Here is a 50883-nt window from a genome sequence, read left to right on the forward strand (position 1 = left end):
CTATCGCATGCCTGTCTCTTGGCGTGCTTTAATATTCTACCACTTGAACGTTGACTTTGTCAACACATATATAAACTTTTACTTATTTTGTTTTGCTGCTCAAGTGAGGTGCGCTTTTTGGAGCGACCTTTATCATTCTATAATATTCAGACACTAAAGTCAATACTTTTGACTATAAAAAAAAGAAATCTTTTCGAAGATATCGATTATGACTTCTTTTCCGCTTAATTAAGCGATTAATTATATGATGAATATAGAAATAAATTCTACAAAAATGTTGTTTTTATTATATTTGTCACGTGGAAATGGTTCGTTCTTTATACCATTGTTTGAAAAACATCCATAAACCAAGCTGAAAACCAATATAAAAGACAGATAATATTGACTCATTTAAGGTTTGTGGTTGATTAGCCATGAACATAAGAATCAGAATACTTATACAATATAGTATGGTTAACCCTATGACGAGATAACCTTTATGAGCAATACTCGTCCGATTTTGTTCACTAATTTTGAGTACGAACATAATCAAAAATGATATTTGAACAACCAATATAAGAAAACTTATAAGACTGAACACACCAATTAATGAAAATTCAATTAAGAAAAATCTTAAAATACCTACAACTGAAAAACCTAAAGACAACCATTTAATAAGATCACGATTTGTCAAAATGAGAAATATACCGATAAATCCAAAGATGAGTGTAAGATCTCCAAAACGGATTAATGCAGCAATCAATGGTTGCATTCTTTCCAATTCTAAAATGTTGACATCAATCAAATATAGCAGATGTGCAAAACCATTCATCAAACAAGAAACCAAAATAATCACAATCGGAAACTGTTTCAAATAAACGCCCCCATATATAAGTTGTATTTATTTTACCATTTTTTATAATATAAATAAACAAAAAAGGGATATTAATTATCCCCTAATAAGTCTCAATATATCATTATAGGTCACGAAGACGAACAATCCTAATAATAAGAAGAACATGACATTATTGATTGTGTTCTCTAATTTTTTATTCAATGGCTTTCTTGTAACTGCCTCAATCCCTAAGAAAACGAGTCTTCCACCATCAAGTGCTGGAATAGGAAGCAAATTCAATAAACCAATGTTAATGCTTAAGAATGCAGTAAATCCAAGTATTGCAACAAACCCTTGACTTGTCGTACTACTTACAAGTGAAAAGATACCTACAGGACCTGATAAATCACCAATACCTAAATTTTCAGATTTATCAAACAATAAACCTAAAGTACTAAATACTTGTCTCGTATTTGAATAAAATGCAACAAATGGATAACTTAGTGTATATCCTAGATTGAAATCTGCTGTTGGACTAACACCTAACTGAAAGAGAATACTTGGATGACCGAGTTTCGCTAAAGCACGTTCACTAATCATCGAATACTCAGCATCTAAAATTTCACTTCCTCTTAAATAGGTAATTACCAAATCTCCAGATGTTTCTCTGCGGAACACATCAATGATATCATCCCAAGAATTGATAACATTAGGAGTCCCACCATTAACTGTAATAGATTGAATCACGTCATTTGCTTCTAACCTACCATCCGTTTTAGCACGTCCAAAAGCTTGTCCAACAACTGCTTGATCCGAATAAATCGTACCATCTGCTGCTCGATTGGTTATACCTGCCATTTGAATAATTGCAGATACAACGACATCAGATTCTGTAAATGTTATTCCTTCACGCGTATAAGATAAGGAAAGAGAAACGGAATTTAGACTTCTCATGACATTTGATAAGTCATCCCAAGTGTTGATATTTTGACCGTTAATTACCGTAATGATATCACTTTCTTCAAGACCAATGGATTCTGCTGGAGATCCTACTGCAACATAATCAATTTCACTACTATCAGTATTTGGTTTTAACAAGAAGAAACCAACAATTAAAAATAAAACAAGTGCTAAAATAAAGTTCATCAATGGTCCAGCAAAAATAACTAAAAATCTTTGCCACAAAGTCTTGCTTTCAAAACTTTTTTCTGATGGGGTAATCCACATCTCTTTTTTATCAGTCATTCTATAAACTGCATCTCTTTTAACTGAATATCTTGTCGTTACTCCATCAACTTCAAGTTCAATATATAAAGGATCAAAGTCTTTACCATATAGATCATATGCTTTGACGATACCAATCGCATCATTAGGTAGTGCATCATTTAATATAATTTGACTAATGTGACCTTGTGAGTTGAACTTAACACCAATAACTTGTTCTTTTCTAATCAATGCATCATTAATGCTTTCTCCAGCCATCGATACATATCCACCAATTGGGATACCACGGATTGAATACATCGTTTCGCCTTTTCTCTTTTGGAAAAGAGCAGGTCCCATACCTATAGAAAATTCATGACATAATATACCAGCCTTTTTAGCAAAATAAAAATGACCAGCTTCATGAATTAATATAATAACCCCTAAAACGAGTATAAAAATAATTAAATCAAATATAAACATAAACTACCTCTTTCCATATGTAAGCAAAATGTGATTTTGAATCCATTCATCTGTTTGTATGATTTCATCTAGTGTTGGTTCCATTTTGTTTTCAAATTGATGGACTGTTTCCATCACAATATTTTCGATTTCTAAAAACTTAATTTGTTTTTTTAAAAATAACTTAACTGCAGCTTCATTTGCAGCGTTCATAACGGTTGGGAGCAATCCACCTTGTAAACCTACATCATAAGCAAGTTTTAATAGTGGAAATCTCTTAAAATTCATAGGTTCAAAACTTAGGTTTGTCAATTCAAGTTTTGAAGGATATTCATGTCTTTTAGGATAATACAAAGCATAAGCTATTGGTATTTTCATATCCGATAAACTTAAACATGCTTTAACCGTTCCATCTTTAAAATAAGCAAGACCATGAACAACGCTCTCTTTATGAAGAACTGTCTCAATTTGATGATAAGGCAATCCAAAGAGATGGTGTGCTTCAATAACTTCTAATCCTTTGTTCATCATGGTTGCACTATCTATAGTTATTTTATCGCCCATTGACCAATTCGGATGCTTTAACGCTTGTTCTAATGTAACTTCACTCAATGCCTCTCTTGAAAGGTCCCTAAATGACCCTCCACTTGCCGTTATAACAAGTTTTTCTATATCAGTTGTGTCTTCACCTTTTAAGGTTTGCCAAAGCGAACTGTGCTCGCTATCAACAGGATATAAATTAACTTGATACATCTTAATTAACTGATTAATAATATCTCCAGCCATCACAAGTGTTTCTTTATTTGCTAACGCAATATCTTTTTTAGATTCAATAGCTGCAACTGTAGGTCTTAGACCTGCAGAGCCAGAAAGCGCATTTAAAACAATACCCTTTTTAGGATATCTGGCAATCTCGATTAATCCTTCATCACCACCGACAAATTTTATGTAAGGGTATTGATCTTGAAAAGCTTTTAGATGTGTATGGTTTCTTAAACAAACAATTTCAACATTAGGAAATCGATCTAAAATAGAGCGATTCAATGTTTCTTGGCTTCCAAGAGAAATACCGATGATATTGAGTTCATTGTTACTTTGCTCAACAACTTCTAAGGACTGTAGCCCTATAGAACCAGCTGCACCTAAAATATATATATTTTTCATACGATAATTGCTGGAAACAATCTATAAATCAGTAAGAACACTGCAGTTAAATACATTGCGACAAATAAGACTGAATCAAATCTATCCAATAACCCTCCATGACCCGGTAGAATCGTACCAAAGTCTTTAATATTATAAGTTCTTTTTAACCTCGATGCAACCAAATCGCCTATTTGGGCTAAAATACTTGCTATAAAGGTAACTGGGACAATAATTAATCCTTGAACCCATAAAGGATTTCGTTCACCTAAACTAGAGAAATTATCGAGCAAGGTTTGTTCTCCACTAAGGTTTAGTAAATTACCCAACCAGGTGCCTGGATAGAAAACAGATCCATAAAACAGTGCAAAGCTAGACGCAATTACGGTTGCGAATATGGTTCCTGCAATCGCACCTTCCCATGATTTTTTGGGACTGATATGTGGTGCGAGTTTTCGTTTACCATATTTCATACCAAATATATATGCAAAGATATCTGTTGCTGAGGTAATCAACAATAAATAAACGATGAAGCGTACACCTAAGAAACGTAAAATAACGATTGAAGCAGCACCTAAACCTACATAATTAATAACTGTTAGTGCCTTACCTACATCTTCTCCATTGAAATCTCTAAATAATACAAGAAAGCTTAACAATATAATTGTAAAAATAGGAATTGTAATACTTAGCACTCCATTTGCTTGAAGTGGATTATGATCGACATTACCTAAAACACCACCGACGCTAAAAAACGTTCCTAATGTCAGTAATATGATGCCTACTTTTGGAAATTTTTGAAATTTCTTTTTACTTTCAAACATTCTAATCATTTCAAATGCTGCAATAACAACAAATAATGTCATTAAAACTTGAAACATTTCTAAAAATATTTCAATACTTACGATGGGTATTAAGATTGCAGCTAATATAATGCCTGTAACTAAACGATCTTTCATTTTAGACCTCCAAAACGTCGATGCCTTTTTTGATAACTTTTAATTGCCTTTAATAATTGTTTTTCACTAAATGCAGGCCAATGAACTTTGGTAAAATAAAACTCTGCATAAGATACTTGCCATAATAAAAAATTAGATAATCTTTGTTCTCCACTTGTTCTAATGAGAAGATCTACAGGTTCTTTTACCATAAGGTGTTTTTCGATATCTTCTTTGCATATAGGATGTTTACATTGATTGACTGCAGTTACCAGTTCATCGTAAGAACCATAATCTGCTGCAATTGTTAGTTCGAAACCTTCATTATCTTTTGTTTCTTTTTCAATCGTCTCCATAACTTCTAATAATGCTTTACTAAAACGATCTCTTCTACCTGCAAATGTAACTTTATAATCCAATTCTTCAATTCTATTTCTATTCTCATGGAAAAGCTCAATAGGTTTCGTCATTAAGTAGTTGACTTCATCTTCTGGTCTTTTCCAGTTTTCAGTGCTAAATGCATATACAGTTAATTTTTTGATTCCAAATTTTTTGGCAGCTTGAGCAACACGAAAAAGGTTTCTTCCACCTTGATAATGTCCGAAAGATCTTGGTTGTCCATATTTTTTTGCCCATCTTCCATTACCATCTAATATGATCGCAACATGTGTAGGAATATTTTTATCTATCACTCATAATCACCTTAATACATTATACCGTATTTGACTCACTTTTTAAATATTTAAAAAGATTTAACATATTTCTACAAAATAAGGAAATAACCTCTGCAATACATGACGATTGCAGAGATTATTAAATAAATAAGTCATATTAAATATCATAATATCCTAAAAGCTGTGCAGGAGACTTTCTAAGCAACATAAAGATTGGAATCATTCCTACAAGTCCAATAAGATAAATCAATCCAATACCGATAATCACTCCCCAAGTTGTAACAAGGAAATAATACGATTGTCCAATCAAAGTATGATCAATTCGATCTAAAAATATCGTAAACAATAGATAACTTAAAACACTACTTGCTGTTAATCTAACAAATGTTTCAACTAAATATTTCTTAAAGATATCTATTTTTTTAACTCCAAGTGCTCTATAAATACTGATTTCATGAATTTGAGAAGCAATTGAAGACTTCAGCATGAAATAAATACTTGTTACTGATAAGACGATTAATAAGATACCTAAGACAAGCATTGTTCTTAAACCTAATAAGAACACTCTACCTTCGTTAACTGCATTTTGATATGGCCAAGTTGGGATTGCAGAAATAAAGTTATTTTCAACTTGTGTGATTGTTCTTGCGGGACTTTGAGAATAAATGGATACTGTAATTTGACTAATCGTATATTGATATATTCTAAACGATATATCTTCATGTGGCAACAACAGTACACTGGTACTAAACTGGATATCTGAATCATAACTATAAATTCCAGTTGCACGAACAATGAAATCTATTTCAAATGATGCCTGATTCGAGAAATCGAATGATTCAAGACCTGGGAAATTTACGACATGATCTTCATGTACTAAGACTTCATAATAGCCTCTATTTGAATTAAACCGTGTTGGTAAATTCCCGACATATGAGAAATCTGGATCTTGATAAAACATTTCTGCGGATAAGAAATTATTCCCGTGATTTGAGCCTAAAAATACCATCGCTTCTTTTGCTGCATAAACTCTAGTTGCACCTGTATTAACGATACCAGTAATGATGAAAGGACGATCTGGCAAATATTGGTTTACAATGCGTTTCCCAATTAAACTCTGATCATTCCAGATACCAACTCTTTTTAATGTCGATCTTGATCTTGAAAAATCAGCTAAAACGATGCTTAAATCAATCGCTATTTCATTTGGATTTTCGGGTAATCGACCATAGACGAGATTGGATTCATCGATATGATCGACAAGTCCTAAGTCTGCAGTGAGAAAGTTATTTTGCACACCATCAATCGATACTGTATCAAACACAAATTGAGATCGTCTAAATACATTAATATAAAAGAGTTCGTCATCAGGTTCTTTAAGTGATTCTAAAATTCGATAATTAGGCCCCCCTGGAGCAAGACCATTAACGTATATATAATTTTCTTGATCACTAGCAAAAATCATCCGATTAGATTGTACATTATTGATAAATGGTATGCCTATTGCCATGACAATACCCATTAAGAAAAAGACAGTAATCATTAAATTCATTCGTTTCGATAGAGTGAAAAGACCAAAGAAAGATTCAATGAAACTCTTTTTGACTGAAATAAAGCTTTTATCTTTAGTTAACACTTTTTGTGGATTTAATTCCTCTAGATCAAATGATATTTCTGATTCCCATTTTTGTTCATCACTACTTTTAAATGTATTATCAATGCTAATATTAGCTTCGTTATTGATAATTCTAATGTTTTTAATAGGTTCGCTAACATCTAGATATAATGTATCATTTCGAACAACCAAAGTTACATGATAATCACTATCATCTTGATCACTTTCTCTATATGTTTCAATCTTCCAATTGTTTTGATCAATAGATGCATCTTTTTTCATATCTTTAAGATATAGAGTATTATCATCTATTTCATAATGAGAACTCTTTTCATTGATATAATCATTAGTAATTTGTCCATCTTTGATTTCAATAATACGATCAGCATAAAAACTAACTAAATTTTTCTCATGTGAGACTAAAATAACAAGTTTGTCTTCTGAAATCTTTTTGATGATATTCATAATATCAAAAGTATTTTTACTATCGAGATTACCTGTTGGTTCATCCGCTAAGATAACTTTAGGATTTTTAACGATTGCTCTTGCGATTGCAACTCTTTGTTGTTGCCCTCCAGATAATTGGGTAACGAGTCTTCCGCTGAAGTGATGCATGCGTAACGATTTCAAAATATACATGACTCTACGCTCGATCTCTTCTTCGTCGTGCAACCCTAAAATACGTAGTGACAAAGCTACGTTTTCATAAACTGTTAAATGCTGAATTAAATGATAGTTTTGGAATATATAACCGATTTCTTTACTTCTAAGTATATCCCATTCTTTTTCATTTCTATTTCTAACAATCTTATCACCGATAACGACTTCTCCACCAGATGCTTTTTCAAGACCACCGATAACATTTAAAAATGTTGTTTTCCCTGAACCAGAATGACCTAAAAGAACAACTAAACCTTTTTCTGGAAACTCAATAGAAACATCTTTTAGCACGTTGATTTTATTGTTGACGCCAAAGTTTTTGACGATATGGTTGACTTTAATCATCTCATTATACCTCCGCACTCTTGCTCAAGGTATCAATGACTGATATTTCATAAATACTTTGATGAAATTTAATCGGTATCATAATTGTCATATAAGAGAATACCATGAATACAATCAAGACATCAAAAACCCCTATATATCTCATGCTTTCTGCTATTGATGCTACGAAAAACATCAACGTAAAAACGAATATAACAGTCAGTATTGAACCAAAAATAATTTGAAATATTTGTTCTAAAAATACGAGACTGCCTAAGAATTTTTTGCTTGCTCCAACTGAACGATAGATTGCAAAATCCTTTTTTCTTGTTGCAATCATATTCTTAAAGACAGCTTTTAGTAATGTAAATAAGAGTAAAGCAACAATAACAATCATTAAGTATGATACAACGCGTAATATGTAACCAAAAGATGTGTAGTCCTGATTTTGAGCTAATGCATCATAATAAATGATATATGTATCTTGATCAATTGAATTAAGTAATCTTTGTCCATCATAACGATCATAAACATTTAAAACGATTTTATATCGATGGTCAAGACTTGTCATATAATCAACTAATTCATCATAGTTTTTTTGGTTTAAGCGCACTTCTGAAAAAGCTTCTGAAAATTGAAATGTGGCCAGTACATCTAGTTCAATACCGGTACCATATCCTGTTTCCATCGTCATGATAGAGTTTCTAGTGCCAGAATTTTCATAAGTCACATAAACAAATATTTCATCATCTTCTAATAATTCATCAACAATGAAAGTTCGATATGAGTTTCTTCGAACATTTTGGATACCATCATCATCGATGACATTGATTAAGATACGATTGACTATTGATTTAAAAACAAAAAATGAGTCTATAAAAAAGTCGTCATGAAAATAGACTGCACGGTTTACTGTGCTACTGATGCCTACAATAGTAAATATGAATGGTTCAAATGTAGCTGTTCTTAATGTAACCTCATCATGAATACCAACATCAAGATAAATTGATAAATCTTCAGAAATCATAATTTCTTCGATTTGATTTGGCAATCGACCATCAAGAATATCACTTTGATTCAATATAGCTGTTCGTTCTGAATAAATTCTAGTTCTTCCAATTGAAGTAAAAAGCCCTGCTATGGTTTCATAGTCATTAATCTCTCTAACATATCTGTGGTTAGCAAAAAAATCAATTTCATCTTGAGTGAATGCAGATTCATCAACTTTTTGAATAACTAATTGATGCTCACTAGCATCTAATGAATCAGGTAACAATCCACTTTGATGAAAAAGACTCGTTGTTGTCCCATAGATAAGTAAGGCTAAAAATACGAATACAAATTGTAAGAGCAACATAAATGTGAATTTTTTAGGTGAAGCAAATAAATTGCGGATTGCAATTTTTGCAGTTGTCACAAAATGAATGTGCTTTTGCTTAATTTCTGAATTTTCAATTTGTTTAGGTTTTTCTTTAATGAGTTTAATATCTTCAATAATTTCACCATCACTCATTTTGACTCTTCTTGTCGCATATTTTGCAACCTCATCAAATTGATGTGTAACGATGATAACGAGTTTATTTTCACTGATTTCATGAAGCAGTTTGATTATTTCTTCACCTGTTTTACTATCAAGATTACCAGTTGGTTCATCACATAAGATTGCTGGACAATCCTTTGCTAGTGCTCGTGCAATAACTGTTCGTTGTTTTTCACCACCAGAAAGCTTACTGGCTTTATGGTGAACTCGGTGGCTTAATCCAACACGCTCAATGATTTCAAGAGCTCTATCTTGTCTTGAAGCTTCATCATATCCTTGAAACTCAAGTGACAATAATACATTTTGATAAACTGTATATGCATCAATGATGTTATAGTTTTGAAAAACAAAACCTACATACGCTGCCCTATATGCTTCCCATTGGGCAATCGTGTAATGTGATGTAGGTTCACCAAATAGAAAAAACTCACCTTCTTCAAATGTGTCAAGTCCACTTAATATATTGAGTAATGTTGATTTCCCTGAACCACTTTCTCCAGTAATCGCAACAAACTCTCCTAGTTTAAAGTCAAGACTGATTTTACGCATCCCAACTGAAACTAATGTATTTGACTTATAGTATTTTGATACGTTTTCTAATCTGATCATTTCATCACCTTCATTTATGTCTTGCACCTTATATTCTACTATAAAATCGATGTTTTAAGGCGTTTTTTACATGAATTTTATATAAATATGCTTTTAATATAAAAAGCATTTGGCGCCATAGTTCAATGACACCAAATGTTTTTATGCACATGTTTTATTATTTAAATATCATAATAACTTAAAATTTGCGCAGGTGATTTTCTTAACAATCTATAAATTGGAATAACACCTACCAACCCAATCATATAAATGATGAGTAAACCTGAGACAATACTCAGTGGTGTTACAAGGAAATAATTAGCTTGTAGTAGAACTGCTAAATCAATTTTAGCTAGTACGTAGGTTCCTACTGCATAACAAATCGTTGAACTAAATGTTAATGTGACAAGTGTTTCAGCAATAAACCTTTTGGATATATCTCTTTTCTTAACACCTAAAGCTCGATAAATACTAATTTCATAAATATTGGCTGTCATCGATGACTTAAGCATAAAGTAAATACATGCAACTGATAGAACAATCAATAATACACCTAAAGCAACAAAAGACTGTAAACCCATTAAAAATACTTTTCCTTCTTTCATCGCTTCCATATAAGGTGAGTCAACTTGAACATTTCGATAACTGTCCTCAAGCGTTAGCATCACTCTTTGTGGGTTGTTTGAATATATATATGTTGTTCTTTGATTAATTGAATACTGGAATATCCGATATGCAACATCTGCATGATGTGTCAACATCAAGTGATCAAAATTGTTATCATCAGTATATTCATAAATACCTGTTGCAAAAATATTATAATCGAACTGATAACGACCATTTGAAAAGTCAAATGTTTCAAGTGCAGGATAAATATTAATATAGTGAGCGGGAACAATAACTTCATGTTCATTTACAATTGGATCAAATGGGCTAGGCATTTTTCCGTTTAATACCAAGTTTTCATCACCAATAAACATTTCAGAAGGCAAATAAGGGACCCCATTGTTCGAAGCTAGAAAAGCCATTGCTTCTTTTGCTGCGTAAAAACGTTTAGCTCCAGTATCAACAATACCCGTTATAACAAATGGTTTATTTGGCATATAAATATTAACAATTTCTCTTCCAATAATTTGTTTATAGTTCCAAACACCTACTGATTTAAGCATCGAATTTGAATTCGTATAATCTTCTCTAATTAAGCTATAATCAATTGCTAGCTCATATTGATTTTCTGGTAATCTTCCATATACGAGTTCATTTTGATGAATATGGTCATGAATGCCAATATCAGCATAGATTAAGTTTTCAACAAATCCTCTCATACTATAGACATTAAACCTTATATTACTAGTCGGATACACATTGATGAAAAACTCATGATCATTAATATTTTCTAATGATTCTAAAAATCGATAATTTGGCGTATTAGAAGCGAGTGAATTGACTCGTACATAGTTCGGCTGATCACTTAAATAAATCGCGCGATCCGACAATACGTTATTGATAAAAGGAACACCAATTGAAATTACTAATCCCATTAAGATGAAGATAAAGAACATAAGTCTTGTTCTTTTCTGCATCGAAAAAAGTTTATGAAAAGCGTCAGCAAAAGCTTTTTTATACGTCATGAAAGTTTTATAATATTTTGTATCATGCTCATCTTGTAATTCCTTGAGATCAAAATCACTGTATTGAACTTCTTCTAAAATATCAGCTTTCTTTTTTGTTTCATCAATCATAATATTACTGTCGTTGTTAATAACTTTAATATTTTTAATTGGACCTTGTGTATTTAAATATAGTGTTCCATTTCTTAAAATCAATGAGACTTTATAATCATGGAGTTTCACTTTTTCATCACTATAGACATTAAGATCCCAAGATTTTTCTTTGATTTTGATGTCTTCTTCTAAATCTTTAATATAGATCGTATTATCATCGACGACATATTGCGCAGATTTTTGATTCACGTAATCATTCGTAATGATACCATCTTTGATTTCAATAATACGATCAGCATAGTGACTAACGAGATCTTTTTCATGAGAAACAAGAATAACAAGTTTTTCTTCCGCAATCTTTTTGATAATGTTCATGATCTCAAAAGTGTTTTTACTGTCAAGGTTACCTGTTGGTTCGTCAGCTAAGATAAATTTAGGATTTTTAACTAATGCTCTAGCAATAGCAACTCTTTGTTGTTGACCACCTGAAAGTTGTGTGACGAGTCTACCTCTGAAATAAAACATGTTAACAGCTTTAAGTGTGTAAAATACACGTTTTTCAATTTCATTTTCATCTGTATAACCTTTAATTCTTAATGATAACGCGACATTTTCATAAACCGTTAACGCTGGAATTAAGTTATAGTTTTGAAACACATAACCGATTTCTTGGTTTCTTAAGAAGTCAAAATCTTTATCGCTATTATTTTTTAATATTTTTTCATCGATAATGATTTCACCTTGGGTTGGTCTTTCTAGACCACCCATAATATTAAGCAGTGTTGTCTTACCTGAACCAGAGTGACCTAAAATAACGACTAATCCTTTTTCAGGAAAATCGACAGTGACGTCTTTTAGAACTTTAGTTGGATTGTGTTTCATACCAAAAGTTTTGGATAATTGTTTTATTTTTATCATCTGTTACACCTCCAAACTTTTGTTCAAGGTATCAATGACTGATATTTGATAAATACTTTCATTGTACTTAACTGATGTACGTATCGTCATATATGAAAATACAAATAGGATGAATAAGATATCTCCAGCTGTAATGAACCTCATTGTATTTTGAATTCGTCCAACATAGATACTTGAGACCACAATCACAATCGCTGTTAATAGTGTTCCCAATAAGATTTGAATGATAATCTCTCTAAGAATTAGAGTTTTAAGAAATTTCTTGCTTGCTCCAACAGAACGATAAATAGCAAAATCTTTTCTTCTTGTTTCTAACATATTTTTAAATACAAAGCGTAATATGGTAAACATAAAGATTGCCACAACACCAATGACGATATATGATCCTACGGTTAAAGCAATCCCAAATGGAGATCCTTGAGTATTTTGTGTTAATGCAGGATAATAAACTATATATCGACTATGATCAATACTATTAAGTAGTTTTTCACCATCGAATCTATCATAAACATTGAGTACAATACGATGTTTCATTTCATCACTTGTAAAGTAATCAACAAGACCTTGATAAGTTTCTGTATCAACAATTAAGTCTAGTCTTGATTCTGAGAAGACAAATGTTGTTTCAAGATTTACACTTGCATGATCACCATATCCTGTTTCCATATATAAAACAGAATCTCTTATGCCATTATAGTTATATCTAGTATTTGCAAATGCTGTATTTTCAGGAAATGATTCATCATATGTAATATTTGAAAAATTAGTTGACATATAATTGTAGTTGACGTCGATATTTCTTACACCAGTATCTTGAATAATTGATTTAAATACAAACTCCTTATTTTCAAAGAAATCATCATGGAAGTAAGTTGCATTACTTGTTCGACTTGAAATGCCTGATACAAAGAATGTATACCTTAGTGAGCTTGCTGTTCTGAGTTCAACATCTTCATTAACTCCAACTCCAAGATAAAAAGCTAATCCTTGTGATAAAACAACTTCGTTTTCAACGAGTGGTGCTCTACCATCAACATAATCACTACTCTTTAATACCGCTGCTCTTTCTGAAAAGAAATCTTCTCTACCGATTCCTCTAAAAAGCCGACCAATAGTTTCATACTCATTAACAGCGATTACGTATTTTTTAGCTTTAAATGCCTCAATTTCTTCTATTGTAAATGGTGTACTGTCTAGCTTTTGGATTGTTAAACTGTGTTCACTTGCTGAAGAACCGCTCGGTATAATGACGTTGTCATGGAATAAACCTTGAATTGTCCCATATATCAAAAATGAAAGTATCACAAAAAATACTTGTAATAAAAGCATAAACATTAGTTTTCTAGGGGTTGCGATAAGGTTTCTAAAAGCAATGCGTAGTGTTGTTAAAAAACGGACATCTTTTTGTTCATAAAATAAATGATCGTTAGTAACAATTCTTCTTTCGTTAAGCTTAATATCTTCAACGACTTCCCCATCACTCATTTTAATGCGTCTCGTTGCATAAGCTTCAACTTCAGCATAATTATGCGAAACAAGAATAACCAGTTTATCTTTACTAATATCATGAAGTAGTTTGATAATCTCTTCAGCAGATTTGCTATCTAAGTTACCTGTTGGTTCATCACATATAATCGTTGGGCAGTCTTTAGCAAGCGCTCTTGCGATAACTGTCCGTTGTTTTTCGCCACCAGATAGTTTAACTGCACGGTGATGAACACGGTGTGATAAACCCACTTTCTCAATAATTTCTAAGGCGCGTTCTTTTCTTCTTTCTGGTTCATATCCTTGTAATTCAAGAGCTAACATGACATTTTGAAAAACAGTGTAAGAATCTAATATATTATAATTTTGAAAAACAAACCCAACGTAATTTGCTCGATAGGCTTCCCAATCTTCAATTGTATAATGTGAAGTTGGTTTATCAAAAAGGAAAAATTCACCTTCTTCAAAAGTGTCAAGTCCACTTAATACATTGAGTAATGTTGACTTGCCTGAACCGCTTTCACCGGTAATAACAACAAATTCACCCAGTTTAAAATCTAGACTTATCTTTCTTATACCAACTGCTACCAATGCATTTGTTTTATAAAATTTGGATACTTGTTCTAGTCTTATCATAAATTCACCTGTTTTTTAGTTATTTATTAATTATACATTTAACTAACATGAATATCAATACACGTTAGGTCAAAATGCACAATTTCGTTGGTATAATACAAAAAAAACTACACGCAAAACGCATGTAGGTTTTACTAATTTTTAGATTTTTAATAACTCTTCAGACTTGATCTTAACTTCCTCATCTATTTTTTTAACAAATTTATCAGTTAACTCTTGAACATCTTGAATATATCCTTTTTCATCATCTTCAGATAACCCAAGTTTCTTCATATGTTCATTTCCATCACGCCTAATATTTCTAATGCCTACTTTTGAGTGTTCACCCATCCGTTCAATTTCTTTAACGAGTTCTTTACGTCTTTCTTCAGTTGGCTGAGGTAAGAATAGTCTTATACCTGTACCATCATTTTGAGGATTTAATCCTAAATCAGATGCCATAATAGCGTGCTCTATAGGTTTTAATAACGACTTATCAAATGGTTTGATAAAAAGTTGGTTACCCTCGACGACTGCGATTGATGAAATCTGTTTTAACGGTGTATCAACACCATAATAACTGATTAAAATTCGATCAAGAAGTGCTGGGTTTGCTCTGCCTGTGCGTACACCTGCAAACTCTTTTTTCAAGACTTCTAGTGTTTTCGACATGTGATCTTCAGTTTCCATCAAAATTAAATCTGCTTGTTCACTCATTTGTTATTCCTCCCATTTAACCAAAGTTCCAATAGGTTCTTGTAATACAGCTTTCTTCATGTTTCCATAAGTGTTCATATTAAATACTAAAATGTCAATTTTGTTTTCTCTACAAATGGATGCTGCTGTTTGATCCATAACTGCAAGTTTTTGTTTTAACACTTCATCTTGAGTTACTTCATCATACATTGTTGCATCATCATGTTTTTTAGGATCTTTATCGTAGACACCTTCAACACCATTTTTTGCCATCAAGATGATATCAGCATTTAATTCTGCAGCTCTAAGTGCTGCTGCTGTATCCGTTGAAAAATAAGGTGAACCTGTTCCTCCAGAGAAGATAAGTACTCTTCCTTTTTCAAAATGTCTCATCGCTCTTCTTCTAATGTAAGGTTCAGCAACTGAACTTACTGGAAGGACTGTCATCACTCTTGTTGGCACTAAAACTGACTCAAGTGCATCTTGTAGAGCTAAACCGTTCATTATTGTTCCAAGCATGCCCATATAGTCAGCTTGTGCACGGTCCATGCCAAGTTCTTCGCCAATTTTGCCACGCCATAAATTCCCGGCACCAACAACAATTCCGATTTGAACTCCTAACTCATAGATCTCTTTGATTTCGGTGGCAATGTTTTTAACTGTTATAGGATGAATGCCATAAGTTCCATTACCCTTCAATGCTTCTCCACTAAGTTTTAAAATGACTCTTTGGTACATTTTGCCACACCCCTTAAATAATTTTTATTTACGTACTTGTGCTGCTACTTCAGCTGCAAAATCTTCTTCTTTCTTTTCAATACCTTCTCCAACTGCTAAGCGGATAAAGCTTATGACAGAAGTTTTATTTGCTTTCAAGTATTCACTCACTTTTTGATCAGGATCTTTTACGAATCCTTGGTCAACTAAGCAAATATCTTGTAAGTACTTATTTAAGCGTCCAATAACCATTTTCTCAACGATGTTTTCTGGTTTACCTTCTTGAAGTGCTTGTTGAGTTAAAACATGTTTTTCATGTTCTAGTGTTTCTTGATCAACTTGTGAACGATCTAAATATCTTGGGTTTTGAGCAGCGATGTGCATTGCCATATCTTTAGCAACTTCTTCATTTGCAGGTTCAATGACTGTTAACACAGCAATTCTTCCACCCATATGTTTATAAGCTCCAAAGCTTTGGTTATCTGTTTTATTAACTTTAGAAACGCGTCTTAAACTGATTTTTTCACCGATTGTTACAGTTGCATCAGCAAGTAATGTATCGATTGTTTTACCGTTAATCTCTGCTTTCAAAGCTGATTCAGTATCTGTAGCAGTTGAAGTTAAAATTGTATGCCCTACATTTTCTATTAAATCAAGAAATTGTGAGTTTTTAGCAACAAAGTCTGTTTCTGAATTCAATTCGAAGATAACACCTACGTTACCATCTACAACAACTGAACATAAACCTTCTGCTGCAATTCTTCCAGCTTTTTTAGCTGCTTTTGCAATACCTTTTTCTCTTAAATAATCTATTGCTGCTTCGATATCACCATTTGTGTGATCAAGTGCCCCTTTGCAGTCCATCATACCTGCTCCAGTTCTTTCTCTTAATTCTTTTACCATTTGGGCTGTTACTGCCATATATATATCCTCCTAATTTAGTTAGTTATTAAATGAATTATTTTTTAAAAATAAAGGGGATTTTTTAAGTCCCCTTTTAGCATTATTTTAGTAAATCAATGAGTTCTGCTTTTTTAAGGGTTGAATAACCTGTTAGGTTACGTTCTTTTGCAAGACTACGTAATTCAGCAACTGTCATTGCACTAAGATCTACTTCTTTTGTTTCAACAGTTTTTTCTTCAACTGCTTTCTTAGCTGGTTCTACTTTAACTTCTTCGACTGGTTTTTCTTCAGTCTTCTTCACTTCTTTTTTAGGTGCTTCTTTAACTGGTGCTTCAACAGTTTTTTCTACTTCTTTTTTGGGAGCTTCTTTAACTGGTGCTTCAACAGTTTTTTCTACTTCTTTTTTGGGAGCTTCTTTAACTGGAGCACTTGTATCTCTTGCTGGTTTTCTATTTGGTCTATCATCACCAGTACGTTCTCTGTTTGGTCTTTCTCCACCTGAAGATTCTCTTGTTGGTCTTGGTGTTCTTTCTCTTCTTGGAGCAGATGTAATCGGTTCATCTTCAAATTTCTCAACAACTCCACCTTGAGCTTCAATAACTGCATTACCCATAACCCATGTGATTAACTTAACAGCGCGGATTGCGTCATCATTTGCTGGGATAATATGGTCAACGTCATCAGGATCACAGTTTGTATCAACGATACCGAATACTGGAATACCTAATTTACGAGCTTCTAAGATTGCATTGCTTTCTTTTCTTGGGTCAACGATGAAGATTGCTTCTGGAACTTTCTTCATTTCTTTGATTCCACCAAGGAATTTTTCTAAACGATCACGTTCATGTTTTAATTGTTGTACTTCTTTTTTAGGAAGTTTCTCAAAAATACCGTCAGTTTCCATCTTGTATAAATCGTGAAGTCTTTTGATACGACGACGAATTGTTTTAAAATTTGTTAATGTTCCACCTAACCAACGTTGGTCAACATAAAATTGACCAGTACGGATAGCTTCTTCTTTAACTGCTTCCTGTGCTTGCTTCTTTGTACCAATAAATAGTACCTTACCGCCATTTTGAACTATAGTAAATAGTTCTTGATAGGCCTTTTCAATTTCTTCAGCTGTTTTTTTCAAGTCGATAATATATATACCGTTTCTTGACGTGAAGATGTATGGTGCCATTTTAGGATTCCAACGACGCGTTGCGTGGCCGAAATGTACACCAGACTCTAATAATTGTTTCATTGAAACTACTGCCATAAAATTTAATTCCTCCATTTTTGTTTTTTTCTTCTGTATCACTTAAAATCATCCACCCGAAGGCACTAGAACGACCAAACATGACACATGCTTATTTTCATAGCCTTAATAAATATAACATATTTATATGTCAAAAGCAAGGAAATGCGTTGAATTTATCGTTAAAAATCAGCTTTTTTTACTTGCCACTACTTCCAAATCCACCAAGACGTGCTACGTTTCCTGTTTCATCATCATCCGTCTTTTGATAAGTTAAGAAAATACCTTGAGCAACACGTTCACCTTTTTCAATAGTTACCTCGTGATCTCTTATATTTAAAAGTGAAACCATGATGTGTCCTTCGTTACTCTCATTATTATAATAATCTGAATCAACCACCCCAACACCATTGCTCAATAATAACCCTTTTTTAATTGCTATTGACGAGCGAGCAAAAATAAACATTGCTTCTGTTTTTGGTATTTGGACTTTTAGTCCGGTAGGAATCATTTTGATTTCATTTGGTTGAATTGTGACATCTTCGACTGCTGCTAGATCATATCCTGCCGAACTATCAGTAGCTCTTTTCGGAATTTGTGGGTTTAAATGTTTGTATTTTTCTATGACTTCGAATTTTCTCATTATAATATCTCCTTAAGTTTTGATAAAACCATATTTTCACGAATAAGAACTGTTCTTAATCCTTTGGCTTGATGTCTATTGTCTTTCATAATAATATTATTATGTTGGATTGCTTCATCGATATCAACCCATTTTGGCTCAATACCATGATAATGCTCTCTTCCAATTAATGATTGCTGTCCCTTAGTACCAACTTTGCAAATATAATATGTTGATGTTTGTAAGTAAATATTTTGTGTTCCTCTAAAATCATATTTTCTCTCTTGAGCTTGTCCACAAGCCTTGATATCATAAATATCAGAAGCCCCAATTTCTTCTTTAAGTTCTCTCTTTAGAGCGTCAATTTCAGTTTCTTCAGGTTTGACACCTCCACCAGGAAAAGTGTAGTCATCAAATAGTTTTGAATACACTAAAAGGACTTCTTTTTTTTCATTAGTAATAATTGCACGAACTGTGTTTCTTTTAATCTCAGTTCCGTTTTCAATGAGTCCTTTTTCAATGATTAATGGTCCAAATTGAATCATTTTTTCACCATCCTTGGATGAGTTGTTTTATACTTTTCTTTTAGTTTTTCACTTGAAACATGTGTATAGATTTGAGTTGATTTAAGGTGTTCATGACCAAGAAGTTCTTGGACAACTCTTAAATCTGCTCCATGGTTTAAAAGCGTGGTTGCAAATGCATGTCTTAACATGTGTGGATGTATTTTATAAGTTTCACCAGAATTTTTAATGATTTGCTTGAGAATTATTTGTAGCCCTCTTACTGTTAATGGTGTACCTTTATAGTTTATAAACACCTTTAATTCACTTGTTATAGGACCTTTTGATAACAAAATTGGTCTTATATAAGTTAGATACTGCCTCAAATCTTGAACGAGTCTTTGGTGAAGTGGGATATAGCGATCTTTTGAACCTTTACCATGTATAAGAATTTGTTCTTGGTCAAGTTGGATGTCTTTAATCGTTATATTAACGATTTCGCTAGCGCGTAATCCGCAACTAAATAGGAGATCCAAAAGAACATAATTTCTAAAACCCAAAGGTTTAAACCGATCAATACTTTTAAATAGCATTTCTATTTCTTCATCTTGAATCAATTTAGGCAGTTTTTTAGGGACTTTTGGTGTCTCTAGATTCGTAAATATATTGACTTCAATTTCATTTTCTTTAATGAGATAATCATAAAATGTTCTTAGACTTGAGATCTTTCTTGCTATTGATTTTTTTGCATAGTTTCGTTCATCTAAAAAAGCAAGGTAATGTCTACCTAATCTTTCTCTTGTTACATCAAGTAAATCTGCAGCAAGTTCTTCTCTTTTAATAAATGTTTCAAAATCATGAATATCTTTGAGATAGCTTGTTACAGTATGTTGTGAATAGTTTTTTTCAATTGTCAAATACGTTTTGAAATGCTCAACACATTGCATCAAAGCTCCTCCTTAAAAAGTTTAAGTGCTTCAAGTGCTCGTTTAGCGTATAGTTCTTTTCTCATTTTTTTAGAATGCTTAAATTCAAGAGCTGGTAACAATCCAAGATTAGCATTCATGGGTACAAACGACTTGTTCGTTATTGATATATAACTTGCCATTGCACCCATCATGGTTTGAATCGGAAGTGGTTTTAATTCTTGCTTGTTTATGAGTAACCTCATCTGAATGGCAGCATTTAAACCAGAAGCTGCACTCTCAACATATCCTTCAACACCACTAATTTGTCCTGCAAAAAAGAGTTTCGGATATTGTTTTGATTGAAAACCTGAGTTTAATAATTTAGGACTTTCAATATATGTATTACGATGCATAACACCATATCTTAAAATCTTTGCATTTTCTAAACCTGGAATCATATGGATGATTTTCTTTTGTTCATCCCAAGTCAAATGTGTTTGAAAACCAACGATATTATACATGGTTTTTGCTGCATCATCTTGTCTTAATTGAATCACAGCATGTGGTCTTTTTAGACCTTCTTGCTCTAAACCTACAGGCTTAAGTGGGCCGTAAAGTAATGTTTCTTTGCCTCTTTTTGCCATAACCTCTACGGGCATGCAACCTTCAAAAACATTGTTCTCAAAATCTTTGATTTGTACCACTTTTGCATCAATCAATGCTTGATAAAATGCATCATATTCTTCTTGGTTCATTGGACAATTGATATATGCTGCATCACCTTTATCATATCTACTTTTTAAGTAAGCAATGTCCATATTTATAGAACCTGCATCAATAATAGGTGCAATCGCATCAAAGAAATGCAAATGTTCTGAGTGAAATAACTCACTTATATTTTTTGATAAATCATCACTTGCTAATGGTCCTGCACAAATAATGGTATAGTCATCAACATTCAATTTTTGAACTTCTTCTTGAATAACTTCTATATTTGGATGGTTTTTTATCTTATCTTCAATAAACTGTGAAAAAAGCTCACGGTCTACCGCTAAGCTTGAGCCTGCAGGAACACTTGAATGCTGTGCTGCTTGCATAATTAAGGAATGAAATAATGACATTTCATATTTAAGTAACCCCACTGCATTATGAAGATCATTAGATCTAAGTGAATTGGAACAAACCAGTTCTGCAAAATGCCCAGTTTGATGGGCAGCAGTCATCTTTTTTGGTCTCATTTCATATAGTTTTACCTTGATGTTTTGATTGGCAAGATAGTAAGCAGCTTCAACGCCTGCAAGTCCCGCACCAATAACTTTGACCATTTTATCACCAGTTTTATTATACATGATTTTTAGCAAAATATAAAAAAAACGTAAGTAAACTTACGTCTTTGAAATTTGAGTTTCTAAGCTGAATTGTTCGTGTAGTGGTAACAACTTCCTGTGAATGTCTTTTACCAGTATAAAGATAATAACCGAGTTAAATGGAATGAGCGCCATTCTTAAAACAACAAGTGGAATTGTTGTCTCAAATCCTAAGTGAATAATTCCGGCTAGAGTATTTGATAAATTAACGAACAAATAAGTTAGCGGAACAACCCAAGCAAGCTTGATGACTGAATATCTCTTATGTAATATCAAACCTGGCAAAAAGCCCCAAATGATTGGCCCAATCACATATAATGGCAAAAAGCCATAAGGTGAAAGCATCACACCAATATAATCACCAACAAAACCCATAATCGCTCCATACATTGGACCTAATATAATACTTCCTAAAATAATGGGGATTGCATAAAATGGCAATCCAAAGTTAGGAATTCCTAAAGCATAAGCGAAAAATACGTCAATAACAACTGATACTGCTGCTAAAGATGCAGCCAATACAAGCTTTTGAATCTGTTTGTTTTTCATGAAAAAAGACCTCCTATTTTTGAGGTCCACCATAATTGCTTACAGCGGACGCATTAGAAAACCGCCACTTTCGTGTTCGTTCCAACCCGACATCCCATGGTTAGACACTTAACGCTTCCTAATTACTCTGCAATCTCATTATACTATTTTTATTTAATTATGACCAATAAAATGAAAAAATGACAATTTTTGTCATTTTAAGTTAATGTCCAATCAATGGGTTTGATGTTATTCCTGATTAAGAAATCATTAGTTTTAGAAAATGGTTTAGATCCAAAAAAACCTCGATGTGCAGATAATGGAGAAGGATGTACCGATTTCAGTATATAATGTTTTCTATTGTTAATATAGGGTATAAACTTTTGTGCATGAGAACCCCATAAAATAAAGACAACAGGTTGATCTTTTTCATTAATCTTTTTAACAACTTCTAAAGTAAACGATTCCCAACCTCTATTTTGATGACTCATGGGTTGATGTGCTTCTACAGTTAATACTGTGTTTAGCAATAAGACACCTTGTTTTGCCCATTTTGATAAGTTCCCAGTATTCGGATATGAAATACCTAAGTCATCAACAAGTTCTTTATATATGTTTTTCAGACTCGGTGGATAGCTTCCTTGTTCAACACTAAAGGCTAATCCATGTGCTTGATTGATATTATGATAAGGATCTTGTCCGATAATTACCGCTTTGACGTCGTCATATGGTGTTAATTTAAAACAAGTCATCCGATTATCCTTTAAAGGTAATATTTGCTTAGTCGCATCTTCTTGTTTCAAAAATAAGACAAGTTGCTGAAAATAAGGTTTTTGAAGTTCTTCGTGAATCAAATCATTCCAAAACATAAATTTACTCCTTTTTATTCTTCTTTAATAAAGTGGCAATCGTAACAATGATTGCAATATTTAATATAATCAATCCTAATAATATCGGATTTTGAATCAAAATTTTAAAGAAAATAATAATATATCCCACATATGCAATTTTAGATGTAACCAACCCAATAATATCCTCGTCAGTAAAATTGCCCCACTGATCAGGTTGATTATTACTTAGGATTGACTTGTGAGAGATAGACTCATACATCCGTACACCATCTACTTTTTGAATAGAATAAATATAGTGTGTGACGATTTCCTTCTCCCCATTATTATTAATATCCATTTTGAAAGTTATAACATCTCCAACTTGTAAATCTTCTGGATCTACAGGCTTTACTATAAGAATATCGCCAATGTTATATAAAGGTTCCATACTATCAGTAATGACAACATAACTTCTAAAACCAAGAAGCTTAATCGTATGTTCAGGTGCAAATATCTGTATCAAGATAAAACCGCTTAATAAAGCAGTCATTAAATAAAATATCGCATTTAAAACCATCTTTTTGCTAACTACTTTTTCCATATATGCTCCTTCAAATAAAATAAACCTCTCATGTAAAAGGTTTATTTTTTATTTTCTTTAATATAAAAGACATAGATGATTGATAGAATTAAACCTTGAACTGATGCCATCACAAGAAATCCTCTTAGATTCGATGACACATAATAGATTGTTCCTAAGAAAGACGCATCTTTAATATAAACAAAATCTATGTCATCAATTGATGTTGTATTAGAAATGAATCCATCAAATGTCGTTTGTAACTCATTGAGTGATTCTCTTATTTCAACAACTTCTTCAACCCAATAAATATCAGTGCCAAAACGGCCATATATTAATATATTATCTCCGACTTTTAGGTCATCTAATTTCAATCTTTTAACGATAACAATTCTTGTACTTAATTCTTCATCAAGTTCTTGATTATTAGGAACCGCTAAAACATTAGCTGTTCCAAGTAACCCGATGCCTCTATTTGGAAGAATCAATGGAAATGCAATGAACATAGTGTGTAAAATAGCTAGACCAACAAATATCCAAAATATAGTTTTTTTATTTATTTTTATATTAAACTTTCTAACTTTTTTTTGGATATGTAGATCAGAAGTGACTTTTTGACTAGCTAATTGAGCCAGCAATTCTTCTGTCGATAAATAATTTGCCAAGCTCTCACTTCCCTATTGTTCAATATTATCCTTATTCTCTTTCTTTCCTGACTTTACAATGACGATGATTGCTGCAATGACTAAAACATTAACCGATACAGCAGCAATACCAAATGGGCTTCTCAAAAAGGCAATAAAGACTCCAAGTTGAGGAATTCTAAAACCGTAAACTCCGATGATATCAGCATCTCGAAGAATCCATGTATCCGGAACTGTCCCATTATGTCTAATCGTTCGATATATTTTTTCATCTTGTGAATTAACAGTTATTGAGTGTATGTAGTGTGTTATAACTTCTTTGGTTCCATCATAATCAATATCAGCCATAAAGGTTATGATATCACCTTCTTCAAGTTTATCCAAATTTGGATTATAAACGATGATTAAATCATTTACATCTAAAACAGGCTCCATACTTTCTGTGATGACCACATAAGGTTTGAACTGAAAAACCTTAATGGTTGTATTCGGAATAAAGATTTCCAATAGAATATATAAAATCAGTAATCCCGATAACACAAAAAATAGAATTGAGCCTACATGTTTCAATATGAGTTTAGTTTTATTGGATTCAGTCACTTATATTTACCCCTTAAAAGTTTTATATATATCGAATGAATTATATCATATTTTTAGATAAATGTTAATACAATCATTTAATAAAGGGCAATTTTACTTCTTTAGTTTGAGTATAGTTCCCAATATGACTCTGAACCCGTTTCACCAGGTATGATGTTTGTAGAAGTTGAGATTGCGATATAAGCAACATTATCATAAATTGCTATATCATTTGTTTGATATGTATTAAAACTTTGATAATAAAGGGTACCAATACGGTTCCATGCATTGTTTGCAGTTCCTGGTTCAACATTATTGTTTGCATTTGATGCATTAACAACTTTATACGCATAAAGACCAAAAAATGCATAATCATCTGAGACATAGGTGTTATACCATTGCCATTCTGACGTATTTACTTGATTCCATGCATTATATGCTGTACCTGGAGTATTAGCATTGGCATTGGTTAAGTTGACAACTTTATATGGGTCACCATTATAGAATACATGATTATTTGCTTGATATGTATTATATATTTGATACTGATCAGTATCTACTCTATTCCAAGCATTATAAGATGTACCCGGGGTATTTGCATTCGCATTGGTAACGTTTTGAACACGATAAACGCCTCCACTATAGAGTACATGATCATTTGCTGCGTATGTATTAAACCATTGATACTCAGAAGTATCTACTCGATTCCATGCATTAGATGAAGTACCTGGTTCATTTGCATTAGCGTTGGTTGCATTCACAACTTGATATAAGTTACTATTATGTAATACTAATTGTCCATTTGAGTATGTTCCAGATATAGACCAAACAGGCATGTTATAAGTATTCCATGCATTGCTTGATGGAGGTACACTACCACCGGTTATTTTTCTTTTAGCTATATAGAAACTTCCGTTGTATCTTACAATATCATCTTTATTATATGCAGTATATGAGGTCCATTCATAACTTCCTACTTCAATCCAGTTAGAGCCAGTACCTGGTGTCTGATTGGTGTGAGAAGCAAGAGAACGATACAAAATACCATTATATAGAACATGATCACCTATTGCATATTGTGTGAAGTTGTTCCATATGACAGAACCGACTTGTCTCCAGTGTAATGAAGTTCCTGGAGTGTTTAGGTGTAGATTGTAATCTACAGCTGCTTGATATAATAATCCATTATGGATAACATAATCACCAATTGTGTAAGTTCCACCTGATGACCAAACAATTGAATACATGTTAAACCATCCCGCTCCATTTGTTCCTGGTTCTGCACCATTCGCAACCCCTGCATTTATGACGCGATAGAACATACCATTGTGTAGCACAACATCGTTTAGATAGTATGTGTTGGTAGGTTTGTATTCATGATAGATTTCATTAAATGCTCCATATGGTGCATTTGATGGTGGTGGTGCTGAAGCATAGTCTCCACTGATGATTTGATAGATTTTACCGTCATACCAAACATAGTCACTCACAGCATAGGTATCTCCTTGAACATATTCAGGAATACCTTGTGGTGGACCTACAGCAAGTCCCCATTCACCAATAGGGACTTCAGCAAATGCTGATTGTTGACTTCCACTTATGTTAGATGCCCAAAAAGCATAAGTATAGGAAGCGGTATATGAAAATAACGAAACAAGCAACATTAAAACAGCAAATCTAAGCGTATTTTTTCTTCTTTTCATATAATCACCTCCTTTAGGTCTAAAAGCAGCTAGTTAGCTGCTCTTCTCTTAATAACGTTATTTATTTTTATTAGTTATTCGACTTGTTGATCGATTGAGAAAGTTAAGTCAAATGTTATTTCTTTTCCTGCAACTGCTGTATACTGTTCTTGATTAGATGGTTCAGACATTGTAATAACAAAATAGAATGTTACTTGTGCACCTAAAGCAATTGTTTCTGGATTGCCGGATTTTTCTACAACAGAAATCAATGTATATGGGTTTTCTACTCTATCCACTTCGATATTCTCGATAAGAACTGAAACATCAGCATCCGCAATTCCAGTTAAAGCAGGATCATTAGTCCAAGTTACTATAAATGAAATTTCAATTGAATTACTTTGACCTTCTAACGGTGTAACAGTCGTAGGTACTAACACTTCAGTATCTCCACCTTGTGCACCTATTGCAACTTGAATAGTAACAGGTTCTCCTTCTCCAATTTGAACGCTACCAGGAATATCATTTACACCATCTGTAATTGTTCCTGCCCAAAATGCATAAGTGAATCCTGATACCACTAATGCCAACATAACTAATAAACCAATTACTAAATTTTTTTGTCTCATTTTTAAATCTCCTTTATTTTCCCTTTTTTTATTTTTCTTTTATATTCTTATTCTACTTCTTTAGGTTCGACCCTAAAACTAATTGTAAAACTTATGTCTTCTCCCTTAATTGTGTTATATGCCAACTGTGAATCATCAACATTAACCAACTCAAGATCCAATCCTTTTTCAACTGCCTCATCATGATCGATAGGCTCTAACAACCTTACAACGATTGTTATTGTAACAACACTATTGAAAAGCTCATTAACAAAATAATCTTTTGCATTTCCAATTGAAATGTCAACCAAATGTGAATACTCATCCGATTCACCAATTAAAACATCTTTTGCTTCTACAATGAGATTCATGCTTTGAACTAATGTTTTATCGACACTCACATCGTATTCAAAGACTACTTGATCAACTTCACCTACGACATATACACGTCCTTCGGGTACCAGTCTTCCAGTAAATTCATCATGTTGAGCTTCGACGACAAGACTTGCGTCTTCTCCTTCAAATCGAATCACAACATTACCAATCTGTGATACGTCCTGCCAATAAGCGAATGCTGCCGAGGATGTAAAACCTAATGCAATAACTAACATTGTAATAATTAAATATGGTATTGATTTTTTTCCTAGCAAGTCCTCGCCTCCTTATGACTTAAAAAAGTCAACGTAGATATCCCACGTCAACTTATGTCTTTTCATATAAAAAGCCATATCGTCAAGCGTAGAATTATCAATCTACAAATTGTAGAAATAATTCTAAATGACAACTGGCTACCTTTTCTTAGGCCCTATAGCTTTGCGTCCTTAAGTTCCCTTAAGTTTGCCTTTAACATTTGTTTAGAAAATGCATTTATTTATTTTCCGTTATTATTATATAACACATGTCCTGCTGTGTCAAACAAAAAGTGCTTTATTTCGTAATTATTTCGTAAATTTTTTGATGTTCAAACAAAAAAGGGCAAAATCATCGCTGATTTGCCCTTAACAATGTAATTAACTCGCTTTTTTTGTTATTTAATCAAACTTGCTAATTTACTTACTGTACGAATCAATTGTGCAGTATAACTCATTTCATTATCATACCATGCCATAACTTTAACAAGTTGTCTGTCATCATAATTTACGATTTGAGTTGTATTTGCATCATATAATGAACCAAACTTAGATCCAATAACATCTGATGAAACGATAGGATCAGATACATATGCTAGTGTTTCATTTGCTGCTTTTCTAAATGCTGCATCAACTTCTTCTAGTGTTGTATGTTTTTTAACTTCAACAGTTAAGTCAACAACTGATCCAGTAATTGTAGGTACACGTAATGCTGTTCCATCTAATTTACCTTTTAATTGTGGTAATACTAAACCGATTGCTTTTGCAGCACCAGTTGAACTAGGGATAATACTTGCTGCAGCTGCACGACCACGTCTAGACATGATGCCTTTTTTATGTGGTTGATCCATTAGGGATTGATCAGCAGTGTATGCATGAATTGTTGTCATGAATCCACCTTTGATACCAAAATTGTCATCCAATACTTTTGCAATTGGAGCCAAACAGTTTGTAGTACATGAAGCACCACTTAAAATATCTTCTGTACCATCAAGAATATCATCATTAACACCATAAACAATTGTTTTAACGTTTCCTGATGCAGGAGCACTAACAACAACTTTTTTAGCACCAGCTTCTAAATGCCAACCAGCTTTGACTTCGTCAGTAAAGAAACCTGTACATTCTAATACAACATCAACACCTAATTTTCCCCAAGGTAATTCTTTAGGGTCTTTTTGGCTGAAAATAGGAATTTTCTTACCATCTACAATCAAATCAGTACCTTCAAAACTTACTGAACCATTTTTGAAATTACCTTGTGCTGTATCATACTTTAATAAATATGCTAAAGTTTCAGCATCAGTTAAATCATTAATACCTACTACATCGAATTGTGGATCATCTGCCATAAGTCTATATGCAAGACGTCCAATACGACCAAATCCATTAATTGCTACTTTAATAGCCATTTTTAATTTCCTCCTTGAATGTTTTATTCATCAACTACATTTTACCATTTATACGGTTTAATTCAAATATATATCCTTAGTCTTTGTGAATGTAAACGTTTTTCCTTTTCTTTAACCCTTTGATTTGATATAATATAAAGGGCATAATGAAATGCAACATGTTCTTCAGAAAGGTGATGTCAATGACTAAAAATATCGAGATTGAGTTTAAAACAGCTTTAACAATTGAAAAATATCAAGAGCTGCTTGAGTTGTTTCATTTGGAAAACAATATTTTTAAGCAAATTAATCACTATTTTGATACTGATGATTACCAACTTATGGAACAGCAAATTGTGTTGCGTATTCGTCAAAAGGGTGAAAACAGGTTTAAAGTCACTCTAAAGAGTCAAAGTGAAAAAGGTGCTTATGAAAGCCATGTTTTGTTAACACCTGATCAAGCAAAAGACATGATTGAAAATGGTTTTAGAACTAAGGATTTTTTTGATGACATCGATCATTTTGTAAAGTTTAGAGTATCTTTAGATAATTACCGAGTCAGTACACCTTATGAAGGTGGCACACTTTTCTTAGATCGCTGTGAATATTGCAATATCGTTGATTACGAAGTTGAATATGAAGTTAACGATTATGATGAGGGTGAAAAGCTGTTCAAACAGTTTTTAGAAAAACATCAAATTGAAATTCAACCGACAAAAAGAAAAAGCGAAAGAGCATTCACATGTAGAAGATAGCGATTAATGCTATCTTTTTTTATATTTATTTTACAACCTGTATTTTTTTTTGCTATAATGTCTTCGACAGGTGAAATATATATGGAGATAATCATGAAATTTATAAAACAGAATATGTTGATACCATTTATATTTGGTGTTATTTTTATTATTGCTTTTTTGATTGAACCGATTGATGCAATCTATCATGGTTTTATAGCAATTTTAATGAGTCCAAGTATATTAATCTCAGATTATTTATTAATCGGTGGATTATCAGCAACTTTAATCAATGTTTCTTTAACTGTTATACTAAATTTAATCTTAATTAAAAAATTAGAGCTTAAAATGACAGGTCCTATTTTTGCTTGTTTATTAACAATTGCAGGGTTTGCCTTTTTTGGTAAAAACATTTTTAATGCAATACCGATGTATATTGGTATTTATTTTTATGCGAAAGTTACCAAAACTGAATTAAAAAGTTATATTCTTGTTCTACTCCTATCATCTGGTATTTCACCAATTGTTAGTTATTTGATGTTTGGTGTTGGCTTAGAATATTTTATATCGATTCCTCTTGGTATTTTTGTTGGTCTTCTTGTTGGTTTTGTTCTACCATCATTTAATGCGCATGCTATTAAATTTCATCAAGGTTACAACTTATATAACACAGGATTTTCTATGGGTGTTTTATCGATGTTATTAACTGGTATCATATCATCATTTACTGTTATAGAAAGAAGTGCTGAAGTTAATAATGCTTATCACTTTGAATTGCTATGGTCAACAATTATCGTTTCTATTTTCTTGATTATTGTAGCTTTTATCATGGATCCAAAAGTTTACCAAAAATATAATTTAATTTTAAAGAGATCTGGTCGACTCATCACTGACTTTCCTGCAATAGCTGGTAAGGAAGCTACAATTTTAAACGTTGGAGTCATGGGACTTTTTTCGATAGCAATTGTTCTAACTCTTGGCATATACATTAATGGACCAGTCATGGGTGGTATTCTTACCATCGTTGGTTTTGCAGCCTTTGGTAAACATCCTCTAAACTCCATACCTGTTGTTCTCGGAGCGATGTTAGCAGTACTTCTTACACCACTTGAATTAACACTTGGACCGATTCTTGCTATCTTCTTTGTTACAGGTTTAGCACCATTAGCTGGAAAATATGGATTTATTGCTGGTGTAATAGCAGGATTTATTCATTTACTAATAACGCCACTAGCTTTAGCATTCCAAGGTGGTTTCGACTTATATAATAATGGCTTTGCTGCTGGGTTTGTTGCAGCTGTATTATCGTCACTTTATGCGATTTTCAAGCCTGATGATGAAGATAAAACGACTAAACCCGTATAAAAATTACTGTTATAGTCCTATTTAAAGCCATTTTATGCACTTAAAATCATAATAACATTGACATTAAAGAGTATAAAACTTATAATAATATATGTAAGTAAGTATCAATGGAGGCCCTAATGAAAGAACGTAGTTTACTTTATTTTATAACAGCTGTTGTTGCTAGTGTGCTTTTTTTAGTAGCGTTACTAATTAGAACACAGGGGTGGTTTAATACATATGGGGCTCTTGTTATGCCCTCATTACATAAATTATTAATACCAGTTGTTCTGCTTTGGATTGGATGGTATTTTGAAAACAAAGGTTTTCTTCTATCCGCATCAATTGTTTTAACAGTGTTGTTTGGTCTTCATCTAGATAATTGGGGAGTCTTAACAGGGGATATATTCATTGTTTCACAATATGCTCCAGCAGTAAAAACAGCATTTGTATTAGGATTCATCTTATTACTTGGTGGTCTTGGAATGGGTTATTATTCCTATCTAACATTGAGTTTTGAAAAGAAAGCATAAACTTAAGTCAAACAAAAAAGGAACTTCCGAGTTCCTTTTATTTTGTCTTTATTTCTTTTAAGTATGTTGTTGGTCTTTCTTTATTTCATCAAAATAACGTCTTAGCGCACTTTGATAGTCACAATGCTCACCTTGAGGACAATCAACACACATAATTAATTCTCTAAGTCTCTTAGGAATAAATACACGAATTTCCTCATCATTATAACCTACTTGCATTTTGTCACCATCAATCATAATTGGTCGTTTAAGAACACTAGGATTTTCGATAATAAACTTTTTAAGCTCACTAATTCTCATATCTTCAACATCTAATGATTCTTCTTTAAAAATCTTAGATCTTGTCGAAATGATATCTTCAAATCCGTTTTCAGCATTCTCAAGCATACGATCAATGTCTGCTTCGGTAATTCTTTGGTTAAATAGGTTTTTCTCTTCATAAGTGATCTTATGATCATCAAGCCACTTTTTCGCTTTCCGACAAGATGAACAACTTGGGGTTGTAAAAATAGTAATCATTTGTCTTCCTCCTTTTGGAGCATAGGTATTAGCCTATAGCACTTTGTGTTCTTGTATCAGGTCTCCCTGTTGCTTAATTATATAATTATTTAGATTAATTTTCAACACGTGTAAACGTTTTTATCACTATTTTACATAATTAAAATTTTGTCGTTAGGTGATTTAGATGTGATTGCGTTATAATATAGTCAATATAACAGAAAGGATTAACATATATGTCAAAATGGGATTTATCAATATTTTATCCAAATTTAGAGGCTTGGGATGAAGATTTAAAGAAATTACCTGAGCATATTGAAAAACTTGCTTCTTTTCAAGGCAAGTTAGGTGAGCTTGAAAATTTTAGAAAATTTTTTAAAGCAGAGGAGGAAGCAACCAAGTTACTTTATCGCTTGTATGCTTATATTCATTTAAACAGTGATTTAAATTTAAAGGACACTGTTAAGTCTGCTAAAAACCAACAAATGTTGCTGATGTTATCTGAGTTAAATCAAAAAACATCATTTACACAACCTGAGATTATTAGTCTTGGTCAAGAAAAGATTATGGAGTTTGTTGAAAGCGATGATTTTCTAGGAACTTATAAGTTTCAAATGGAAAAACTCTTTATGCAACAAAAGCACGTATTAAGTAGTGATCAAGAAAGAATTATTGCTAACTTTGGTCCTACAAAGAGTGTTCCAGCTTCATTATATCAAGCATTAGCTATTGTTGATGCTGAAGATGAAAAAGTTACTTTAAGTGATGGCAAAGAAATTACTGTAACTCAATCTAATTATCGCTCTTTATTAGCTGAAGTACCTACTGCTGATGATCGTAGACTCGTATTTGAAGCGGCTTTCAAACGTTATAAAGAAAACAAAGCTGCATTTGCAAGTACATATAATCTTGTGTTGCAACAACAAGCAGCGAATTATAAGTCAAGAAATTATGCATCTGCATTAGATGCTGCATTATTCCAAAACAACATTCCTACTTCTGTATTCCATAATTTGAAAGATGTTGCTTATGAAAATACAGCACCAATTAGGCGATATATTGCAATTAGAAAAAAACATTTAGGTTTAGACAAATATCATACATATGATCGCTTTATGAAACTCGCAAAAGACGATACGAAATATCCTTTTGAAGATGCTAGAAAAATGTTTTTTGAGTCTATTAAAGATATGAATCCAGAGTTTGTTAAGAATCAAAAGTCTGCAGTTGAGGATGGCTTTGTTGATGCTTATCCTCAAGATGGTAAACGCACTGGTGCTTACTCATCTGGCTTCTATGGATATCATCCATTTATCTTATTAAATCATGATGATACTCTAGATTCAGTTTTCACACTTGCACATGAAGCAGGACACAGTGCACATACAATCTTTTCAAATGAAAATCAACCGATGCCTACTTCTGACTACACAATATTTGTTGCTGAAATAGCATCTACATTTAATGAACATGCTCTTCTTGATTTCTTACTTCAAAAAGCAGAATCAAAGGCACAAAAAGTTGATTTATTAGAATCAGCAATTGATGGTATTATGGCAACCTTCTATCGTCAAACCTTATTTGCAACATTTGAGTATGAGGCAAATCAATTAGTAGAAAAAGGTATGCCAATAACTGATGAGGCTTTGTCTAAGATTATGGTTGATCTTTATAAACACTATTATGATCTTGATATCACTGAAGAAAATGGTAAGCAGTATGTATGGGCATATATTCCTCATTTATTCTACTATCCATTCTATGTATATCAATATGCTACATCTTATAGTGCTTCATTAAAAATATATGCAGATGTTAAAAATAAAAAACCAAACGCGATGGAAAACTATTTAGGTCTACTAAAGTCTGGTGGTAGTGACTATCCAGTTAATCAAGCAGCAAAAGCAGGTGCTGATTTAACTAACAAAGAAACATTTAATGCAGTTATCGATCGTTTTACGAGTTTAGTCGATGAACTTGAGAAAGTTCTTGAAGAAAAATAATTATTGATGTATAATAAATTATGCGATGATTAGGAAATAATTCACTAAAAATCTATCTAAAGAGAGTTGGCATGGTGGAAACCAACGTTAGATTGTGAATGATTGGGCCCTATGAGCATAAAGTAAGTCGGCTATAACGACATTGAGGGCTAGAGTTTTCTCTAGAACTAAGGTGGCACCGCGTAAACATTTACGTCCTTAGATTTTTTATCTAAGGGCGTTTTTAATTTAATTAGTCATAGGAGGAATATTATGGCAACTACAACCAAATCTGTAAAAAAAACTGAAACCAAACCAGCAAGTAAAACAACAAAGAATCCTAAGAAGAAAATTAGAATTGTTCCACCAACGATTGCTGTCATCCCAGATAAGACAAAAAGACTTGTCTCTGGCATTAAGCCAACAGGACAACTCACATTAGGCAATTATATTGGTGCACTAAGACAGTTCGTTAAGTTACAAGACGAATTAAGTGATCATGAACACTTCATTTTTATTGCTGACCTTCATGCAATTACGACTCCTCAAGACAGATTAGAACTCAGAAAAAATATTAGAAGTGTTGCTGCTTTATATATTGCCTGTGGTTTAGACCCTGATAAAGTTAATCTTTTTATTCAATCTGAGGTAGCTGAACATGCTGCTTTAGGATATATTATGGAGTCAACAGCCTATGTTGGTGAGATGGAGAGAATGACACAGTATAAGGACAAAAAAGGCAAGCAAACAGATGGCATTAGAACTTCTTTATTAACATATCCTGCTTTAATGGCTGCAGATATTTTATTGTATGATGCAAATGTTGTTCCTATAGGTGATGATCAAAAACAACATTTAGAATTAACAAGAAATTTGGCTACTCGCTTTAACAATTTATATGGTGAAACATTTGTTGTTCCAGAAGGATTCTTTCCTGAAACAGGCGCTAGAATCAAATCTTTAACTGATCCAACGAAAAAGATGGATAAGAGTGGCGATAATGAAAAATCATATATCTTGTTACTAGATGATTTAGGTCTTATAAGAAGAAAGATTAAGAGTGCTGTTACAGATTCTAATGGCATTATTAAGTATGAGGTTAGAAATAAACCTGGTATATCAAATTTGTTGCAAATATATTCATCGTTAACTGATGTTTCAGTCAAAGATTTAGAAAAGAAGTATGCTGAATCTGATTATGCAACATTTAAAGATGATTTAGCAGAAATTGTTGTTGATGCGATAAGACCCATTCAACAAAAGTATTTTGAAATTATCAATGATACAAAACTTGATGAGATTCTTAATCAAGGTGCTGAACGTGCAAAGGTTATTGCCTCTAGAAAGATGTTTAAAGTTTATAAGAAGCTTGGATTAGGTAGAATTAGATAAGGTTGCGATGCAACCTTTTTTCATGCCTTAAATAAAAAGAAAAGCAGCTAATGCTGCTTACTCACTTGCGGTTGTTGTTAATGATTCGATTGGATATTCAACATCACCATCGATTTGAAGATACGTAGGTTTATCAAACTTAATAGTGACTTCGTTAGCTTTATATATTTTCACCCACGATTTAAACATCACATGCCATCCTAAATAAATAGAAGGGAAGATGAGTATAAGTATCCATTTGGGTACATTTTTTACAACTACCAAATGTAAATCTTTATCTTTGCGATGTGCTTTTGGAGCAATTTTCATCCCTCCACCATAATAAGCACCATGCATCATGCTTGCAAACCATAGTTTTTCTTCTCTAAAAGAAATGCCATCTACTGTAATTTCAGCAGCAATAGGTTTAAATTTAGCAAAACCTTCAAATGCATGTCTAAAATAGTTGAGTTTATTTTTCTTAAATCTAGAGGTGTTCACTAAATGGCCAATATAACCATCCAATCCAGCACCAGCTCCATTTAAAAAATAACAATGTTCTTCTCGATAAGTTACTTTAGGTAAATCTTTGATATAGTCGTTAATTAAAACGATTTTATCTTTAGTTTTCAAACTTCGTATAAAATCATTACCTGTACCAGCTTGATACATATATAATTTTTGCTTGAAATCTAAATCATAGATGCGATTTGCTAAATGGTTAATCGTCCCATCACCACCAACGATAATGATTCGATCATCAATGTGACATTCTGAAGCGAACGCTTCAACATCTTCAATCGCTAAAATACTATAACTAATTACAGTACTCCCATTTTTTTGGAGTTTTTTAATAATCTTTTCGATAAATTTGGGATTTTTACCGTTTCTTGAAAGCGGGTTATACAACAAAATGTCCATAAATGCTCCTATCTATAGATAATCATCGCGTATTTTTTCTTGCCTCTTCTTACAATAATGAATTGATCATGTAGTGTATTATCTTTAGTAACCATATAATCTGTATGATTTATTTTTTGATTGTTTAGTGCAATAGCATGACTTTGAATAAACGTTCTTGCTTCTCTTTTAGATGATGCGAGATTCGTTTCAACTAAAACATCAACAATTGGTTTTGGTTCATTAATTTCGGTTGTATCTAAAGTTTTTGATAACATCATAAGTCCTGAAGTGCTTAAATCGTTAAAATCACCTGAAAATAAAGCTTTAGTAACTTTTTGTGATTCTTTGAGTGCGTCACTACCATGAATGAGTTCAACAACCTCAGCAGCTAATTTTGTTTGGGCTTCTCTGAGTTCTGGTTGTTTTTTTGATTTTTCTAGTAAATCTTCAATTTCTTCTTTTGATAATAATGTTAATGACTTTAAGTAGTTATCCAAATCTGCGTCTGCTGCATTTAAGAAATATTGATAGATTTCATAGGGTGATGACAATTGAGCATCTAGCCATAATGCACCAGATTCACTTTTTCCAAACTTTGATCCATCAGCTTTTAGCAAAAGCGGTGAACTCAAACCAACAGCTTGACTTGTTTCACCTTCTACTTTACGTATAAGTTCAAGTCCTGTTGTAATATTGCCCCACTGATCTGATCCACCAAATTGAATTTTACAGTCATAATTTTGGTATAAGTGTAGAAAATCAATCGCTTGAATAAGCATATAAGAAAACTCAGTATATGAGATCCCTATTTCTAATCTTTTTTGAACTGTATCTTTTGCAATCATATAATTAATCGAGAAATGCTTTCCATAATCTCTTAAAAAAGAGATCATATCAATTTTACCAATCCAATCATAATTATTCACAAAAATTGCTTGTTTTGTGTCTAAAAATTGCGAAAGTTGTGTTTTTATCTTTTCTGCATTGATTAAAGATTCTTCTAACGTTAACAATTTCCTTTCACTGGTTTGCTTAGGATCTCCAATCAGTCCTGTTGCTCCACCAATTAAAACAATTGGTGTATGGCCATATTTTTGGAGTAAAAGCATTCTAACAACTTGGACCAAATGTCCAACTGTTAAAGATTCTCCTGTAGGATCAAATCCACAGTAGAACTTAACTTGCTCATTATCCAATAATTGACGTGCTTTTTCCTCATTACTGACATCTTTAATCAGCCCACGCCATATTAATTCATCATATAGTTTCATTTCTTTCCTCCTGAATTTTATATAAAAATCGCCCTTAGAAAAAATCTAAGGACGAAATATTCCGCGGTACCACCTTAATTCTAGAGATAATCTCTAGCACTTAATATTTGATGATCTCCATAAACGTATTTCAAGCCTTGTTTTCTCTCCATGTTACACCCTCATGAAGTCTCTAAATAAGGTTTTCAAGTCTCTACTAGATTTTATATCATTGATCGATTTAGTTGGTTGATTGTCTCTTGACAATATAATGAGGCAATGAAATGCGAATGTTGTCAACATCCTTTTGATTCATCAACTTCGTCAAAAGTCGCATTGAGACAGCACCTATATCATATACTGGAACATCTATAGATGTCAAGTTAGGTCTTGATAAAAGTGCATATTTTGTGTTTTGAAAGCCCGCAACTGCTAAATCTTTAGGAATCGTTCTACCATTATCTCTCGCAATATTCATAAATGATACAGCAATAGAATCTCTTACACCAATTGCAGCATCAATCTTTTTATCGCTAAAGAATGTGGAAAAATGTTGACGGTTAATATTGGTGTCTCCACTTGTTCTAAAGATTTTAGGCTCAAGTTTAGCCTCTTCCATAGCTCTTACATATCCAGCCTCTTTTTTATCGTTAACTGAATATCGTCTAGCTGTACTTAAAAGATAAACATTTTTACGGTTATCATTGATGAGTAATTTGGTAATTTCATATCCTGCTTTTTCATAATCAATGGAAACAGTCGGAACATCTGGATCATCTGAAACTACATTGGCAAATACAAATGGAATGCCATTTGAATTAAACATTCTCTTAATATCTTCGACTCTGTTTTCATTGAGTTCATCATTTAAATATAAGACACCATCAACTTGTTCAGCTACGATGTCATGGAGTGTATCAATAACATCCATATCTTCTCTGATTGCGAACAGTTTGATTGAATAATGATAGTTTTGTGCGATATCACTTATACCACCTAACATCTCAGCTACCGATGCTCTTGTGATATCAGAAATAACGACACCAACTGTCGTTGTTTTTCTACTTGCTAGGCCGCGCGCAATGACGTTAGGACGATATCCTAACTCCTTAATAACTTTTAAAACGCGTTGTCTAGTTTCTTCTTTTACTTTTTCTGGATTATTGAGTACACGGGATACAGTTGCTAATGAAACACCAGCAGCACCAGCTACATCATAAATTGTTGCATTACTCATATATAGTCACCTCATTTATCATAATATACGAGATTATTATATCATGTAATGTAAAGGCTTTCAAGCATTTTATGAAAATATTTTCATTCGCTTACAAAAAAATAAAGAGGCAATTAGCCTCTTTACCAAACTTATCGTTTTTCTTTGATTCTTGATGCTTTTGCTGATAGTGTACGGATATAATGTAATTTAGCGCGTCTTACTTTACCTCTACGTGCAACATCAATATGATCGATTGATGGTGAATGTATTGGGAATGTACGCTCTACACCGATACCATAAGAAATCTTACGAACTGTAAATGTTTCAGAAATTCCTCCACCTTGTTTTTTAATAACAAGACCTTCAAATAATTGAAGACGTTCACGGTTACCTTCTTTAATCTTAACGTATACTTTAACAGTATCACCAGAACTAAAATCAGGTACTTCTTTGATATAAGATTTTGTAATCTCAGCAATCAGCTCTTGCCCTTTTAATCTTGACATGTTCGACTCACTCTCTTTCTTCCAATGTTCATGTTCGTCGACAGCGGACCATTGTGCTAATTTGTTACGGCTTTATTATTATAACAAAGTTAAAATCAACTTGCAACTGTTTTTCATGAATTCAGTATGTTTAATCGTTTGCGGATGGTAAATAGGTTTGTAAATCAATAAAATAGTCTGTAATAAACATTTTCTCGAACTTATCGATGACTTCATAAATTTCTGTTTTCTTAATAAGATAGTCTTCTAAATCATCATGGCCATATACGATTTCATCGAATCGAACATAATTTTCATAACTTATCCAAGATGAATAAGATAGGATGATTGGTAAATCTAGTTTATTTTCTAAAAACACACTTTGCCCATAATAGTAATCTTGGTAATATGCTATGCCTAACAAATCCATAATAGTCGGTGTAATATCATAGTGTGATGACAATATATCACGATCGGTATTTCCAAGTTTTTGGCTATATATAATAAATGGTACCTTATCGATTTCAAATGGAATATGTGAGTCTGGAGTATATTCCATTGTTATCTCTAAACTAGAATAGTTTTTGTGGTCACTATATAAAAGGATTGTCGTATTATCAAGTAGTTCTTTTTCCTCTAGGTCATCGAGTAAGATACCTAATCCTTTATCAAAATCCATTTGCGCTGCAGTTATTGTTAATAGTTCAATCGGTGCATCATAATAAGTTGGATCATTTTCTAGTTGATTATAATACTCAGATAACTCTTCTCGGTAGTTGCTATGAGGACCATGTGGTGTAACAGTGATGACAAAGCTATAAAATGGATCATCTTGCTCTGGAACGATAAGATCTCTAAATTGATCAAACATAACTGAGTCAAGTGGCCAATAATCTGTTTCCTCAACAACTAACTCGTTCAATCCATAAAAACGTTCAAATCCCATATTAAAATGAATTTCATCTCTATTGAAGAAATTATTATTAAAATTATGAAATGAATTTGATGTATATCCATTTTCCGCTAATATATGAGGAAGTGCATTATTGTATGTGTTTTCTCCGAATGTATACATATAGTTATCAGCTTGGAAATACATCATTGATGTTAATGATTTAAACTCAGCATCATACGTATAATTGCTTTTGGCTGCAGAATAAAAATTAGGGAAATAAATACCATCATCAACAAGTCGATAATAGTTTGGTGTGTGTTCACGAGTAAAAGCATATTCTTCACAAGTTTCACACATAATCATAATTACGTTTTGACCTGCTAATTCTCCAAATAATGGAGATTGATCAGCGATTGTATCGGTGATTAATCCATCAAGTTCTTCTCTGTATTCATTTGCGAAAAACAACGGTCTCAATCTATTATTAGCGAATGTCAAAATGTCTCTTGTATGATAAGTTACAGACCCAAATCTTTGAACAAACACACTTTTATCTGCTGGTGTTTCAAAGACAATTGCACTTTCTTCAGCAATAAACTTGGGACTGAAAAATAGACCTAGCATTGAGATTAAAAGCGCTATTGTGCCAAAAACCAACCTTTTAGGTTGTGTTTCGTTATGTCTCTTGACTATTTTTCTCATAAATCTAAAGCTTAGGAATAGGAATATAAAAATTCCAACCCAAGTTATAATTCCATATGCAGATAATGGATTATATCTCAATCCAATTTGCATCGTATCTCTACCAGATTCTAATAACATTGCAATTGATGTAACATCTTCTTTAAAAAAATATAATGTGCTATCTGTTATAAAGAAAGTAAACATGATGAGTAAGTATACAACGTATGCAATGTATCTAGCAGTATTTTTTTTAATGAATGATAATGCTGCAACTATAATAGCAACATTAAAAAACGCAATAATCCAATGCCCTAAAGTAACACCAAATCCGTAGCGTAGAATTAAGATCAAATCAAATGTCAATACGATAAAAATCATGGAAAGAAATTCTATGATTTGGTTGTGTTCAATTATTTTCCTGATGAATTTCATAATAATTCTTCCTTTCTTAATCTTGTATTGATTGCATCAATGCATACTTTTGATACTAACATTATACCAAAAAAATAACAATGCCTAGTCAATCTACACTGTTATTTTTTATTTTTATTAAATTCTTTTAATAATTGCACTTCTTTTTCTGTTTTTTCAATTTGATTAACTAAATCTGGTCTTTTATTCAATGTTTTCTTAATTTGCTGTTTGGTTCTCCATTGATCGATTAACTGATGATTTCCTGATACAAGGACTTCAGGAACTTTGAATCCCTTATATTCTTCAGGTTTCGTATATTGTGGATATTTCAACCAACCATTTTGCAAACTATCTTGTTCAGCTGAGTCTTGATGAATAACTTCTGGAATCAATCTAATGACAGCATCCGATATGATCATCGCTGGAATTTCTCCTCCAGTTAAGATATAATCACCTATGGATATTTCTAAGTCAATTAACTCTTCAACTCGAGCATCGATGCCTTCATAATGACCACAAAGTAAGATTAGATGTTTACTTAATGAAAGTTCTGTTGCAGTTTTTTGATTGAAAAGTTTACCTTGTGGCGACAACATAATAACTTTTGTATTTTCTCTTTTTAGTTGATGAATGACATCATAAAAAGGAGGAAAAGCCATTAACATCCCAGCGCCACCACCATATGGTGTATCATCAATTTTTTTATGCTTATTGTGGCTATAATCTCTTAATTGGTGTAACTCTATCTCAACTAAGCCATCTTCAATTGCTCTTTTAATAATAGATGTCTTTAGAAAAGTGTCAAAAAATTCTGGAAAAATAGTAACAATATCTATTTTCATTATATCAATCCTTCAATCGGAGTAATAATAATTTTATCTTCTAGGACTTCAGAAACAAATACCTTAATAAAAGGAACCATAGCTTTTGTTCCATCTTTTTTTTCTATTTCTAATAAATGTCCTTGAGGAACTGGAATCATACTGACTACCTTTCCAACATAGACGTTTTGATCTGTATAGACATCTTTATCAATTAAGTCATGATAATGATAATCATCATCTTCTAATTCATCAGTTACATCTTCATCTGAATAAAGTTCCAAACCTTTATACATTAAAATATCATTGATATTATCATAACCTTTGAACTTAACAATTAAAAGTTTGCCTTGAGGTCTCACTCTTTCGATTGTAAAAACTTTTTTTTCTTCTTTTAGAACTATATATACCTCTGCACCAATAGAAAAACGGTTAAAATCACTTAAATTGTAGATTTTAACCTCTCCTTTAATGCCGTGTGTATTTGTTATTTTACCAATTTGATACATTGCGTTCATCCTTAAAAAGAGTCAATGTCGATTTGTACACGCTTGCCTTCTTTCGAAGCCCCAGCATAAACAATCGTGCGCATTGCACTCGCAATTTTTCCGCCTTTACCAATTACACGTCCTAAATCAGCTTCGTTAACTAACAGCTGTATGGTAATTGTTTCTTCATCGTTTGATAAGATTTTAACTAATACATCATCTGGGTTAACGACTAATGGCATTATCATATTTTTGATGAGTTTTTCAAAATCAACCGCCATGATATGTTCCCCCTTATTATTTATCTAGTACGCTGTACTTCTTAAATAAGCTTCTTACTGTGTCCGTTGGTTGTGCACCATTACCTAACCATTTTTGTACTTTTTCAGAATCTACTGCAACTTTTCCTAATAATGGATCATAAGTTCCTAAAATTTCTAAGAATTTTCCATCTCTAGGTTTTCTTGAATCACTTGCAACGACGCGATAAAATGGTCTTTTATTCGAACCAAAACGTTGTAAACGTAGTTTAACTGCCATGTTGTTCACTCTCTTTCTTTTTATTATCCAGTACTATTATAACCATTTTGCTTATCTTGTCAAGTCTTTTTACTTAACAGTTAAAAATTTAAGGTTTCATCATAGAGTTGAGAGGGTCCGACATATTTAAACCCTTTAACATCTTTTAATTGTTTTTTTAATGTTTGCTCAATTTGATTATCACCATATACAATTGCATAATTTAATTTTTGTGAGATGTAACTGACATCAACAGGTAAAGATTTTAATTTTTCTACAACTTGTTTCCCTTGAAAGAAAACAACATAAGCCATACGATTAGCGTACATGACAGCTACCTCCTTTTTTGATGATTCCCATTTTGTCTGGTGTTTTAATATGATTTGAAACAGATTGAGTTAATTCAAATAAGAATGTATTGAGTTCGTCTTGAAACTCTTTTTCTACTTTAAAGTATTGCTTAACTTCATCTTTATTATACAATATTGTTTTAGTATCACTAAATTGTTTTACAGCTTCTTTAAAATCTGGATGATATCCACCACCATCTGTCATGACTTGGTCATAGTTTTGTTTTGCTTTTTGAAAGTTTTCTATTTCTTTTTCATATTTTTTGCAAATCAATTGATCAAGTGCTTTTATTTCTATATATTTAGAATCCCCTTTGATTTCATCGAGGACATGATAAGCTTGAATAATAATATCAGTCATATAATGATTCCTTTCTAAATTGTCGGTACTCTCCTGGTTTTAAATTACCAAGAGATAAATGTCCAATATGTGTACGTTTTAAATGTATTACTTCATATCCTACTGCTTGAAACATACGCTTAACTTGATGAAATTTACCTTCATCTATTTTGAGTATAACATCATTTTGGCTTGTCTTAATCTCAAGTGCTTTAGCTAGATATAATTCATTTTTTCCATCTTTAATCATCACACCTTTGATGAGTTCTTTTTCATGTTTGAATTCCATGTCAAGTGTTACTTGATATGTTTTAGGTAAATGTGATTTAGGATGCGTTATTTGATGTGCTAAAGTACCATCAGTTGTTAAGATTACTAAACCTTCAGCATCAATGTCTAGTCTACCAGCAATTGCATACTCAAAGCGATGATATGGCGCTTTAATCAACTCTACAACACATGGATGCAACTTATCCTTGTTTGCTGACAAAAAGCCTATAGGCTTAAATATCATCAAATGGATAGGATTTTCATAAAAAGTGATTTCTCCATCAATCTGTAATTTTTGTAGTTCAGGATTGAATTCATATGAACGATCTAAAATGCGTTGATCATCAATAATAACTTCATATGTCTTCAAGAAATTTTTGACATCATTTCTACTGCAAAAATTGAGTTGACTTAAAAATTTATCAATACGCATTGCATATCTCCTTGTGATATAATATCTAGTGAGGTGTATAGATTATGATTTTGATGAAAAATATCATTCGTGAAGGCCATAAAACTTTAGAAACTGTAGCAAAAGAAGTTAAACTTCCTTTGTCAAAAGCTGATAAAAAACTACTGATTGATTTGTTAGAGTATGTTAAAAACTCACAAGATGATGAAATGGTAGCGGAATATGGTCTACGTCCAGCTGTCGGTATCGCTGCTCCACAAGTCAATGTTTCAAAAAGAATGTTTGCTGTTCATGTCACAGATTTTGATGGAACACTTTATTCGTATGCTCTAGTTAATCCTGTATTAAAAGAAAGATCTACTGATATCATTTATATTCCTGGTGGTGAAGGTTGTTTAAGTGTTGATCGTGAAACAGAAGGTATCACACCAAGATATCAATCAGTAACTTTTGAAGCTTTATCGTACGATCTGCAAAGTGATCAACTTATACCGATTGAAATAAAACTTGAAGGTTATGTTGGCATTGTATTTCAACATGAATTTGATCATATAAACGGTATCATGTACACAACCAAATTGTTCAAAGATTTACCGAATGCAAACCCTGCTTTTGAATATATCGAACAAGAAGAGCATGATGTTGAAACTATTTAAAGATAACTTTTAATACTTTGATTTGATTTTCTAAAATGTCATCATAGGTGACATTTTTTGTTTCTTCATTAGGGAATATTTTCTTAGATAAATCATTGAGTTGATTTTCAATCTTTTTCTTTTCTACTGAGAAGAGTTTCTTGAAGAAACCTTGTTTAATGGGTTCAGGTTTAAATACGGTTTGTTTAAACTTATTATCGATTAATAAATATCCAGAATAACGATCTCTTAGTAGTTTTTTAAACAGTGGTATAATATCAGTTTTACCATAACCAATGAGTTTAGGAACACCTTGGTGGTCAGCATCAACTGTCATAAATGCACCGATTTTCTTTTTCAACATACGGTAAGCAGTTGTTGTCGGTTCATTGTTTAACATTATAGCAACTGGATCGAATGCAACACTTAAAATATTTGTTTTCATCTTCTTTAAGATATATGCATAAATATTTGCTTTATAACTATTAACTGGTAATAAAATTATTTTTTTATTATGACGGGTTGCAACATCAATAAATGGTGTTAATCTTTTTTCGATTGTTTCATATTCTTCGATGACATTATTAAACTTAGGTAGTTTAAAAAACAAATGTGTAACTTTAAGTTTATCTGATAATTTAACCATGTATTTAAACTCATCTAACGTTTCATCATGTTTTCGATCATCATATATGTCAAATGATCTATTATTTGTATCAATAATCGCAACTTTAATTTTTTGTTCTTTCAAAGATGCTATCATTTTTTTAATTTCCCCATCTTTTAGTTCAATGAGTGGTTTTTGATTATATTGTCTCAGACAAATACTAGATAATTTGTGTTTATTTACAAGTTCGATCTGTTCATCAAAACTTAATGTTCCATCATGATCTAAAAATCCAGTGATTATCGGTCTCATAGTGCTCTCCATTCATACATTAATATACCTCCAGCAACACTGACATTCAAACTCTCTACATTTTGTGTAGGAATTTGAATTGAAGCATCTGAAAGTTCTTTGATTTCTTGTGATATGCCATGTCCTTCGTTGCCTAATACTAAAACAATTGGACTGGTCTTGTTTGATGTTTTTTTGTTGTGTGCATCTGCACAGATAATTTGATATCCATGATGCTTTAATTGATGAATAGCTTCAACTAAGGGTCTTCTTTCTAAATATACATCAAAAATCGCACCTTTTGAAGCTCTAATGACTTTCTCATTGTAAAAATCAGCAGATTTCAAACTAACAATAACATGTAAGAATCCAAAAGCTGCTGCACTTCTTATAAGTGCACCAACATTATCTGGATCTTGCACATCATCTAGCATTAATATTTTATTTGATTGAATCATAGGATTTACTTTTTTGCAAATCGCTATTTGATCAAAAGATGTTTCTGTTTGTTGTAATTCATTCATTAATGCTTGATCGATGAGTATTCCTTCTAACTGATCATTTGAAGTTATAACATCAACAATAGCATGTTTCTCTTTTGCTTTCTCAATAAGGTGTTTCCCGTAAACTAAAAACATATCATGAATGTCACGATATTTTTTTACTTTGAGATTTTTCCATAATTTGAAAGAGTTATTTTGTTTCGATGTGATCAATTTCATCACTCTTTTCTTTAAAATAAGTATTGAATGCTTCATCAACTGTAAATCCTAGTTGAGTTATATCCATATTAAAATCCGATGTAATATCTAATGTTCTAACTTGATTTAATGCTTGCTCTAAAAGTTCTTCATAATTAACATATCGTTCATACTTCAATGCATAAGACTCTCTTGGTTTTGTTGCAGGATTTTTTGGCACATAAATGCTGCAACAATCATTAAATGGTCGAATTGAAACATCGAAAGTCTCTATATCTTTTGCAATATTAACGATTTCTTGTTTATCATACGTTATGACAGGCCTTAATATCGGTGTTTTCGTTACAGCTTCAACAGCTTTCATACCTTGAAGCGTTTGACTTGCCACTTGACCAATAGACTCACCATTAATCAAACAAATGATTTTATTGCGGTTAGCATATGATTCAGCCAAACGATACATCATTCTTCTCATAATTGTGATGATATATGGATCAGTGACTTGTGCCAAGATCTCTTCATGGGTTTTTGTGAAAGGAACAAGGTGCAATTTTATGCTGCCTGAAGGTGTAAATACACTAAGTTTTTTAGCCAAATCAATAACTTTCTGAACAGATTCTAGTGGGGTTAATGGTGTTGATTCAAAATGAAATAGTTCAATTTCAACACCTTGCTTCATCGCTAAATAACCAGCAACAGGACTATCAATACCACCACTCATCATAAGTAAACCTTTACCCGCTACACCGTAAGGAAATCCGCCCATACCTTTAATACTTTTTAAATAAATATATGCAGCATCTTTTCGTAGCTCAATATATAGAGTTTCATCAGGACTTTTGACATCAACAATAAATTTTCTTTGCGCTGCTTTTAATATTCTTCCAGCAACTGTTTGAGTAATTTCTTGACTTGTCATTGGAAAGTTTTTATCTGCTCTTTTTGTTTCTATTTTGATGCTTAATAAATCATGTTTAATTTCTGTATCCAAAACATGAATCGCTTTTTCAACGATATCATCAATTTCAGGTTTTGAAACTTGAACAACACTAAATGAATTAATTCCTTGAATTTGCTTAAGTCTTCTTAATATTTCGTTTTCCTCTTGCTGATCAAAAGATATATAGATACGATCATGAGTGAACTCATACTTTACATTTAAGTCTTTTAATTTTGCAATCATATGCGTTCTTACTCTTTTTATAAAAAAGCCGATATTTTTACCTTTTAGCATCATATCGCCAAAACGAATTAGTATTTTTTTCTTCATGTTTTATCACCATAACTATTTTATCATATATGCTATAATAATTACGGGTGATAACATGAAAAATAGAGAATTATTAGAATCTGCTCAAGCACTATTGGAATCACAACCTAATCAAATAGCTCTTCTTGCAAATGCTTCAGCATTTTTAAATGACTCATTTGATCGATTAAATTGGGTGGGTTTTTATTTGTTTGATGGAAATGAACTGACTGTTGGTCCTTTTCAAGGAAAAGTAGCATGTTCAAATATTGCAATAGGTAAAGGTGTATGTGGCGAAGCTGCACTTTATAAGAAAACAATGGTTGTTAAGGATGTTTTGCAACATGAAAATCATATTGCATGTGATGCAAATAGTCGATCTGAAGTCGTCATACCTATCTTTGTTAATAATGAACTATTCGGTGTTCTTGATGTCGATAGCCCGGTCACAAATCGCTTTGATCAAGGAATTGTAGAGTTCTTTGAACAATTCGTTGGCTTATTAGTAAAAACAATTGACTTTTAATACCCTATAGGGTAAAATGAAAGACGTCGGTAAAAAGCAGGCAAACTATTTTTAAAAGAACAATCCCTACCAATTGGAGCCCTTAGTAACCTTTCTGCTTTAAGGTGAAAAGAACATCGGGATTACTTTTATTAAGGTACTTTGCAGTTTTTACCTACCAAAAATAAAAAGGAGGTAAAAATTATGTCACGTTATACAGGACCATCATGGAAAATTTCACGTCGTTTAGGATATTCAATTTCTGAAACAGGAAAAGAATTGAAGAAACGTCCATACCCACCAGGTCAACATGGACAACGTCGTTCTAAGTTAAGTGATTATGGTAGCCAATTACAAGAAAAACAAAAAGTTAGATTTACTTATGGTTTATCAGAAAAACAATTTAGAAAGACTTTTAACGAAGCTCACAAAATGAAAGGTAAGCAAGGTGAAAACTTCTTACGTTTACTAGAAGCTCGTTTAGACAATGTTGTCTATCGTTTAGGTTTAGCAAAAACTAGAGCACAAGCTCGCCAATTGGTAAACCATGGTCATTTCTTAGTTGATGGGAAAAAAGTAGATATTCCATCATATCGTTTGCAACCAGGTCAAAAAATCACTTTACGCGAAAACTCAAAGAGTTTAAAAGTTGTTAGTGAAGCACTTGAAGGACAATATGCAACTGCAGAGTTCGTATCATTCGATAAAGATAATGCTGTTGGAACATTTGTTCGTTATCCAGAACGCAATGAAATCTTACAAGAAGTTAATGAACAACTCATTGTTGAATTCTACAACAGATAAAAGTCAAACAAAAAAAGATGATTCCAAATCATCTTTTTATTTTTGCTTTTTTTAAAATTGATCGTATGCTTCTAGATTGTTCACATTTGTTAAGTATCTATGATTATTTATATCAGAAATTAAAGCAAATTTATTCTCATGTAAGTAAAGTAGCTTATACTCATTGTTCATATGAGGTTCCTGTAACTCTTTGACTAAATACGAGACTTTACCTTCTTGAAACTCAATAAAGCAAGATGGTACAATTCTCTTTTTATAAGCATATGCTTTTTTGCCATCAATAAGAATAAAGGGCATACCTCTTGTAAATGATCTTGGATAAGGGACTTTATGATCTAACGATATAACTTTATATGTGTAATCGTAGAATTTTTTGAGGTTTCTTGAGATTCTTAGGGTAAATATAATCACTATACATAAGATTATTAAAGCACTTAGTGCAATCATTTCATTCGTGATTTCTTTCAATAATAAAAGAATAACTGTTAAAACAGCAGCTATTATTGATAAAAACACAACAAACTTGAAGACAAGTTTTTTGTTTTCCTGCTTCAATCTTTCAGTAATCATTGGTTCCTCCCCACTAACAATACTTAATTAAATGAAGTGTACAAAAGAAAAGTATTGCTTGATGTTTTCCACAAAAGTATTATAACACTTTTTCCCGAAATAATTCTTTCATTTGCATGCATGATATATTGATATTTTTGCATCATGATATAATATCATTATAAATTCTCGGAAATGAGGTCTATCTATATGTGTGGGCGTTTTACGGTCAGCGTAACACTTGATGAATTAAAACAATATTTATACGATAATTATGACATTGATGAAATGAATAAAGATTTTGATCTGCCACGTTATAACATTGCTCCTGGTCAATCCATCATTTCAATCATTAATGATCGGTCAAAGAATCGTGTTGGATTACTCAAATGGGGATTCATACCAGGATTTGAAAAGGATGAAAAAACAAGCCTCAATATCATCAATGCTAAAGCTGAAACACTTCATCAAAAGCCATCTTTTATCACATCATTTCAAAATAAGCGCTGTATTATTATTGCTGATGGATTTTATGAGTGGAAAAATGCAGATGGCAAAAAGATTCCAATGCATATTCAATTAAAAAATAAGCAGTTGTTTCCAATGGCAGGTCTATGGAACACATTTACACGAAGTGATGGCACCAAAATTCATACTTGCACAATCATTACTACCGAAGCGAATGAAATGATGTCTGAGATTCATAATCGAATGCCTGTGATTCTAACTGAAGATGCACGAAAAATTTGGTTAAACCCAGATCATAAAGATTTAAATGAGCTAAATCATTTATTAAAGCCCTATGACACAAGACAAATGGAAAGTTACCAAGTCTCTACTTTCGTAAATCATGTAGCAAATGATGGTCCAAAGTGTCTTGAGAAAATCAAATAAGAAAAA

Annotated in this window: 52 protein-coding genes, 1 pseudogene, 2 riboswitches and 1 other annotated feature; of the genes and pseudogenes, 9 read left to right on the plus strand and 44 right to left on the minus strand. The window is 32.3% G+C overall.

The genetic code is table 11. The annotated features are described in order from the left end of the window. Positions 1 to 295: 295 nt before the first annotated feature. The 27 genes and pseudogenes from QJ521_RS04855 to gap form a co-directional block, all read right to left on the minus strand. Entirely contained in the window at positions 296 to 853 is a 558-nt protein-coding gene (locus QJ521_RS04855) for a hypothetical protein (protein ID WP_282839310.1), read from the minus strand. A gap of 75 nt (positions 854 to 928) precedes the next feature. Then, a complete protein-coding gene (rseP, locus tag QJ521_RS04860) occupies positions 929 to 2500 on the minus strand; it encodes an RIP metalloprotease RseP (protein ID WP_282839311.1) in 1572 nt (523 codons plus the stop codon). Between the two features lie 3 nt (positions 2501 to 2503). Continuing rightward, positions 2504 to 3643: a 1-deoxy-D-xylulose-5-phosphate reductoisomerase gene (gene dxr / locus QJ521_RS04865; RefSeq protein WP_282839312.1), complete on the minus strand. Its 1140-nt coding sequence runs from the start codon at positions 3641 to 3643 to the stop codon at positions 2504 to 2506. Then, on the minus strand, positions 3640 to 4581 hold the full coding sequence (locus QJ521_RS04870; protein WP_282839313.1) for a phosphatidate cytidylyltransferase: 942 nt from the start codon (positions 4579 to 4581) through the stop codon (positions 3640 to 3642). Before QJ521_RS04870 ends, dxr begins: the two co-directional genes overlap by 4 nt. Further along, on the minus strand, positions 4578 to 5252 hold the full coding sequence (gene uppS / locus QJ521_RS04875) for a polyprenyl diphosphate synthase (RefSeq protein WP_282839314.1): 675 nt from the start codon (positions 5250 to 5252) through the stop codon (positions 4578 to 4580). Before uppS ends, QJ521_RS04870 begins: the two co-directional genes overlap by 4 nt. A gap of 139 nt (positions 5253 to 5391) precedes the next feature. Then, positions 5392 to 7854, minus strand: a complete 2463-nt coding sequence (locus QJ521_RS04880; protein ID WP_282839315.1) for an ABC transporter ATP-binding protein/permease — start codon at positions 7852 to 7854, stop codon at positions 5392 to 5394. A 4-nt stretch (positions 7855 to 7858) separates the two neighbouring features. After that, complete coding sequence (locus tag QJ521_RS04885; protein ID WP_282839316.1) at positions 7859 to 9982, minus strand: ABC transporter ATP-binding protein/permease; 2124 nt, start codon at positions 9980 to 9982, stop codon at positions 7859 to 7861. 161 nt (positions 9983 to 10143) lie between these two features. Next, a complete protein-coding gene (locus tag QJ521_RS04890) occupies positions 10144 to 12603 on the minus strand; it encodes an ATP-binding cassette domain-containing protein (RefSeq protein WP_282839317.1) in 2460 nt (819 codons plus the stop codon). Positions 12604 to 12606: 3 nt separating this feature from the next. Continuing rightward, entirely contained in the window at positions 12607 to 14724 is a 2118-nt protein-coding gene (locus tag QJ521_RS04895; RefSeq protein ID WP_282839318.1) for an ABC transporter ATP-binding protein/permease, read from the minus strand. Positions 14725 to 14865: 141 nt separating this feature from the next. Next, positions 14866 to 15420 carry a ribosome recycling factor gene (frr, locus tag QJ521_RS04900; protein WP_282839319.1) on the minus strand — a complete coding sequence of 185 codons (555 nt, stop codon included), beginning with the start codon at positions 15418 to 15420 and terminating at the stop codon, positions 14866 to 14868. 3 nt (positions 15421 to 15423) lie between these two features. After that, complete coding sequence (gene pyrH / locus QJ521_RS04905) at positions 15424 to 16137, minus strand: UMP kinase (RefSeq protein WP_282839320.1); 714 nt, start codon at positions 16135 to 16137, stop codon at positions 15424 to 15426. Between the two features lie 24 nt (positions 16138 to 16161). Further along, entirely contained in the window at positions 16162 to 17037 is an 876-nt protein-coding gene (gene tsf / locus QJ521_RS04910; RefSeq protein ID WP_282839321.1) for a translation elongation factor Ts, read from the minus strand. A gap of 82 nt (positions 17038 to 17119) precedes the next feature. Beyond that, positions 17120 to 17215, minus strand: coding sequence for a Rho termination factor N-terminal domain-containing protein (locus tag QJ521_RS04915; protein ID WP_282839363.1), 96 nt, complete (start codon positions 17213 to 17215; stop codon positions 17120 to 17122). A 381-nt stretch (positions 17216 to 17596) separates the two neighbouring features. After that, positions 17597 to 18280, minus strand: a pseudogene (gene rpsB, locus QJ521_RS04920) (30S ribosomal protein S2); the annotation flags it as partial. Between the two features lie 178 nt (positions 18281 to 18458). After that, positions 18459 to 18908 carry a dUTP diphosphatase gene (dut, locus tag QJ521_RS04925; protein WP_347568081.1) on the minus strand — a complete coding sequence of 150 codons (450 nt, stop codon included), beginning with the start codon at positions 18906 to 18908 and terminating at the stop codon, positions 18459 to 18461. Next, a complete protein-coding gene (locus tag QJ521_RS04930) occupies positions 18902 to 19426 on the minus strand; it encodes an NUDIX hydrolase (RefSeq protein ID WP_282839323.1) in 525 nt (174 codons plus the stop codon). The genes dut and QJ521_RS04930 overlap by 7 nt, the downstream gene beginning before the upstream one ends. Then, complete coding sequence (xerA, locus tag QJ521_RS04935) at positions 19423 to 20331, minus strand: site-specific tyrosine recombinase/integron integrase (protein ID WP_282839324.1); 909 nt, start codon at positions 20329 to 20331, stop codon at positions 19423 to 19425. Before xerA ends, QJ521_RS04930 begins: the two co-directional genes overlap by 4 nt. Continuing rightward, the gene (trmFO, locus tag QJ521_RS04940; RefSeq protein ID WP_282839325.1) at positions 20331 to 21617 is read right to left on the minus strand and encodes a methylenetetrahydrofolate--tRNA-(uracil(54)-C(5))-methyltransferase (FADH(2)-oxidizing) TrmFO; all 1287 of its coding nucleotides are present in this window, start codon (positions 21615 to 21617) and stop codon (positions 20331 to 20333) included. The genes xerA and trmFO overlap by 1 nt, the downstream gene beginning before the upstream one ends. 60 nt (positions 21618 to 21677) lie before the next feature. Further along, positions 21678 to 22208 carry a folate family ECF transporter S component gene (locus tag QJ521_RS04945; RefSeq protein WP_282839326.1) on the minus strand — a complete coding sequence of 177 codons (531 nt, stop codon included), beginning with the start codon at positions 22206 to 22208 and terminating at the stop codon, positions 21678 to 21680. Positions 22209 to 22248: 40 nt separating this feature from the next. Continuing rightward, positions 22249 to 22340, minus strand: a riboswitch (THF riboswitch). Positions 22341 to 22405: 65 nt separating this feature from the next. Continuing rightward, positions 22406 to 23056: a uracil-DNA glycosylase gene (locus tag QJ521_RS04950; protein WP_282839327.1), complete on the minus strand. Its 651-nt coding sequence runs from the start codon at positions 23054 to 23056 to the stop codon at positions 22406 to 22408. Positions 23057 to 23060: 4 nt separating this feature from the next. Continuing rightward, positions 23061 to 23618, minus strand: a complete 558-nt coding sequence (locus QJ521_RS04955) for a signal peptidase I (protein ID WP_282839328.1) — start codon at positions 23616 to 23618, stop codon at positions 23061 to 23063. Between the two features lie 41 nt (positions 23619 to 23659). After that, entirely contained in the window at positions 23660 to 24262 is a 603-nt protein-coding gene (locus tag QJ521_RS04960; RefSeq protein ID WP_282839329.1) for a hypothetical protein, read from the minus strand. A gap of 12 nt (positions 24263 to 24274) precedes the next feature. Then, a complete protein-coding gene (locus QJ521_RS04965; RefSeq protein WP_282839330.1) occupies positions 24275 to 24841 on the minus strand; it encodes a signal peptidase I in 567 nt (188 codons plus the stop codon). A gap of 101 nt (positions 24842 to 24942) precedes the next feature. Continuing rightward, entirely contained in the window at positions 24943 to 26523 is a 1581-nt protein-coding gene (locus tag QJ521_RS04970) for a hypothetical protein (protein ID WP_282839331.1), read from the minus strand. Positions 26524 to 26597: 74 nt separating this feature from the next. Next, positions 26598 to 27131, minus strand: a complete 534-nt coding sequence (locus QJ521_RS04975) for a hypothetical protein (protein ID WP_282839332.1) — start codon at positions 27129 to 27131, stop codon at positions 26598 to 26600. A 47-nt stretch (positions 27132 to 27178) separates the two neighbouring features. Next, a complete protein-coding gene (locus tag QJ521_RS04980) occupies positions 27179 to 27760 on the minus strand; it encodes a hypothetical protein (protein ID WP_282839333.1) in 582 nt (193 codons plus the stop codon). Positions 27761 to 27886: 126 nt separating this feature from the next. Then, a riboswitch (cyclic di-GMP riboswitch) is annotated at positions 27887 to 27962 on the minus strand. Between the two features lie 175 nt (positions 27963 to 28137). Continuing rightward, entirely contained in the window at positions 28138 to 29151 is a 1014-nt protein-coding gene (gene gap / locus QJ521_RS04985) for a type I glyceraldehyde-3-phosphate dehydrogenase (protein WP_282839334.1), read from the minus strand. Positions 29152 to 29333: 182 nt separating this feature from the next. Between gap and QJ521_RS04990 the strand changes: the two genes are divergently transcribed. The 3 genes from QJ521_RS04990 (at position 29334) to QJ521_RS05000 (ending at position 31741) form a co-directional block, all read left to right on the plus strand. After that, a complete protein-coding gene (locus QJ521_RS04990; RefSeq protein ID WP_282839335.1) occupies positions 29334 to 29885 on the plus strand; it encodes a CYTH domain-containing protein in 552 nt (183 codons plus the stop codon). A 93-nt stretch (positions 29886 to 29978) separates the two neighbouring features. Then, positions 29979 to 31229: a DUF1576 domain-containing protein gene (locus tag QJ521_RS04995; protein ID WP_282839336.1), complete on the plus strand. Its 1251-nt coding sequence runs from the start codon at positions 29979 to 29981 to the stop codon at positions 31227 to 31229. 119 nt (positions 31230 to 31348) lie between these two features. Then, entirely contained in the window at positions 31349 to 31741 is a 393-nt protein-coding gene (locus QJ521_RS05000; RefSeq protein ID WP_282839337.1) for a hypothetical protein, read from the plus strand. A gap of 57 nt (positions 31742 to 31798) precedes the next feature. Here QJ521_RS05000 and QJ521_RS05005 read toward each other — a convergent pair whose 3' ends face one another. Continuing rightward, the gene (locus QJ521_RS05005; protein ID WP_282839338.1) at positions 31799 to 32260 is read right to left on the minus strand and encodes a Spx/MgsR family RNA polymerase-binding regulatory protein; all 462 of its coding nucleotides are present in this window, start codon (positions 32258 to 32260) and stop codon (positions 31799 to 31801) included. 215 nt (positions 32261 to 32475) lie between these two features. Here QJ521_RS05005 and pepF point away from each other — a divergent pair, with 215 nt between their 5' ends. Continuing rightward, on the plus strand, positions 32476 to 34242 hold the full coding sequence (pepF, locus tag QJ521_RS05010) for an oligoendopeptidase F (protein WP_282839339.1): 1767 nt from the start codon (positions 32476 to 32478) through the stop codon (positions 34240 to 34242). A 16-nt stretch (positions 34243 to 34258) separates the two neighbouring features. Then, positions 34259 to 34445, plus strand: a binding site (T-box leader). A gap of 49 nt (positions 34446 to 34494) precedes the next feature. Further along, positions 34495 to 35613, plus strand: a complete 1119-nt coding sequence (trpS, locus tag QJ521_RS05015; protein WP_282839340.1) for a tryptophan--tRNA ligase — start codon at positions 34495 to 34497, stop codon at positions 35611 to 35613. A gap of 57 nt (positions 35614 to 35670) precedes the next feature. On the opposite strand, the gene QJ521_RS05020 is transcribed toward trpS, so the two are convergent. From QJ521_RS05020 to QJ521_RS05075, 12 genes are all read right to left on the minus strand, one after another. Beyond that, complete coding sequence (locus QJ521_RS05020) at positions 35671 to 36513, minus strand: diacylglycerol/lipid kinase family protein (RefSeq protein WP_282839341.1); 843 nt, start codon at positions 36511 to 36513, stop codon at positions 35671 to 35673. 8 nt (positions 36514 to 36521) lie between these two features. Beyond that, positions 36522 to 37766, minus strand: a complete 1245-nt coding sequence (tyrS, locus tag QJ521_RS05025; protein WP_282839342.1) for a tyrosine--tRNA ligase — start codon at positions 37764 to 37766, stop codon at positions 36522 to 36524. A 220-nt stretch (positions 37767 to 37986) separates the two neighbouring features. Next, complete coding sequence (locus tag QJ521_RS05030; protein ID WP_282839343.1) at positions 37987 to 38982, minus strand: LacI family DNA-binding transcriptional regulator; 996 nt, start codon at positions 38980 to 38982, stop codon at positions 37987 to 37989. 131 nt (positions 38983 to 39113) lie between these two features. Beyond that, positions 39114 to 39470 (minus strand): 50S ribosomal protein L19, encoded by a 357-nt coding sequence (gene rplS / locus QJ521_RS05035; protein WP_282839344.1) that lies wholly within the window; start codon positions 39468 to 39470, stop codon positions 39114 to 39116. A gap of 130 nt (positions 39471 to 39600) precedes the next feature. Continuing rightward, a complete protein-coding gene (locus tag QJ521_RS05040) occupies positions 39601 to 41460 on the minus strand; it encodes an LTA synthase family protein (RefSeq protein WP_282839345.1) in 1860 nt (619 codons plus the stop codon). Positions 41461 to 41561: 101 nt separating this feature from the next. Then, complete coding sequence (gene trmD, locus QJ521_RS05045; protein ID WP_282839346.1) at positions 41562 to 42284, minus strand: tRNA (guanosine(37)-N1)-methyltransferase TrmD; 723 nt, start codon at positions 42282 to 42284, stop codon at positions 41562 to 41564. Then, positions 42284 to 42772 carry a ribosome maturation factor RimM gene (gene rimM, locus QJ521_RS05050; protein WP_282839347.1) on the minus strand — a complete coding sequence of 163 codons (489 nt, stop codon included), beginning with the start codon at positions 42770 to 42772 and terminating at the stop codon, positions 42284 to 42286. The genes trmD and rimM overlap by 1 nt, the downstream gene beginning before the upstream one ends. Before the next feature lie 11 nt (positions 42773 to 42783). Further along, positions 42784 to 43032, minus strand: coding sequence for a KH domain-containing protein (locus QJ521_RS05055; protein ID WP_282839348.1), 249 nt, complete (start codon positions 43030 to 43032; stop codon positions 42784 to 42786). A gap of 16 nt (positions 43033 to 43048) precedes the next feature. Beyond that, entirely contained in the window at positions 43049 to 43291 is a 243-nt protein-coding gene (rpsP, locus tag QJ521_RS05060) for a 30S ribosomal protein S16 (protein WP_282839349.1), read from the minus strand. Positions 43292 to 43371: 80 nt separating this feature from the next. Beyond that, positions 43372 to 43599, minus strand: a complete 228-nt coding sequence (locus tag QJ521_RS05065) for a DUF2129 domain-containing protein (protein ID WP_282839350.1) — start codon at positions 43597 to 43599, stop codon at positions 43372 to 43374. Beyond that, on the minus strand, positions 43589 to 43981 hold the full coding sequence (locus QJ521_RS05070) for a YlbF family regulator (RefSeq protein WP_282839351.1): 393 nt from the start codon (positions 43979 to 43981) through the stop codon (positions 43589 to 43591). Before QJ521_RS05070 ends, QJ521_RS05065 begins: the two co-directional genes overlap by 11 nt. After that, positions 43974 to 44663, minus strand: coding sequence for a pseudouridine synthase (locus QJ521_RS05075; RefSeq protein ID WP_282839352.1), 690 nt, complete (start codon positions 44661 to 44663; stop codon positions 43974 to 43976). Before QJ521_RS05075 ends, QJ521_RS05070 begins: the two co-directional genes overlap by 8 nt. A 44-nt stretch (positions 44664 to 44707) precedes the next feature. Between QJ521_RS05075 and def the strand changes: the two genes are divergently transcribed. Further along, positions 44708 to 45298, plus strand: a complete 591-nt coding sequence (def, locus tag QJ521_RS05080) for a peptide deformylase (protein WP_282839354.1) — start codon at positions 44708 to 44710, stop codon at positions 45296 to 45298. Here def and QJ521_RS05085 read toward each other — a convergent pair. Genes QJ521_RS05085 through thiI form a run of 3 tightly spaced genes read right to left on the minus strand, consistent with a single transcriptional unit; the run spans position 45291 to position 48146 of the window. After that, a complete protein-coding gene (locus tag QJ521_RS05085; RefSeq protein ID WP_282839356.1) occupies positions 45291 to 46196 on the minus strand; it encodes a TIM barrel protein in 906 nt (301 codons plus the stop codon). The genes def and QJ521_RS05085 overlap by 8 nt on opposite strands. Then, the gene (locus QJ521_RS05090; protein ID WP_282839357.1) at positions 46193 to 46897 is read right to left on the minus strand and encodes a TrmH family RNA methyltransferase; all 705 of its coding nucleotides are present in this window, start codon (positions 46895 to 46897) and stop codon (positions 46193 to 46195) included. The genes QJ521_RS05085 and QJ521_RS05090 overlap by 4 nt, the downstream gene beginning before the upstream one ends. After that, positions 46869 to 48146, minus strand: coding sequence for a tRNA uracil 4-sulfurtransferase ThiI (gene thiI / locus QJ521_RS05095; RefSeq protein WP_282839358.1), 1278 nt, complete (start codon positions 48144 to 48146; stop codon positions 46869 to 46871). The genes QJ521_RS05090 and thiI overlap by 29 nt, the downstream gene beginning before the upstream one ends. Before the next feature lie 55 nt (positions 48147 to 48201). Here thiI and QJ521_RS05100 point away from each other — a divergent pair, with 55 nt between their 5' ends. Beyond that, positions 48202 to 48651 carry a GAF domain-containing protein gene (locus QJ521_RS05100; RefSeq protein WP_282839359.1) on the plus strand — a complete coding sequence of 150 codons (450 nt, stop codon included), beginning with the start codon at positions 48202 to 48204 and terminating at the stop codon, positions 48649 to 48651. Between the two features lie 183 nt (positions 48652 to 48834). Further along, complete coding sequence (gene rpsD / locus QJ521_RS05105; RefSeq protein ID WP_282839360.1) at positions 48835 to 49434, plus strand: 30S ribosomal protein S4; 600 nt, start codon at positions 48835 to 48837, stop codon at positions 49432 to 49434. 51 nt (positions 49435 to 49485) lie between these two features. Here rpsD and QJ521_RS05110 read toward each other — a convergent pair whose 3' ends face one another. After that, positions 49486 to 50004: a hypothetical protein gene (locus tag QJ521_RS05110; protein WP_282839361.1), complete on the minus strand. Its 519-nt coding sequence runs from the start codon at positions 50002 to 50004 to the stop codon at positions 49486 to 49488. Positions 50005 to 50193: 189 nt separating this feature from the next. On the opposite strand from QJ521_RS05110, the gene QJ521_RS05115 reads away from it, so the two are divergent. Then, a complete protein-coding gene (locus QJ521_RS05115; protein ID WP_282839362.1) occupies positions 50194 to 50877 on the plus strand; it encodes an SOS response-associated peptidase in 684 nt (227 codons plus the stop codon). Positions 50878 to 50883: the final 6 nt, after the last annotated feature.

The sequence above is a fragment of the Peloplasma aerotolerans genome, assembly GCF_030012175.1.
In the GTDB taxonomy this organism is placed as follows: Bacteria; Bacillota_I; Bacilli_A; order Acholeplasmatales; family Acholeplasmataceae; genus Peloplasma; species Peloplasma aerotolerans.

Coding starts and splice junctions, on each gene's coding strand:
- QJ521_RS04970 (WP_282839331.1), bottom strand. CDS start 26,523: ATGAAAAGAAGAAAAAATACGCTTAGATTTGCTGTTTTAATGTTGCTT.
- QJ521_RS05115 (WP_282839362.1), top strand. CDS start 50,194: ATGTGTGGGCGTTTTACGGTCAGCGTAACACTTGATGAATTAAAACAA.
- QJ521_RS04950 (WP_282839327.1), bottom strand. CDS start 23,056: ATGTTTTGGAATGATTTGATTCACGAAGAACTTCAAAAACCTTATTTT.
- QJ521_RS05070 (WP_282839351.1), bottom strand. CDS start 43,981: ATGACTGATATTATTATTCAAGCTTATCATGTCCTCGATGAAATCAAA.
- QJ521_RS04870 (WP_282839313.1), bottom strand. CDS start 4,581: ATGAAAGATCGTTTAGTTACAGGCATTATATTAGCTGCAATCTTAATA.
- QJ521_RS04975 (WP_282839332.1), bottom strand. CDS start 27,131: ATGAGACAAAAAAATTTAGTAATTGGTTTATTAGTTATGTTGGCATTA.
- QJ521_RS04955 (WP_282839328.1), bottom strand. CDS start 23,618: ATGGAAAAAGTAGTTAGCAAAAAGATGGTTTTAAATGCGATATTTTAT.
- QJ521_RS04945 (WP_282839326.1), bottom strand. CDS start 22,208: ATGAAAAACAAACAGATTCAAAAGCTTGTATTGGCTGCATCTTTAGCA.
- trmD (WP_282839346.1), bottom strand. CDS start 42,284: ATGAAAATAGATATTGTTACTATTTTTCCAGAATTTTTTGACACTTTT.
- QJ521_RS05075 (WP_282839352.1), bottom strand. CDS start 44,663: ATGCGTATTGATAAATTTTTAAGTCAACTCAATTTTTGCAGTAGAAAT.
- rimM (WP_282839347.1), bottom strand. CDS start 42,772: ATGTATCAAATTGGTAAAATAACAAATACACACGGCATTAAAGGAGAG.
- QJ521_RS05020 (WP_282839341.1), bottom strand. CDS start 36,513: ATGGACATTTTGTTGTATAACCCGCTTTCAAGAAACGGTAAAAATCCC.
- pyrH (WP_282839320.1), bottom strand. CDS start 16,137: ATGTACCAAAGAGTCATTTTAAAACTTAGTGGAGAAGCATTGAAGGGT.
- QJ521_RS05065 (WP_282839350.1), bottom strand. CDS start 43,599: ATGTACGCTAATCGTATGGCTTATGTTGTTTTCTTTCAAGGGAAACAA.
- QJ521_RS04880 (WP_282839315.1), bottom strand. CDS start 7,854: ATGATTAAAGTCAACCATATCGTCAAAAACTTTGGCGTCAACAATAAA.
- QJ521_RS05090 (WP_282839357.1), bottom strand. CDS start 46,897: ATGAAATTGATCACATCGAAACAAAATAACTCTTTCAAATTATGGAAA.
- xerA (WP_282839324.1), bottom strand. CDS start 20,331: ATGCAATGTGTTGAGCATTTCAAAACGTATTTGACAATTGAAAAAAAC.
- pepF (WP_282839339.1), top strand. CDS start 32,476: ATGTCAAAATGGGATTTATCAATATTTTATCCAAATTTAGAGGCTTGG.
- QJ521_RS04890 (WP_282839317.1), bottom strand. CDS start 12,603: ATGATAAAAATAAAACAATTATCCAAAACTTTTGGTATGAAACACAAT.
- QJ521_RS05005 (WP_282839338.1), bottom strand. CDS start 32,260: ATGATTACTATTTTTACAACCCCAAGTTGTTCATCTTGTCGGAAAGCG.
- frr (WP_282839319.1), bottom strand. CDS start 15,420: ATGAGTGAACAAGCAGATTTAATTTTGATGGAAACTGAAGATCACATG.
- QJ521_RS05110 (WP_282839361.1), bottom strand. CDS start 50,004: ATGATTACTGAAAGATTGAAGCAGGAAAACAAAAAACTTGTCTTCAAG.
- def (WP_282839354.1), top strand. CDS start 44,708: ATGATTTTGATGAAAAATATCATTCGTGAAGGCCATAAAACTTTAGAA.
- thiI (WP_282839358.1), bottom strand. CDS start 48,146: ATGAAGAAAAAAATACTAATTCGTTTTGGCGATATGATGCTAAAAGGT.
- trmFO (WP_282839325.1), bottom strand. CDS start 21,617: ATGGTCAAAGTTATTGGTGCGGGACTTGCAGGCGTTGAAGCTGCTTAC.
- dxr (WP_282839312.1), bottom strand. CDS start 3,643: ATGAAAAATATATATATTTTAGGTGCAGCTGGTTCTATAGGGCTACAG.
- tsf (WP_282839321.1), bottom strand. CDS start 17,037: ATGGCAGTAACAGCCCAAATGGTAAAAGAATTAAGAGAAAGAACTGGA.
- tyrS (WP_282839342.1), bottom strand. CDS start 37,766: ATGAAACTATATGATGAATTAATATGGCGTGGGCTGATTAAAGATGTC.
- QJ521_RS04930 (WP_282839323.1), bottom strand. CDS start 19,426: ATGATTCAATTTGGACCATTAATCATTGAAAAAGGACTCATTGAAAAC.
- rpsD (WP_282839360.1), top strand. CDS start 48,835: ATGTCACGTTATACAGGACCATCATGGAAAATTTCACGTCGTTTAGGA.
- QJ521_RS05055 (WP_282839348.1), bottom strand. CDS start 43,032: ATGGCGGTTGATTTTGAAAAACTCATCAAAAATATGATAATGCCATTA.
- QJ521_RS05040 (WP_282839345.1), bottom strand. CDS start 41,460: ATGAAATTCATCAGGAAAATAATTGAACACAACCAAATCATAGAATTT.
- rpsP (WP_282839349.1), bottom strand. CDS start 43,291: ATGGCAGTTAAACTACGTTTACAACGTTTTGGTTCGAATAAAAGACCA.
- trpS (WP_282839340.1), top strand. CDS start 34,495: ATGGCAACTACAACCAAATCTGTAAAAAAAACTGAAACCAAACCAGCA.
- QJ521_RS04990 (WP_282839335.1), top strand. CDS start 29,334: ATGACTAAAAATATCGAGATTGAGTTTAAAACAGCTTTAACAATTGAA.
- QJ521_RS05085 (WP_282839356.1), bottom strand. CDS start 46,196: ATGAGACCGATAATCACTGGATTTTTAGATCATGATGGAACATTAAGT.
- QJ521_RS04995 (WP_282839336.1), top strand. CDS start 29,979: ATGAAATTTATAAAACAGAATATGTTGATACCATTTATATTTGGTGTT.
- QJ521_RS04895 (WP_282839318.1), bottom strand. CDS start 14,724: ATGATAAGACTAGAACAAGTATCCAAATTTTATAAAACAAATGCATTG.
- gap (WP_282839334.1), bottom strand. CDS start 29,151: ATGGCTATTAAAGTAGCAATTAATGGATTTGGTCGTATTGGACGTCTT.
- QJ521_RS05000 (WP_282839337.1), top strand. CDS start 31,349: ATGAAAGAACGTAGTTTACTTTATTTTATAACAGCTGTTGTTGCTAGT.
- rseP (WP_282839311.1), bottom strand. CDS start 2,500: ATGTTTATATTTGATTTAATTATTTTTATACTCGTTTTAGGGGTTATT.
- rplS (WP_282839344.1), bottom strand. CDS start 39,470: ATGTCAAGATTAAAAGGGCAAGAGCTGATTGCTGAGATTACAAAATCT.
- QJ521_RS05030 (WP_282839343.1), bottom strand. CDS start 38,982: ATGAGTAATGCAACAATTTATGATGTAGCTGGTGCTGCTGGTGTTTCA.
- QJ521_RS04885 (WP_282839316.1), bottom strand. CDS start 9,982: ATGATCAGATTAGAAAACGTATCAAAATACTATAAGTCAAATACATTA.
- QJ521_RS05100 (WP_282839359.1), top strand. CDS start 48,202: ATGAAAAATAGAGAATTATTAGAATCTGCTCAAGCACTATTGGAATCA.
- QJ521_RS04915 (WP_282839363.1), bottom strand. CDS start 17,215: ATGACAGTTGCTGAATTACGTAGTCTTGCAAAAGAACGTAACCTAACA.